Annotated in this window: 55 protein-coding genes (1 of these 55 only partly in view); 20 read left to right on the top strand and 35 right to left on the bottom strand. The window is 68.6% G+C overall.

What is annotated here, in order from left to right:
* Positions 1-237, top strand: partial view of a hypothetical protein gene (locus AC1DBL_RS15610; RefSeq protein WP_441419236.1) — the 3' portion only. Its footprint begins 36 nt before the window's first position; the window shows 237 of its 273 coding nt (coding positions 37-273); its start codon lies off the left edge, out of view; it ends in the stop codon at positions 235-237.
* 10 nt (positions 238-247) lie between these two features.
* Here AC1DBL_RS15610 and AC1DBL_RS15605 read toward each other — a convergent pair whose 3' ends face one another.
* Positions 248-1,468 carry a PucR family transcriptional regulator gene (locus AC1DBL_RS15605; RefSeq protein WP_476926436.1) on the bottom strand — a complete coding sequence of 407 codons (1,221 nt, stop codon included), beginning with the start codon at positions 1,466-1,468 and terminating at the stop codon, positions 248-250.
* Positions 1,469-1,712: 244 nt separating this feature from the next.
* Here AC1DBL_RS15605 and ald point away from each other — a divergent pair, with 244 nt between their 5' ends.
* Positions 1,713-2,831: an alanine dehydrogenase gene (gene ald / locus AC1DBL_RS15600; RefSeq protein ID WP_441419234.1), complete on the top strand. Its 1,119-nt coding sequence runs from the start codon at positions 1,713-1,715 to the stop codon at positions 2,829-2,831.
* A gap of 77 nt (positions 2,832-2,908) precedes the next feature.
* Here ald and AC1DBL_RS15595 read toward each other — a convergent pair whose 3' ends face one another.
* The 6 genes from AC1DBL_RS15595 to AC1DBL_RS15570 form a co-directional block, all read right to left on the bottom strand.
* Positions 2,909-3,961, bottom strand: a complete 1,053-nt coding sequence (locus tag AC1DBL_RS15595) for a Gfo/Idh/MocA family protein (protein ID WP_476893401.1) — start codon at positions 3,959-3,961, stop codon at positions 2,909-2,911.
* A gap of 127 nt (positions 3,962-4,088) precedes the next feature.
* Positions 4,089-5,783 (bottom strand): ABC transporter family substrate-binding protein, encoded by a 1,695-nt coding sequence (locus tag AC1DBL_RS15590; protein ID WP_476909661.1) that lies wholly within the window; start codon positions 5,781-5,783, stop codon positions 4,089-4,091.
* 53 nt (positions 5,784-5,836) lie between these two features.
* Positions 5,837-8,089 carry an ABC transporter ATP-binding protein gene (locus AC1DBL_RS15585; protein WP_441419231.1) on the bottom strand — a complete coding sequence of 751 codons (2,253 nt, stop codon included), beginning with the start codon at positions 8,087-8,089 and terminating at the stop codon, positions 5,837-5,839.
* Complete coding sequence (locus AC1DBL_RS15580; protein ID WP_476893399.1) at positions 8,086-9,051, bottom strand: ABC transporter permease; 966 nt, start codon at positions 9,049-9,051, stop codon at positions 8,086-8,088. Before AC1DBL_RS15580 ends, AC1DBL_RS15585 begins: the two co-directional genes overlap by 4 nt.
* A gap of 2 nt (positions 9,052-9,053) precedes the next feature.
* Positions 9,054-10,040: an ABC transporter permease gene (locus AC1DBL_RS15575; protein ID WP_441419229.1), complete on the bottom strand. Its 987-nt coding sequence runs from the start codon at positions 10,038-10,040 to the stop codon at positions 9,054-9,056.
* Positions 10,041-10,404: 364 nt separating this feature from the next.
* A complete protein-coding gene (locus tag AC1DBL_RS15570; protein ID WP_476926435.1) occupies positions 10,405-11,058 on the bottom strand; it encodes a TetR/AcrR family transcriptional regulator in 654 nt (217 codons plus the stop codon).
* A gap of 126 nt (positions 11,059-11,184) precedes the next feature.
* Between AC1DBL_RS15570 and AC1DBL_RS15565 the strand changes: the two genes are divergently transcribed.
* The 3 genes from AC1DBL_RS15565 to AC1DBL_RS15555 all read left to right on the top strand — a co-directional run bounded on the left by AC1DBL_RS15565 (position 11,185) and on the right by AC1DBL_RS15555 (position 13,668).
* On the top strand, positions 11,185-11,748 hold the full coding sequence (locus tag AC1DBL_RS15565) for an NAD(P)H-dependent oxidoreductase (protein WP_175323502.1): 564 nt from the start codon (positions 11,185-11,187) through the stop codon (positions 11,746-11,748).
* A 131-nt stretch (positions 11,749-11,879) separates the two neighbouring features.
* The gene (locus AC1DBL_RS15560; RefSeq protein WP_476926434.1) at positions 11,880-13,172 is read left to right on the top strand and encodes an aminotransferase-like domain-containing protein; all 1,293 of its coding nucleotides are present in this window, start codon (positions 11,880-11,882) and stop codon (positions 13,170-13,172) included.
* Positions 13,173-13,236: 64 nt separating this feature from the next.
* Positions 13,237-13,668, top strand: coding sequence for a universal stress protein (locus tag AC1DBL_RS15555; protein ID WP_175323500.1), 432 nt, complete (start codon positions 13,237-13,239; stop codon positions 13,666-13,668).
* Positions 13,669-13,727: 59 nt separating this feature from the next.
* Here AC1DBL_RS15555 and AC1DBL_RS15550 read toward each other — a convergent pair whose 3' ends face one another.
* Entirely contained in the window at positions 13,728-15,317 is a 1,590-nt protein-coding gene (locus AC1DBL_RS15550) for an AMP-binding protein (protein WP_441419225.1), read from the bottom strand.
* Positions 15,318-15,543: 226 nt separating this feature from the next.
* Here AC1DBL_RS15550 and AC1DBL_RS15545 point away from each other — a divergent pair, with 226 nt between their 5' ends.
* Positions 15,544-15,891: a hypothetical protein gene (locus AC1DBL_RS15545; protein WP_441419224.1), complete on the top strand. Its 348-nt coding sequence runs from the start codon at positions 15,544-15,546 to the stop codon at positions 15,889-15,891.
* Between the two features lie 195 nt (positions 15,892-16,086).
* Here the strand turns inward: AC1DBL_RS15545 and AC1DBL_RS15540 are convergent, their stop codons facing one another.
* The 4 genes from AC1DBL_RS15540 to AC1DBL_RS15525 all read right to left on the bottom strand — a co-directional run bounded on the left by AC1DBL_RS15540 (position 16,087) and on the right by AC1DBL_RS15525 (position 21,148).
* Positions 16,087-17,604: a dihydrolipoamide acetyltransferase family protein gene (locus AC1DBL_RS15540; RefSeq protein ID WP_476926433.1), complete on the bottom strand. Its 1,518-nt coding sequence runs from the start codon at positions 17,602-17,604 to the stop codon at positions 16,087-16,089.
* An 11-nt stretch (positions 17,605-17,615) separates the two neighbouring features.
* A complete protein-coding gene (locus AC1DBL_RS15535; RefSeq protein ID WP_441419222.1) occupies positions 17,616-18,596 on the bottom strand; it encodes an alpha-ketoacid dehydrogenase subunit beta in 981 nt (326 codons plus the stop codon).
* Positions 18,593-19,882: a thiamine pyrophosphate-dependent dehydrogenase E1 component subunit alpha gene (locus AC1DBL_RS15530; protein ID WP_476926432.1), complete on the bottom strand. Its 1,290-nt coding sequence runs from the start codon at positions 19,880-19,882 to the stop codon at positions 18,593-18,595. Before AC1DBL_RS15530 ends, AC1DBL_RS15535 begins: the two co-directional genes overlap by 4 nt.
* Before the next feature lie 147 nt (positions 19,883-20,029).
* The gene (locus AC1DBL_RS15525) at positions 20,030-21,148 is read right to left on the bottom strand and encodes a histidinol-phosphate transaminase (RefSeq protein WP_476926431.1); all 1,119 of its coding nucleotides are present in this window, start codon (positions 21,146-21,148) and stop codon (positions 20,030-20,032) included.
* Positions 21,149-21,207: 59 nt separating this feature from the next.
* On the opposite strand from AC1DBL_RS15525, the gene AC1DBL_RS15520 reads away from it, so the two are divergent.
* A complete protein-coding gene (locus AC1DBL_RS15520; protein ID WP_441419219.1) occupies positions 21,208-21,636 on the top strand; it encodes a phage holin family protein in 429 nt (142 codons plus the stop codon).
* A gap of 44 nt (positions 21,637-21,680) precedes the next feature.
* Here the strand turns inward: AC1DBL_RS15520 and AC1DBL_RS15515 are convergent, their stop codons facing one another.
* Together AC1DBL_RS15515 and AC1DBL_RS15510 are read right to left on the bottom strand one after the other, a co-directional pair.
* Positions 21,681-23,162: a hypothetical protein gene (locus AC1DBL_RS15515; protein ID WP_476926430.1), complete on the bottom strand. Its 1,482-nt coding sequence runs from the start codon at positions 23,160-23,162 to the stop codon at positions 21,681-21,683.
* Positions 23,162-23,458, bottom strand: coding sequence for a hypothetical protein (locus AC1DBL_RS15510; RefSeq protein ID WP_476926429.1), 297 nt, complete (start codon positions 23,456-23,458; stop codon positions 23,162-23,164). Before AC1DBL_RS15510 ends, AC1DBL_RS15515 begins: the two co-directional genes overlap by 1 nt.
* Positions 23,459-23,656: 198 nt before the next feature.
* Here AC1DBL_RS15510 and purB point away from each other — a divergent pair, with 198 nt between their 5' ends.
* The 4 genes from purB to AC1DBL_RS15490 all read left to right on the top strand — a co-directional run bounded on the left by purB (position 23,657) and on the right by AC1DBL_RS15490 (position 27,534).
* Entirely contained in the window at positions 23,657-25,099 is a 1,443-nt protein-coding gene (gene purB, locus AC1DBL_RS15505; RefSeq protein WP_476926428.1) for an adenylosuccinate lyase, read from the top strand.
* Between the two features lie 109 nt (positions 25,100-25,208).
* A complete protein-coding gene (locus AC1DBL_RS15500) occupies positions 25,209-26,123 on the top strand; it encodes an endonuclease/exonuclease/phosphatase family protein (RefSeq protein WP_441419215.1) in 915 nt (304 codons plus the stop codon).
* 66 nt (positions 26,124-26,189) lie between these two features.
* Positions 26,190-26,870, top strand: coding sequence for a histidine phosphatase family protein (locus tag AC1DBL_RS15495; RefSeq protein ID WP_441419214.1), 681 nt, complete (start codon positions 26,190-26,192; stop codon positions 26,868-26,870).
* Between the two features lie 160 nt (positions 26,871-27,030).
* A complete protein-coding gene (locus AC1DBL_RS15490; RefSeq protein ID WP_476909667.1) occupies positions 27,031-27,534 on the top strand; it encodes a GNAT family N-acetyltransferase in 504 nt (167 codons plus the stop codon).
* A gap of 69 nt (positions 27,535-27,603) precedes the next feature.
* Here the strand turns inward: AC1DBL_RS15490 and AC1DBL_RS15485 are convergent, their stop codons facing one another.
* The 4 genes from AC1DBL_RS15485 to AC1DBL_RS15470 all read right to left on the bottom strand — a co-directional run bounded on the left by AC1DBL_RS15485 (position 27,604) and on the right by AC1DBL_RS15470 (position 31,289).
* Positions 27,604-27,996 (bottom strand): nuclear transport factor 2 family protein, encoded by a 393-nt coding sequence (locus AC1DBL_RS15485; protein ID WP_441419212.1) that lies wholly within the window; start codon positions 27,994-27,996, stop codon positions 27,604-27,606.
* A 116-nt stretch (positions 27,997-28,112) separates the two neighbouring features.
* Entirely contained in the window at positions 28,113-29,303 is a 1,191-nt protein-coding gene (locus tag AC1DBL_RS15480) for a 4-hydroxybenzoate 3-monooxygenase (RefSeq protein WP_476926427.1), read from the bottom strand.
* A 118-nt stretch (positions 29,304-29,421) separates the two neighbouring features.
* Positions 29,422-30,201, bottom strand: coding sequence for an IclR family transcriptional regulator (locus AC1DBL_RS15475; RefSeq protein WP_476893387.1), 780 nt, complete (start codon positions 30,199-30,201; stop codon positions 29,422-29,424).
* A gap of 35 nt (positions 30,202-30,236) precedes the next feature.
* Positions 30,237-31,289: an FUSC family protein gene (locus AC1DBL_RS15470; protein WP_476926449.1), complete on the bottom strand. Its 1,053-nt coding sequence runs from the start codon at positions 31,287-31,289 to the stop codon at positions 30,237-30,239.
* 210 nt (positions 31,290-31,499) lie between these two features.
* On the opposite strand from AC1DBL_RS15470, the gene mscL reads away from it, so the two are divergent.
* A complete protein-coding gene (gene mscL / locus AC1DBL_RS15465; RefSeq protein WP_476926426.1) occupies positions 31,500-32,027 on the top strand; it encodes a large conductance mechanosensitive channel protein MscL in 528 nt (175 codons plus the stop codon).
* Positions 32,028-32,134: 107 nt separating this feature from the next.
* Here mscL and AC1DBL_RS15460 read toward each other — a convergent pair whose 3' ends face one another.
* Complete coding sequence (locus AC1DBL_RS15460; protein ID WP_441419208.1) at positions 32,135-33,094, bottom strand: diacylglycerol/lipid kinase family protein; 960 nt, start codon at positions 33,092-33,094, stop codon at positions 32,135-32,137.
* A 212-nt stretch (positions 33,095-33,306) separates the two neighbouring features.
* Between AC1DBL_RS15460 and AC1DBL_RS15455 the strand changes: the two genes are divergently transcribed.
* Entirely contained in the window at positions 33,307-33,540 is a 234-nt protein-coding gene (locus tag AC1DBL_RS15455; protein ID WP_441419207.1) for a hypothetical protein, read from the top strand.
* 295 nt (positions 33,541-33,835) lie between these two features.
* Complete coding sequence (locus AC1DBL_RS15450; RefSeq protein WP_476909672.1) at positions 33,836-34,279, top strand: hypothetical protein; 444 nt, start codon at positions 33,836-33,838, stop codon at positions 34,277-34,279.
* A gap of 22 nt (positions 34,280-34,301) precedes the next feature.
* Here AC1DBL_RS15450 and AC1DBL_RS15445 read toward each other — a convergent pair whose 3' ends face one another.
* The 12 genes from AC1DBL_RS15445 to AC1DBL_RS15390 all read right to left on the bottom strand — a co-directional run bounded on the left by AC1DBL_RS15445 (position 34,302) and on the right by AC1DBL_RS15390 (position 45,985).
* A complete protein-coding gene (locus tag AC1DBL_RS15445; protein WP_476909673.1) occupies positions 34,302-35,120 on the bottom strand; it encodes an IclR family transcriptional regulator domain-containing protein in 819 nt (272 codons plus the stop codon).
* 104 nt (positions 35,121-35,224) lie between these two features.
* Positions 35,225-35,899: a 3-oxoacid CoA-transferase subunit B gene (locus tag AC1DBL_RS15440; protein ID WP_476893385.1), complete on the bottom strand. Its 675-nt coding sequence runs from the start codon at positions 35,897-35,899 to the stop codon at positions 35,225-35,227.
* Complete coding sequence (locus AC1DBL_RS15435) at positions 35,899-36,558, bottom strand: 3-oxoacid CoA-transferase subunit A (RefSeq protein ID WP_476926425.1); 660 nt, start codon at positions 36,556-36,558, stop codon at positions 35,899-35,901. The genes AC1DBL_RS15440 and AC1DBL_RS15435 overlap by 1 nt, the downstream gene beginning before the upstream one ends.
* A gap of 4 nt (positions 36,559-36,562) precedes the next feature.
* Entirely contained in the window at positions 36,563-37,774 is a 1,212-nt protein-coding gene (locus AC1DBL_RS15430; protein ID WP_476926424.1) for a thiolase family protein, read from the bottom strand.
* A gap of 82 nt (positions 37,775-37,856) precedes the next feature.
* The gene (gene pcaC, locus AC1DBL_RS15425) at positions 37,857-38,318 is read right to left on the bottom strand and encodes a 4-carboxymuconolactone decarboxylase (RefSeq protein ID WP_476909675.1); all 462 of its coding nucleotides are present in this window, start codon (positions 38,316-38,318) and stop codon (positions 37,857-37,859) included.
* The gene (locus AC1DBL_RS15420; protein WP_476926423.1) at positions 38,315-39,133 is read right to left on the bottom strand and encodes an alpha/beta fold hydrolase; all 819 of its coding nucleotides are present in this window, start codon (positions 39,131-39,133) and stop codon (positions 38,315-38,317) included. The genes pcaC and AC1DBL_RS15420 overlap by 4 nt, the downstream gene beginning before the upstream one ends.
* Positions 39,126-40,610 (bottom strand): lyase family protein, encoded by a 1,485-nt coding sequence (locus AC1DBL_RS15415; RefSeq protein WP_476926422.1) that lies wholly within the window; start codon positions 40,608-40,610, stop codon positions 39,126-39,128. The genes AC1DBL_RS15420 and AC1DBL_RS15415 overlap by 8 nt, the downstream gene beginning before the upstream one ends.
* A complete protein-coding gene (gene pcaG / locus AC1DBL_RS15410; RefSeq protein WP_441419199.1) occupies positions 40,607-41,218 on the bottom strand; it encodes a protocatechuate 3,4-dioxygenase subunit alpha in 612 nt (203 codons plus the stop codon). Before pcaG ends, AC1DBL_RS15415 begins: the two co-directional genes overlap by 4 nt.
* A complete protein-coding gene (gene pcaH / locus AC1DBL_RS15405; protein WP_441419198.1) occupies positions 41,211-42,119 on the bottom strand; it encodes a protocatechuate 3,4-dioxygenase subunit beta in 909 nt (302 codons plus the stop codon). The genes pcaG and pcaH overlap by 8 nt, the downstream gene beginning before the upstream one ends.
* Before the next feature lie 45 nt (positions 42,120-42,164).
* Positions 42,165-44,135, bottom strand: a complete 1,971-nt coding sequence (locus AC1DBL_RS15400) for a sugar phosphate isomerase/epimerase and 4-hydroxyphenylpyruvate domain-containing protein (protein WP_441419197.1) — start codon at positions 44,133-44,135, stop codon at positions 42,165-42,167.
* Positions 44,135-45,016, bottom strand: a complete 882-nt coding sequence (locus tag AC1DBL_RS15395; protein WP_441419196.1) for a shikimate dehydrogenase — start codon at positions 45,014-45,016, stop codon at positions 44,135-44,137. The genes AC1DBL_RS15400 and AC1DBL_RS15395 overlap by 1 nt, the downstream gene beginning before the upstream one ends.
* 126 nt (positions 45,017-45,142) lie before the next feature.
* On the bottom strand, positions 45,143-45,985 hold the full coding sequence (locus AC1DBL_RS15390) for an IclR family transcriptional regulator (RefSeq protein ID WP_476926421.1): 843 nt from the start codon (positions 45,983-45,985) through the stop codon (positions 45,143-45,145).
* Between the two features lie 226 nt (positions 45,986-46,211).
* On the opposite strand from AC1DBL_RS15390, the gene AC1DBL_RS15385 reads away from it, so the two are divergent.
* Entirely contained in the window at positions 46,212-47,531 is a 1,320-nt protein-coding gene (locus tag AC1DBL_RS15385; RefSeq protein ID WP_441419194.1) for an MFS transporter, read from the top strand.
* A 159-nt stretch (positions 47,532-47,690) separates the two neighbouring features.
* On the opposite strand, the gene AC1DBL_RS15380 is transcribed toward AC1DBL_RS15385, so the two are convergent.
* Entirely contained in the window at positions 47,691-48,767 is a 1,077-nt protein-coding gene (locus tag AC1DBL_RS15380; RefSeq protein WP_441419193.1) for an ATP-dependent DNA ligase, read from the bottom strand.
* A 270-nt stretch (positions 48,768-49,037) separates the two neighbouring features.
* On the opposite strand from AC1DBL_RS15380, the gene AC1DBL_RS15375 reads away from it, so the two are divergent.
* Complete coding sequence (locus AC1DBL_RS15375) at positions 49,038-49,274, top strand: hypothetical protein (RefSeq protein WP_441419192.1); 237 nt, start codon at positions 49,038-49,040, stop codon at positions 49,272-49,274.
* Positions 49,275-49,278: 4 nt separating this feature from the next.
* Here the strand turns inward: AC1DBL_RS15375 and AC1DBL_RS15370 are convergent, their stop codons facing one another.
* From AC1DBL_RS15370 to AC1DBL_RS15360, 3 genes are read right to left on the bottom strand one after another with little or no spacing between them, the layout of a single operon-like run.
* Positions 49,279-49,566 carry a MoaD/ThiS family protein gene (locus tag AC1DBL_RS15370; RefSeq protein WP_441419191.1) on the bottom strand — a complete coding sequence of 96 codons (288 nt, stop codon included), beginning with the start codon at positions 49,564-49,566 and terminating at the stop codon, positions 49,279-49,281.
* An 8-nt stretch (positions 49,567-49,574) separates the two neighbouring features.
* The gene (locus AC1DBL_RS15365) at positions 49,575-50,708 is read right to left on the bottom strand and encodes a WD40/YVTN/BNR-like repeat-containing protein (protein WP_441419190.1); all 1,134 of its coding nucleotides are present in this window, start codon (positions 50,706-50,708) and stop codon (positions 49,575-49,577) included.
* 50 nt (positions 50,709-50,758) lie between these two features.
* Positions 50,759-50,959 carry a hypothetical protein gene (locus AC1DBL_RS15360; protein ID WP_476926420.1) on the bottom strand — a complete coding sequence of 67 codons (201 nt, stop codon included), beginning with the start codon at positions 50,957-50,959 and terminating at the stop codon, positions 50,759-50,761.
* Positions 50,960-51,062: 103 nt separating this feature from the next.
* Between AC1DBL_RS15360 and AC1DBL_RS15355 the strand changes: the two genes are divergently transcribed.
* The 4 genes from AC1DBL_RS15355 (at position 51,063) to AC1DBL_RS15340 (ending at position 54,803) form a co-directional block, all read left to right on the top strand.
* The gene (locus tag AC1DBL_RS15355) at positions 51,063-51,572 is read left to right on the top strand and encodes a universal stress protein (protein WP_441419188.1); all 510 of its coding nucleotides are present in this window, start codon (positions 51,063-51,065) and stop codon (positions 51,570-51,572) included.
* A gap of 234 nt (positions 51,573-51,806) precedes the next feature.
* Positions 51,807-52,154: a metal-sensitive transcriptional regulator gene (locus AC1DBL_RS15350; RefSeq protein ID WP_476909681.1), complete on the top strand. Its 348-nt coding sequence runs from the start codon at positions 51,807-51,809 to the stop codon at positions 52,152-52,154.
* A 73-nt stretch (positions 52,155-52,227) separates the two neighbouring features.
* A complete protein-coding gene (locus tag AC1DBL_RS15345) occupies positions 52,228-52,458 on the top strand; it encodes a heavy-metal-associated domain-containing protein (protein ID WP_175323461.1) in 231 nt (76 codons plus the stop codon).
* 74 nt (positions 52,459-52,532) lie between these two features.
* The gene (locus AC1DBL_RS15340) at positions 52,533-54,803 is read left to right on the top strand and encodes a heavy metal translocating P-type ATPase (RefSeq protein WP_476926419.1); all 2,271 of its coding nucleotides are present in this window, start codon (positions 52,533-52,535) and stop codon (positions 54,801-54,803) included.
* The last annotated feature ends 187 nt before the right edge of the window (positions 54,804-54,990 follow it).

The following is a 54,990-nucleotide window of genomic DNA, read 5'->3' as shown; positions in this document are numbered from 1 at the left end:
ATCGCCGCCATGGTGCTCACCGGCATCCTCGGAACGGTGATGGGGCTGAACAACACCGCGGCGTTCATGGCCAGCTGCGTCGCATTCGTGGCCGTCGCCCTGTGGATGGACAGCCGGATATCGCGCCGGAGGCGCACAGCGCGGGAGACTGCGCCCGATGCGCTTCGGGAGGCGGCGCGGCCGCTGGCCTCCCGCCCCGACAGCGAGCAGGACTCCGCCCTCCGCGACGACCGCTAGCCGGGGCAGCCTAGATCCTTGGCCTTTGGGCCCAGCGCCGCGCCTTCAGCGCCGCGTGCAGTTCCAGCCGGACTATTCCCTTGAGCGGGTCGACGCCCAGCACCTGGCGGATCCTGCCGAGCCGGTTGTAGATGCTGCTCCGGTGCAGGTGCAGCTTGGCCGCCACCTCCTGGACCGAACTGTCGTTGTCGTAGAAAAGCTCCAGCACCGGCAGCAGTTCACCGTTCCGGTCGTGGTCCTCCAGCATCCGGAAGTACACCGAGCCCGCATCCGCCCAGGCTCCGGCCCCGCCGCCGGCCGAGGCCAGCAACTGGTAGAGACCGGTGGCACGGCAGTCCACCAGCTCGCCCAGCTGGGGGTCCACGGCCGCGGCCTGCGCCGCCTGCCGGGACTGCCGGTACGCCTCGGCCAGTTCCCGCGGCCGGGAGAAGCCCTCGGAGGTGCCGAGGATGATCCGGCGGACCGGTCGGCCCGCGCGCTTGGCCAGTTCCAGCTGGTAGTGGACCAGCACCTGGGCGTGGTTGGCCCGTCCGGTGGATTCCTTGAACAGCACGACGGCGTGTGTCTCGGTCCCCGCGCTGAACAGTGCCGCGTCCACACCGATGGTGGCCTGCAGCGCGGCGGACCTGTGGATCAGTGTGGAGGCGATCGGGTCCGAACCCTCCGCCCAGCCGTCGGCGTCGAGGATGGTCACCAGCTGCCACGGCCCGCGGCCCTGCACTTCCTTCCAGCCCGCGACGGCGGCGACGGCGTTCGCCTCGCCCCGGCAGGCGGCGAGGAACTCCTGTTCGCGCCGGCGGCGGAACTCGGATTCGGCAGTGTTCGAGTCCAGCAGCAGGGCGGAGAGCTCCTCCAGCTCGCGCGCCACCTCCGGCAACTGGGCCAGGACGGTGCCCGCGGTGGGCTCCGCGGCGTCGAGCTGGACCCAGAGGTAGCCCACCCGGAATCCGCGGACCAGCAACGGGACACAGACGCGCCCCAGCATGCCCAGTTCCTCGTTGGCCGGCACGACGACGGGCCGCACCGCCGTCGCGATGCCGTGCGAGAGCTGCCAGGCGCTGACGTCCGCCGCGACGCGCTTGCTGAGCAGGAAGTTCACCCGGACCCGGTCCGCGTGCGACTGGTTGGAGCTGTAGGCGAGCAGGACGCCGTCGAGGTCTTCGAGCGAGAGCCCGCGCCCGAGCCGCTGGGCCACCCGCTCCACGAGCTGCTCTACGTCCTGCTGCTGCATGCTGCCACATTACTGCCCCGCGGGTCCCGGAGCCGAACGGAACGGCGACGAACAAGAGGCGACACCTGACGTTTCCTGACTCGACAGTTGTCGAGCCGAGCTTTTGGAAATTCCCGGAAACACGCGGTTGCGGCGTGGGGCGGGACCGGCGGCCCTGTCGCCTGCCTCACAGCCGGTTCTATTCTGGAATCACGACTTCCCCCGCACACCCGGCCCGCGCGGCCACCACCACTGGAGCCCAAAAATGATCATCGGCGTCCCCAAAGAGATCAAGAACAACGAATTCCGCGTCGCCATCACGGCCGCCGGCGTGCACGAATTCCGCCACCACGGCCACACCGTCCTGGTCGAGCGCGGCGCAGGCCTGGGCTCCGGCATCACGGACGAGGAATACGCCATTGCCGGTGCCGAGATCGTCGCCGAAGCGGACGACGTGTGGTCCCGCGCCGACATGGTCATGAAGGTCAAGGAGCCGGTCAAGGCCGAATACCACCGGTTCCGCAAGGGCCTGATCCTCTTCACCTACCTGCACCTGGCCGCCGAGCCGGAACTGACGCAGGAGCTCATCAACTCCGGCGTCACCGCCATCGCCTACGAGACCGTGCAGGAAGGCCGTACGCTGCCGCTGCTGGCCCCGATGTCCGAGGTTGCCGGCCGCCTGTCCGTGCAGGTCGGCGCCACCTCGCTGATGGCTCCGGCCGGCGGCAAGGGCGTGCTGCTCGGCGGCGTCCCGGGCGTCCGCCCGGCCAAGGTCGTAGTCCTGGGCGCCGGCGTGGCCGGCACCAACGCCGCCGCCATGGCCCTGGGCCTCGGCGCCGACGTCACCATCCTGGATATCAACATCAACCGGCTGCGCGAACTCGACGCCCAGTACCAGGGCCGCCTGAAGACGGTCGCCTCCAACGCCTACGAGATCGAGAAGTCCGTGGTCGACGCCGACCTCGTGATCGGTTCCGTGCTGATCCCCGGCGCCAAGGCCCCGAAGCTGGTCACCAACGAGCTCGTCTCCCGGATGAAGCCCGGCTCGGTGCTGGTGGACATCGCCGTGGACCAGGGCGGCTGCTTCGAGGACACGCACCCCACCACGCACCAGGAACCGACGTACAAGGTCCACAACACGATCTTCTACTGCGTCGCCAACATGCCCGGCGCCGTGCCGAACACCTCCACCTACGCCCTGACCAACGTCACGCTGCGCTACGCGGTTTCGCTGGCCAACCTGGGCGTCAAGGCCGCATTTGAGCGCGACGCCGCCCTCGCTGCCGGCCTCAACATCGCCGCCGGCCAGGTTGCGCACCGCTCGGTCTCCGAGGCGCACAACCTGCCCCTGGTCGCGGACTGGCACGAGCTGGTCTCCGCGTAAGTTCCACCGGCATCGGCTGCTCCGTGAACGCCCTTTTGGACCCCCCAAACGGCGTTATCGGAGCAGTCGATGGGTGTTTAAACGAGCTCCCGGGCCTGTTCGATCAGCCGCAGCACTTCGACGGCGTCGGCGGGATCCACCGGGAGCGGCAGAGCCGAGGACGTGCCGCCGTCGATGATTTTCTCGGCGAGGATCCGGTAAAACTCCGGGTACGCGCCGCGTTCGGTGGGCAGGCGGTCCAGGTGGCCGTCGCGGCCCAACAGGCCGGCCCACTCGCGGTCCTCCACGCCGTAGGCTGCGTCGAGCGGACTCCCGCCGGCGGCGAGATAAGGCTCCTGCGGGTCCACGCCGTGTTTGGTGAAGCCGCCGTCGCTGCCCAACAGGCGGTAGCGCGGCCCCTGCTGGGCGCACAGCAGGTTCATCGAGAGGTGGCTCGTCACCCCGGAATCATGCCGCAGGGCCACGAAAACGTCGTCGTCCGCCCGTTCCCCGGGCCGCCGGGCCGCCAGTTCCGCGTGGATCACGGCGGCAGGGCCGAAGAGCGCGAGCGCCTGGTCCAGCAGGTGCGTGCCGAGGTCGAACAGCACCCCGCCGCCGTCGTCGGGGGTGGCCGCCGCCTTCCACGCTTTGGTGACCTTCGGCGCCCAGCGCTCGAAGCGTGATTCGAAGCGAGTGACCGTGCCCAGGACGCCGCTCTCCAGCAGGGCGCGCACGGTCAGGAAATCGCCGTCCCAGCGCCGGTTCTGGAAGGCGGTGAGTACGCGGCCCAGCCGTGCGGCCAGGTCCATCAGCTCCCGGCCCTCGGCGCTGCGCACCGTGAAGGGCTTGTCAACGACGACGTCGAGGCCCGCCTCCAGCGCGGCTTTGGCCAGCGGGTAGTGGGTGGCCGGCGGAGTCCCCAGCACCAGCAGGTCCAGCCCGCCGGCGAGTTCGAGGACGGCGGCCGGGGTATCGACGACCCTGGCCGCCGGGTAGGCCGCGGCGGCCGTCGCCTTCCGGCCCGCGTCGGAGGTGGCAATGACGTCGAGGGAAAAAGCCGGGTTGGCCGCGATCAGCGGCGCGTGGAACACGCTGCCGGAGAGGCCGAAGCCGGCGACTGCGGTGCGGACGGGCGGGGAGGAAGGTGCCATGCGTCCACGTTACCCGCCCGCCCGGGGCTCCCTCAGGCCCGGCAACAACGCAGGCGACCCTCCCCCGCAGAGTGGGGAGGGTCGCCTGGATTGCTGCCCTAGGTGAGGGAGCGTCGGAAGGGAAGGCTTACTTCTGCCAGCCGACGAGGCTCCAGTCCGGGGTCTGGAACAGGGACGCGCCATAGTTGGCAAGGCCCGTGCGTGCGAAGTAGATCTGCGGGCCGTTCATGATGACGCCCATGGAGAAGTACTTCGCCATGTGCTTCTTCTCGACCTCCATGGCGGCCTTGTTGCGCTGGGCATCGTCCTGGATGGAAGCGAGGTCCTTGATTTCCTTGTCCAGTTCGGCGTCGCCGAGCTGGTTTTCGTTGGTCTTGGAATCGTAGAACTGCTTCACACCTGAGGTTGCGTCCGAGCCCACGGTGTAGCCGCTGATGGTGAGCTGGAAGTCGCGGCTGCCCACAACCTTGCCGAAGTCGGCGTCGCCGCGCTGGTCGATGCCGACGTCCATGCCGGCGGCCTGGAGCTGCTTCTGCAGGGTCTGCACGGTGGCGAGCGAGGTGGGGTCGTCACCGAAGTTGGTGATCTTGAAGGAGACGGGCTTTCCGGCCTTCTCCATGATGCCCTTGGCGTTGGGGGCGTAGCCGGCCTCGGTCAGGGCCTTCTTCGCCGCGTCGGCGCCAACATCCTTGACCGGGTAGTTGTCCTGGTAGTACTTGGAGAACGGCATCAGCATCATCGATCCTGAGCTTTCCTCTTCCCAGTTCAAGCCACCGAAGCGCACGGCGCGGATGGCCGGGCGGTCGACGGCGGTGAAGATCGCCTTGCGGACGGCGACGTCGGTCAGCGGGGCCTTCAGGGCGTTGAGGTTCAGGCCGCCGGCGAACAGACGCTGGCCGCGGCGGACCTCGGAGTTCTTGGAGCCTTCGAGCTGCTTGTACTTGGTCAGCGTGCGGCCGTCAGCCATGTCGATCTCGCCGTTCTTGAACGCTGCAATCTCGGCGCTGGCCTCGAGCTGGCGGAAGACCACCTTTTCCAGAACCGGCTTTTCGCCCCACCACTTGTCGTTCGGGACCATGGTGACGGTCTTCGCCGCGGAGTCGAACTTGTCGACCTTGAACGGGCCGGCCATCCACTCGGGGTGCATCTGGCCGGAGAACCCGGTGTTGAAGAGCTCCGGCGTGTTGACGGTCTGCGGGATGAAGCCGCCGAAGATGTCGCTCAGCGGGTAGACCGGCTGGGTGGTGGTGGCAATGACTTCCTTGTCGCTGCTGCCGGCCTTGACGGAGTCGATGAACTCGTAGGCACCGGACGAGACAATGTCGATGTCCTTGTTCTTGCCGTTGAGCATCTTCCAGGTGTTGACGAAGGTAGCGGCGTTGATGGGGGTGCCATCGTTGTACACGGCCTTCGGGTTGATCTTGATGGTGATGGTCTGCTTGCCATCCTTGACCTCACTCTTGAAGTCTTCGCAGAAGTTTTTGTTCAGGTTCGCGGTGCCGTCGAAGTCGAGCTTCCAGCAGCCCACGTAACCGGCTTCGTCGATCGGGTAGTGCAGCTCGGTGTTGTCCGCGGAGTTACCCGCATTGGAGAAGCCGTTGAAGTCCGGGCCGATGTTGCCGACCGGCAGGGTCACGGTGCCGCCCTGCTTCAGTTCGTCGGCCTTCTTGGCGTTGACGCTGACGAGCTTGTTGAGGTCGCCGTTGGCGTCCTGGGCCTTGGCGCTCTCGGCGGTCGTGGTGGCGCCGCCTCCGCCGCATCCGGTCAGCGCGAGGGCTGCCACTACGGCGGCCACCCCGCCGATCTTGGTCAGATTCTTCATAATGATCCCCTTCATTTTTGGTGCGAGTTGTGGTTCAGGTGCGGTTTGGTGCGTCAGAGGGACTCGTGGACAACCAACATGTCCGCGTCCAGTTCGCCGTCCGGGTAGAAACAGGCGAATTGCTGGTCTGTGGAGGCCGACGGCGAGGCGTCGGTCCGGGGGCCGGTGGCCGGGGCAGGCGCCGTCGCGGTTTCCAGCGGCGGCTCCAGGGTCAGGCACTTTTCCTGCTTGGCGGCCGGGAGTGCGGCGAAGACCGGGCAGCGGGTGGCGAAGTTGCAGCCCTTCGGCGCATCGAGCGGCGACGGCAGGTCGCCCTGCAGGATAATGCGTTCGCGGGTGCGCTCCAGCTGCGGGTCCGGCACCGGGATGGCGGAGAGCAGGGCGCGGGTGTAGGGGTGGCGCGGGTTGTCGAAGACGCTGTCGACGTCCCCGATTTCCACGATTTTGCCCAGGTACATCACGGCCACACGGTTGGAGATGTGGCGCACCACGGACAGGTCGTGGGCCACCATCAGGTAGCTCAGCCCGAGTTCGGCGCGGAGTTGGTCGAGCAGGTTGATGACGCCGGCCTGGACGGAGACATCCAGCGCGGACACCGGTTCGTCCAGGACCACGAGTTTGGGGTTCACCGCCAGGGCGCGGGCGATGCCGATGCGCTGGCGCTGGCCGCCGGAGAACTGGTTCGGGAAGCGGTTGACGTGGTCCGGCTGGAGGCCCACGAGCTCCATCAGCTCCATGATCCGCTTCCGGATCGCAGGCTTGGCCATCCCGGAGTTCTCCAGCGGCTCGGCCAGCACCTCGTAGACGGTGAAGCGCGGATCCAGGGCGCCGGTGGGGTCCTGGAACACCATCTGGAGTTCCTTGCGCATGGCGGCCTTGGTCTTGGCGTCCGAGGCGGCTTTGTTGCTCAGGCCGCCGATCGTCACCTCGCCGTCCTGGTCGCGGTGGAATTCCATGATTTCCAGCAGCGTGGTGGTCTTGCCGCAGCCGGACTCGCCCACGATCGAGAAGCATTCGCCCTCGCGGATGTCGAAGCTCAGGCCGTCCACGGCCTTGACCGTGCCGATCCGGCGCTTGAGCAGGGCGCCCTTCATCAGCGGGAAGTGCTTCTTGACGTCCTTGAGCTCCAGGACAGCCTTGCGCTCGGCCCGGGGCACCGCGTCGAACCGGGAGACGGGCACCGCGGGGGCGTGGAAGATTTCGTGGACGTCCACCTCGGTGGCAAGGGAATCGGTTTTGATGCAGGCGGCCTTGTGCTCCAGGGTGCCGTCGCCGGTGCCGCTGACCGGCCAGAGCTCGGGTTCGCCCTGCAGGCAGGCCTCGCTGACCAGCGGGCAGCGCGGGGCGAAGGAGCAGCCGGTGGGCGCGTGGATGAGGTTCGGCGGGATGCCCTCGATCGGCACCAGCGAGGTCTTCTCGGCCACGTCGACGCGGGGAACGGCGCCCAGCAGCCCCATGGTGTAGGGCATCCTGGGGTTGTAGTAGATGTCGTCGACGCTGCCGGTCTCCACCGGCTTGCCGGCGTACATCACCATGATGTCGTCGGCCATTCCGGCCACGACGCCCAGGTCGTGCGTGATCATCACGACGGCGGCGCCGGTTTCCTCCTGCGCGGTGTGCAGCACCTCGAGCACCTGCGCCTGGATGGTGACGTCGAGCGCCGTCGTCGGCTCATCCGCGATCAGAACGCGCGGGTTGTTGGCAATCGCGATGGCGATCATCACCCGCTGGCGCATACCGCCGGAGAATTCGTGCGGGAAGGCCTTGAGCCGGTCCTTGGGGCTGGGAATGCCCACCATGCCCAGGAGTTCGACGGCGCGGGCCTCCTTGGCCTGCTTGCTCATGGTCGGGTTGTGCACCGTGAGCGCCTCGATGATCTGGTTGCCTACGGTGTAGACCGGGGTCAGCGAGGACAACGGGTCCTGGAAGACCATGGCCAGCTCGTTGCCGCGGTAGCGGCACATGGCCTTGTCGCTGAGCCCCAACAGTTCCTGGCCCTTGAGCCGGACGGAGCCGGTGACCTCGGCGGTATCCGGCAGCAGGCCCATGATGGCCATCGAGGTGACGGACTTGCCCGAGCCGGATTCGCCGACGATCCCGAGGGTCTTTCCCGGCATCAGGTCGAAGTCGATGCCGCGCACAGCGTGCACCACGCCGTTCTCGGTGTTGAAGCGGACGTTGAGGTCGCGGACGGAGAGCACGGCACCCGCCGGCGCATCTGCGTAGTGCCCGCCGGCGGTGTGCAGGCCGGCCACGTGCAGCCGTTCGGCGGTGCTGAGGTCGGTGGCGGTGGTATCGCTGCTCATGAGGTCTTCTTCTTTTCCTTGGCGCTGCCAATGGAGCTGGAGCTGGGATCGAACGCGTCACGGAGACCGTCGTTCATCATGGCGAGCGAACCGGTCAGCAGGAACATCACGGTCAGCGGCACCCAGAACATCCACGGGAAGGTGGAGACCTGGGAGGTCGCCTGGCCGATCAGCACGCCCAGGCTCACATCCGGGACCTTGATGCCGATGCCGATGAAGGAGAACGCGACCTCGGCGAGGATGGCGCCGGTCACGCCGCGGGTGATGTCCAGGACCAGCAGCGAACCGATATTCGGCACGAGGTGGCGCCAGACGATGCGGCGCGCGGGGATGCCCATGTACTGGGCGGCTTTGACGAAGTCGCGCTGCATGAGCGACATCGAGAGCGAGCGGATCAGGCGGGCGGTGCCCATCCAGTTGAAGATCAGCAGGACGATGATCAGCAGCAGCCAGCTGGGGAGGTTCTGCTGCAGCCCGTTGCCGCCGCCGCTCGTGGCCACGGCCACGACCAGGAGGGCCGGCATCATGATCAGGGCTTCCAGGATGAACAGCATCACCTTGTCGACCTTGCCGCCGAAGTAGGCCATGGTGCAGCCGTACACCGCGGCGATCAGCACTGACACGAGGCCGACGACCAGGCCGATCAGGATCGAGACCCGGGTCCCTTCCACGGTCAGGGCGTACAGGTCGATGCCGGCCTGGGAGGTGCCCAGCAGGTGCTCCGAGGAAGGGCCCATGCCGATGTTGAAGGGGTCGATCGTCTCCTTGTCCCAGCTGGAGAAAATCCCGCCGATCAGGGACAGCACGGTGAGCAGGACGAAGATCGCCAGGCCGGTCACGGCGGTCTTGTTGCGCAGGAAGCGCCGCACGATGATCCGCGACTTCGCGATCACGACGTCGTTGTTCTCGATCTTGGCTTCTTCCGCGACGGCGGCCGGATCGATGGCGTTCAAGTTCGTCATGGCTACTGCACCCGCACTCTCGGGTCGACAAGGGTGGTGGCGAAGTCGGCGAGGATCGCCCCGATCGCGAAGATCACGGAGCCGTAGGCGAGTGTCGCCGTGGCCGCGTTGACATCCTGCAGCGCGATCGCGTCGATGCTCCAGGAGCCGACGCCGTGCCAGGCGAAGATCTTCTCGGCGAAGAAGCCGCCGGCGAAGATGGCCGGGATGGTGAAGGCGATGCTCTGCGCCACCGGGATGAACGAGACCCGCAGGGCGTGCCGGCTGATGGCCTGGTTGCGGGTGAGGCCCTTGGCCCGGGCGGTGCGGACGAAGTCGGCGTTGACGTTGTCCAGCAGGTACTGGCGCTGGGCGATCTGGTAGGCGCCCCAGCCCACGATCGTGATCGCGAAGGTCGGCACGGCGTAGTGGGCCATCATGTCGACGAACTGCACCCAGCCGTCACCGTCCAGCCCGGGTGTGGAGATGCCGGTGACGAAAAAGATCCGGTCGCCCACGGTTTCGTTGATGTTGATGGCGCCGAGCTGTACCAGGAAGTAGGCGATCGGGGCCGGCACGATGTACACGAGATAGCTGTACGAGGTGATCGCGCGATCGGAGAACTTGTACTGCCGGGCCGCGGTGTAGACGCCGAGGGCGACGCCGATGATCAGGGTGAGGATGATCGAAGCCAGGAACAGCCGGGTGGAGATCCAGACCCGGTCGCCGAACTCGGCGTTCACGAAGGCGCCGTTGGGGCTGCGTCCCCAGTCCCAGCGCGTGACGATTCCGGTGAGCCAGTCCACGTAGCGTTCCCAAGGGCTCAGGGCCGGGTCCAGTCCTTTGAGCCGGAAGGAGTTGGCAACCTGTTCCGGCGTGGGGCGCGGAATTTTTTCCTGCTCCAGCAGCGCCGGCTGCAGGCTGGTGACCGCCAGGAAATACCCGGCGCTGGTGGTCAGGAAAATCATGAATGCATACGTGACGGCACGTTTGGCAAGGTATCGGAGCATGGGGCTACTTCAGGATCGCCGTGGTCTGCGCGGTTCCGGAGGCCACCGGACGGGCTGGACCAGCCTGTCCGCAGGCCGGGGTCGTTACAACATTCACAGCGTGGTTCCTTCCGTCGTCCCCCCATAAGGCAGCGGGGTGTCCGCTGCCGATCCGGGATCTCGGCCAGCGGGTGCCTGGCCCCCCGCAGGCCTTGCGGCCAGCCCAGCCGGGCTATGTTGCGGGTCACATTCCAGAGGAAACTACCACATAGAAATTGCGGGGAGGCGCGCGAAAGGGGGCGAAACGGTATGCCCACTACCAGATCGTTATGAATAACTCATTTGAATTGATTTGACTTGGCAGTCTCCGCGCGGGTCGGCTAGCCTACGCGCCGCGCACCACCCGGGTGGCCAGCTCCCGCCAGGACTCAACCAGCCGGTCCGGGGCGACCCCGTGGACCCGCACCGCATGCAGGATGCGCTCCGGCTCGAGGGTCACGCTCAGGGCGCCCGCCATCAGCCAGGGATCCGCGCTGACCCCGGCTTCGCGCAGCAGCAGTTCCAGATGCCGGTGCCAGAGCACGGCGGCGGGCACATCGAACCGGTTGTGGGCGGACGCATCCGCGGCGCGGGCGAGTTCACCAAATTCCAGCACCCAGGCAATCCGTTCCGCGCCACAGGCAATCAGCCGTTCCAGGGGCGGCGCACCGGGCCCCAGCGGCGGCGGCCCGAACATGAACCGGCCCTGGAACTGCGCCTCGGCATCACTGAGCAGGCTCATCATGAGTCCCGCCCGACTGCCGAAGCGCCGGAAGACGGTCCCCTTGCCCACGCCGGCGCGCCCGGCCAGGGACGCCATGGTGAGGCCGTCCGCCCCGCACTCCTCAATCAATTCCCGGGCGGCCCGGAGCAACAATTCACGGTTGCGGGCGGCATCCCGGCGTTCAGACTCGGCCGCGCCCCGGACGCCGGGACGATTACCGGGGTGGGCCGGGGGGTCGCCTGCTTGCCCGCCGGGCCGAATTGGGATGAGGCTCACAACGCCCAGTCTAGCCCCGGGGGAATAATAAGCGGACCGCAGTCCGTTTAGCTTTGGTGAAGGCCATCAAAGCCTCCGCGACCATCCAGCCGCCGGAATCTCCGCGGCGCGTTTCAAGGAGTTCACATGACTACCAACACCGTTCTCACCCTGGTCGGCAGCCTGCGCGCCGGCTCCACGAATGCCCAGCTGGCCGAAGCCATCCAGCTCAACGCGCCCGAGCAGGTCGACGTCGTCATCCACGAGAGCCTCGGCAACATTCCGTTCTACAACGAGGACATCGACGTCGAGGGCCAGGTTCCCGCCGCCGCCGCAGCGCTGCGTGCCGCCGCAAACGACGCCGACACCCTGCTCCTGGTCACCCCGGAATACAACGGCACCGTTCCCGCACCGCTGAAGAACGCCATCGACTGGCTCTCCCGGCCCTTCGGCGCCGGCGCCCTGAGCGGCAAGCCCACCGCCGTCGTCGGCACCGCGTTCGGCCAGTACGGCGGCGTCTGGGCCCAGGACGAGGCCCGAAAGGCCGTCGGCATCGCCGGCGCCAAGGTGCTCGAAGACGTCAAGCTTGCCGTCCCCGGTTCGATGGTCCGCTTCGCCGAGGTCCACCCGAAGGACGACGCCGAGGTCGTGGAGCAGATCAAGGGCGTGTTCGAAGCCTTGGCCGAAGCCCGTACCGCCGACGCCGCCTAAGCAGGCTCATCACAGACCGACACCCCCGGCAGCGCCCCCCACTGCCGGGGGTGTCCTGTGTCCGGGATCCCCTTGCCGTTCTTGTGAACAAAAGTTTTCCCCGTGACAACGCGGGCCTGTATCCTAGGATTGTGACCCACGAAACACTTGATGCCGCCGCAGAGCTCCTTCCGGCCGAGGCAATTGACGCAATCGAACGTGCGGCTACGTCCGCCCACCGCCACGAGAGGCTTTTCTCGGAGCGCGCAGCAAATATCAAGCAGTCGGCCGTCCGGGACGTCTTCGACATCTCCCTGCGTCCGGGCCTGGTCTCCCTCGCCGGCGGCAGCCCCTACCTCCAGTCCCTTCCACTGGAGCGGCTGGGCCAGTCCGCCGCGAAAATCATCGCCGAACACGGCCTGACGGCGTTGCAGTACGGCGGCGGGCAGGGTACCGAAGAGCTCCGCGCGCAGATCTGCGAGGTCATGGCCGCCGAGGGGATCCTCGACGCGAAGCCCGAAAACGTCGTCATCACCGCAGGCTCGCAGTCCGCCCAGGACGTCGCGACCAAGGTCTTCTGCAACCCGGGCGACGTCGTCCTCGTGGAGGATCCCACCTACGTCGGTGCATTGAACACCTTCGAGGCCTACCAGGTTGAGGTGGGCACGGTGCCGATGGACGAGCAAGGGATCATCCCGGACCTCCTCGAGGCCAGGATCGCGGCCCTGCAGACCGCGGGCAAGAACGTCAAATTCCTCTACACGATCCCAAGCTTCAACAATCCGTCCGGTATCACGCTCGCCGCCGAACGCCGGCAGCAGGTAGTCGATATATGCCGCAACGCGAATATTCTGGTCCTGGAGGACAATCCGTACGGCCTGCTGCGCTTCGACGGCCAACCGCTGACCCCGCTGCGGGCCGGCAACCCGGACGATGTGATCTACATGGGCTCCTTCTCCAAGATCTTCGCCCCGGGACTGCGGATCGGCTGGGCCCTGGTCCCGGCGCACCTGCAGCGCCGCTACTACCTCGCCTCGGAAGCCGTCACCCTGTGCCCGCCGACGCTCAACCAGATGCTGGTCTCCGCGTACCTGCGCGACTACGACTGGCGCGGCCAGATTGCCACCTACCGCGGGCTGTACCAGGAGCGGTGCGAGGCCATGCTCGCAGCCCTCGAGAAGTACATGCCCGAGGGGCTGAACTGGACACGCCCGCAGGGCGGCTTCTTCATTTGGGTCACGCTGCCCGAGGGCATCGACACCTACCCGCTGTTGCAGAAGGCCATCGATGCCGGAGTGGTGTTCATTCCCGGTGCAGCATTTACCCACTCGGACGAGCCCTCCAACAAGTTGCGGCTCGCTTTCAGTGCGGTGCCGCCGGACGCAATCGAGGAAGGCGTCCGGCGTCTGGCGCCGGTACTGCGGGAAGCAGTCGCGGCGTTGTAGCCTGAACTATTGCTGTTGACTGAACGGCGCCTGACGTATTCATGCCTGACCAGAGGAGTCCCCTATGACCGGAATCATCGTTGTCGGCGTCGATGGCAGCGAGACTGCCCTGAAGGCGGCCCAAACGGCCCGGGACCTGGCTGTCTCGCTCGGCGCGACGCTGCACGTGGTCAGCGCGTTCGATAGCGACCGGACCGAGGTGTTCGGCAGCGGCAGCGACCGGTGGATTGTTTCCGACGCCGACGACGCCGAGAAGGTGGCCAAGGGTGTAGCCGACAGTCTCCGGACGGCCGGGATCAACGTCACCTACGCGGCAGCCCGGGGCAAGCCCGCGGAAGCGCTGATCCACGAGGCGGAACGTTCCGACGCGCAGATGATCGTGGTCGGCAACCGCCGGATGCGCGGCCTGGGGCGCGTCCTCGGCAGCGTTGCCAACAGCGTGGCCCACGGCGCCCCCTGCGACGTCTACATCGCCAAGACCGACAGCCCCGAGTAGCGGCGCAACTGCAGATGCCGGCGCAGCAGCCCTAGGGCTGCTGCGCCGGCTTTGCTGTCCTAGGCATCCACTGCCTTCAGCATCCGGCGCAGGATCTTGCCGGACGAGGACTTCGGCACCGCCTCGATGAATTCCACGCGCCGGATCTTCTTGAACGGCGCCACCCGGGCGGCTACGAATTCCTGCACCCCGGCTTCGTCCAGCAGCTCGCCCTCGGCGTTCGGCTGGCGCACCACGAAAGCCATCGGCACCTCCTGGCCGTCGGCGTCGGCGGTTCCGACCACGGCGGCGTCGGCGATGCCGGGGTGGGTAAGCAGCAGCGCCTCAAGCTCGGCCGGCGCAATCTGGTACCCCTTGTACTTGATCAATTCCTTGAGCCGGTCCACGATCGACACCACGCCGTCCGCCCGCACCGTGGCGATGTCCCCGGTGTGCAGGAAGCCGTCCGCGTCGAGGGTGTCAGCCGTCTCATCCGGCCGGTTCAGGTAACCGAGCATCACGTTGGGCCCCCGGCACAGCAGGTGGCCCGGGGCGCTGGTTCCCTCCGCGGGGACCTCGATTTCCTCGCCCGTGGCCGGATCCACCAGCCGGCAGTCCATGTTGGGGACGGTGTAGCCCACCGAGCTGACCGGAACCTCCGTCGCGTCGACCGGGATCAGGTGGGAAACGGGACTCATCTCGGTCATGCCGTAACCCTGGAGCACCCGGCAGCCCAGCCGCTCGGCCAGCCGCGCCCCCAGTTCGCCGTCCAGCGGCGCCGCGCCGGACAACGTGGTGTGCACGGAGCTGAGGTCGTATTCCGCCACCAGCGGGTGCTTGGACAGTGCCACGGCAACCGGCGGGGCAATGAAGAGATAGCTGCACTTGTGGTCCTGGACCATCCGCAGGAATTCCGCGAGGTCGAACTTCGGGATGGTGACCAGCCTTGCGCGTTCCCGGAGGGCCAGGTTCAGCAGCACCGTGAGTCCGTAGATGTGGAAGAACGGCAGCAGTGCCAGCAGCCGGTCGTCCGGCCGGACCTTGAGCAGCCCGCGCGACTGTTCCACGTTCGCCACGAGGTTGCGGTGGCTCAGCATCACGCCCTTGGGCCGTCCGGTGGTGCCCGAGGAGTACGGCAGCACGGCGAGGTGGGTGGCAGGGTCGAAGCTGACATCCGGGGCGGGTGCGCCGCTGGCGAGCAGCTCCGTCAGCGAGGGGTGACCCTCGGCGCCGTCGAGCACCACCAGCCGCTCCGCGGGGATGCCCACCTGGCCGGCCGCTTCCCGGGCGGCGGGCAGCAGGGCCGAGATCGTAAAGAGCCAGCTGGCTCCGGCGTCGGTGAGTTGTTTCGCGATCTCATCGGCCGTGTACAGCGAATTGACGGGAGTGACGGTGGCGCCGGCCCGCAGCAGGCCGTGGAACACGACAGTGAACGCCGGGATGTTCGGGCAGAGGATGGCGGCGACGCCGTGGATGCCCAGCCCCTGGGCGGCGACGGCGCCCGCGAGGGCGTTGATCCGGTCGCGCAGCTCGCGGTAGCTGGTTTCGGCTCCGCTGCTGCCGTCGACGACGGCGACCCGGTCCAGGTCCGCCTCCTCCAGGCCGCCGAAGAGGTACTCGTAAAGGCTGACGTCGGGAATTTCAACAGCGGGGAACGGGCTCGAGAACACGCAAAATCTCCTTTGATCGGCGTTCGCCGGCTCGGCGGCGGCTGGTGCCACTCTAGTGCCGCCGCGCGGTTCCGGGACAGGATTCGCCTGGATTTGACCGCGGTCACCCTCCGTCGTGGGCAGCCTCACCCGGAATTACCGGCGACGGCGCGGCGCGCGGCGGTAAAATTGGAGGTGCCCCCGATGGTGCGGACAGACCTATCCGCCACCTCCCGGGGAGAAACCCATGCCTGTTCTTCAGCGCCGCCAGCTCGTCGGCCACGACATTCTGCTGGCCCGCCACGGAAACCACATCAGCACGATGCGGGTCGACCGTGCCGCCGGCCGGGTGGTCGCGTACCTCGACGACGGCTCGGTGGACAGCGCCCCCAATTTGATCTCCCCGGCGCTGCGGATGCCCGATACCGTCCGGAGCATCCTGCGCGAGGACTGGAAGTTCCTGGGCGCGGTCACGGCCGGCAGTTTCGGTTTCGCCGGCGTGGTGTTTGCCGCAGCGGCCGCCGTTGCCGGCTGGGGCAGCGATCCGGGCATGACCGAGCTGCTCTCGACCTTCGCCGCCTACGGGTCGAACTAGGCGCAACACGCCCGGACCCCGCGTTCCCGCCCGGTTCTTGGGCATCTCTACTGCAGCGCGGTCCGCCCCGGCGCCGGAGAACCGCGGGATCCCGCCGCCCGGCCGGGTACTGGCCAGGAACTGGCCGGGAACAACTGGGCAGGAGCGTCGGCGGCCAGCGCCCCGGAGCGTCGGCCGGACCGGCGGCCGACCGGCTCAGTCCAGCAGTAGTGCGGGCTCTTCGAGGATGGCTGCGACGTCGGCCATGAAGCGGGCCGACAGGTCTCCATCCACCACCCGGTGGTCGAACGAACCGCCGAGCGTGGTGATCCAGCGCGGGATCACCTCGCCGTCGAGCACCCAGGGCTTCTGCTTGATGGTGCCGAAAGCCACGATCGCCACCTCGCCGGGATTGATGATCGGCGTTCCGGTGTCGATGCCCAGGGCGCCGATGTTGGTGACCGTGAGGGTGCCGCCCTGCATCTGCGCCGGCTGGGTCTTGCCCGCCCGGGCGGTGGTGGCCAGCTCGTTGAGGGCCAGCGCCAGTTCCTTCAGCGAGAGATCCTGGGCGTTCTTGATGTTGGGCACCATCAGCCCGCGCGGGGTCGCGGCCGCGATGCCGAGGTTCATGAAGTGCTTAACGTGGATCTCGGCTGAGTCGCTGCCGTCCTCGGCATCCACCCAGCTCGCGTTGACGCTGGGGTTCCGCGCCGCGGCCCAGATGACGGCTTTGGCGAGGATCAGCAGCGGCGAAACCTTGATGCCCTCGAAATCGCGGGAAGCCTTGAGCCGCTTGACGAACTCCATGGTGCGGCTGGCGTCCACGTCCACGAAGATGCTCACATGCGGGGCCGCGAAGGCGGACTCGACCATCGCCCGTGCGGTGGCCTTGCGGACGCCCTTGACCGGAATGCGCTCGATCCGCTGCTCCTGGGGGCGGCCGGTCTTGCCCCAGAACGAATCCGCCTGGTCCAGCTCGGCGTCGCGCTGGGCCTGATAGCTGACGAGGTCCTCACGGGTCACTTCGCCGCGCGCCCCGGTGGGAACGACGTCGGCCAGGTCGATGCCGAGGTCGCGGGCAATCTTCCGGACCGGGGGTTTGGCCAGGACACGGTTGACGAGGCCGGTGATGGCCCCGCCCAGCGTCGGGCGCTGGTCGACAGCTTCGGCTTCCGCCGCGACGGGCGGTTCAGCCTGGGTGGCCGCGGACGGGCTGATCCAGATGTCGTGCGCCTCGATCCCGGCCCGTTCGACGGCGGGGGCGGCGGCTGCCGCAGCCAGGGCGGAGATCCGGCGGCGCCGTTTGACGGCGTCGGCCTTCGGACCGGAACCGACCAGCGGGCCGCCGGCCGGGGGCCCGGCCGGCTCGGCGGTGTCGGACGCGTCCTGCTCCAGCTTTCCGTACATCGGCGCCTCGGGCGCCGCGGCAGCAGGAGTAGCCGCCGGAGTTGTTGTGGCAGCGGCGGCAACCGCCGGGGTCCCGGCCGGCGCGGCGGCGTCGGAAACGCTGATGATCGGCGTTCCGACGTCGACCGTCACGCCCTCCGGGACTAACAGCTCGGTGACAGTTCCGGCGTAGGGGGAAGGAAGCTCCACGAGGGACTTGGCGGTCTCGATTTCGCACAGCACGTCGTTGACGGCCACGGTGTCACCGGCCTTGACCTTCCAGGACACGATTTCGGCCTCGGTCAGGCCCTCGCCCACGTCAGGAAGGTTGAACTTGTTCACGGTCATGGAGGTCCCCGTCAGTAGGCGAGGGCGCGTTCCAGCGCCTCAAGGATGCGGTCGATGTCCGGCAGGTAGTCTTCCTCCACCTTGGCGACCGGGTAGGGCATGTGGAAGCCGCCGACGCGGATGACCGGGGCTTCGAGGGAATGGAAGGCCCGCTCGCTGACCCGCGCCGCGATCTCGCCGCCGATACCGCCGAAGGTCGGCGCCTCATGCGCCACGATCAGCCGGCCCGTTTTCCGGACCGAGGCCGTGACGGTGTCGAAATCGATCGGCGAAATGGAACGCAGGTCGATCACCTCGACGCTGTGGCCGTCCTCGGCCGCCGCGGAGGCGGCCGCGAGGGCCACGGGAACCAGCGGGCCATAGGCCACGACGGTAGCGTCCGACCCCTCACGCAGCACATGGGCCCTGAACGGGTCCGCGGACTGGCCCGGGGAGCCGGTGTCGACCTCGCCCTTGAGCCAGTAGCGCCGCTTCGGCTCGAAGACGATCACGGGGTCCAGGCAGTCGACCGCCTGCTGGATCATCCAGTAGGCGTCGTGCGGGTTGGACGGGGTGATGATGCGCAGCCCGGCGGTATGGGCGAACAGCGCCTCGGGGGACTCGGAATGGTGTTCAATCGAGCCGATGCCGCCGCCGTAGGGGATCCGGATGACGACGGGGACGGTGAGGTTGCCGTTGCTGCGCGAATGCATCTTCGCCAGCTGCGTGGTGATCTGGTTGAAGCCGGGAAAGACGAAGCCGTCGAACTGGATCTCGCAGACCGGCAGGTAGCCGCTGAGCGCCAGGCCGATCGCGGTGCCGATGATGCCGGACTCGGCGAGCGGGGTGTCCACGACGCGGTCGGCGCCGAACTCCCCGATCAGGCCGTCGGTGACTCGGTAGACGCCGCCGAGCGGGCCGATGTCCTCGCCCATCAGCAGGGTCCGGGGGTTGCTGCTCAGCGTCGCGCGCAGGCCCTCGTTGATGGCCTTGGCAATGGTCATGGTGGTCATCGGCGCACCGCCCCCTCTGTGTGTGCCGCGGCCGTTTCGGACCCGGCAGCGCCTGCCTCGGCTCCGTCTGCCTCGTCGGCGAAGCCCGCACTGTATTCCTCAAACCACGCCAGCTCCTCGGCCACCAGGGGGTGTGCCTCGGCGTAGGTGTTGGCGAAGGCTGTCCGGATGTCCGGGGTTCCCAGGTCGTGGATGGTGCTGCGGACGTACGCCGCCAGCTCGTCGCCGTCGGCCTTGACCTGCTCGAAGAAGGCGTCGTCGGCGAGGCCTTCGGCGCGCAGGTACTTCTCGAGCCGCTCCAGCGGATCCTTCGCCCGCCATTGCGCCTCTTCATCCGAGCCGCGGTACTTCGTCGGATCGTCGGCGGTGGTGTGCGCGCCGACGCGGTAGGTGAAGGCCTCGATCAGCACCGGGCTCTTGCCTTCGCGGGCGCGTTCGAGGGCCCACTCGGTGACGGCGTGGACCGCGATCACGTCGTTGCCGTCCACCCGGATGCCCGGGAAGCCGTAGCCCTTGGCGCGGTTGGAGAGCGGAATGCGGGTCTGGACGGCGGTGGGAACCGAGATGGCCCAGTGGTTGTTCTGGCAGAAGAACACCACGGGGGCGTTGTAGGAGGCGGCGAAGACCATGGACTCGTGGACATCGCCCTCGGAGCTGGCACCGTCGCCGAAATAGACCATAACGGCGGCCTTGGGCGCCTGGGAACCGGCCGGCGCCTCCCCGGCTGCCGCCTGGGCCGCGGCGAGCTTCTGGTCGCGCTGGATGCCCATTGCGTAACCGACCGCGTGCGGCGTCTGGGCGGCGAGGACCAGCGTGTAGAGGTGGAAGTTGGTGTCCTTGGGGTTCCAGCCGCCGTTGGACACCCCGCGGAACTGCCGCAGCAGCTCGGCCAGGTCGACGTTGCGGGTCAGCGCGACGCCGTGCTCCCGGTAGGTCGGGAAGATGTAATCCTGCGGCTGGCTCGCCCGGCCGGACCCGATTTGCGCCGCTTCCTGGCCGGTGAGCGGGACCCACAGGGCCAGCTGGCCCTGCCGCTGCAGCGCGGTGGCCTCGACGTCGAAACGGCGGATCTTTGCCATGTCCGCGTAGAAACCGCGGAGCTTCCCGGCGTCGAGCCGCGCGGCGTACTCGGAAAACACCGGATCCGAACCCAGGGTGCCGTCCGGACCCAGCAGCTGGACCATCGGGACAGCGGGGTCGCCCGGCACCGCCTCGGCCTGCGCCTCGAGCTGGTCATCCACGTCGGTTCCGTCGAACTCGGTAGAGGGCAGATGTGTGGCGCCCATACCGTCTCCTTGCCTGCCGCATCCGAATGCGCCGCAATCGCTGGGATATATGCCGGACCGGGCATGCATTCCAGGTCCGGCATATATTTTGGCTTACTCGTCCCTACTTTATCCGCAGCGTACCTTCGGCGGACTTCGTGTTAAGCGCTAGGAACGCTGTGGGGGTTTTGTATAGATCGCACACAATTCGAGGAAACGGGTGTTGGCTTCGGCCTCGCCGATGCTCACCCGCACCCCCTCGTTGCCGAAGGCCCGGACCGACAGTGCCCGCTCCCCCGCCAGTGCGGCAAATTCCGCACTGTTGGTACCCAGATTAAGCCAGACGAAGTTGCCCTGGGCGTCCGGTACGACCCAGCCGAGCTCACGCAGGCCCTCGGTCACGCGGTCCCGCTCATCGACCAGGCTTTGTACCCTTTCTACAACCTCGCCAAAGTGCTGCAGCGAGGCGACAGCCGCCGCCTCCGCGATTTGGGAAACCGCGAAGGGCGTCGCGGTGACGCGCAGGTGCTGGGTGAGGTCCGGCTGGGACACGCTGTAACCCACGCGCAGTCCGGCCAGGCCGTGCGCCTTGGAGAAGGTCCTCAGGACGACGACGTTCGGGTACTTGCGGTACATCTCGATGCCGTCGACGGCATCCTCGGCCCGGACGAACTCCTGGTAGGCCTCGTCGATGACCACCACGATGTCCGAGGGGACGGTCTTGAGGAACCGCTCGGTCTCCTCGGTCGTGAGAATGGGGCCGGTGGGGTTGTTCGGGGTGCACAGCAGGATCATCCGGGTGCGGGCCGTCACCGCGGCAGCCATCGCGTCCAGGTCGTGCCGGCCGGCGGCCGTCAGCGGGATCTGCACGCTCTCGGCGCCGGCCAGGCCCACGCTGATGGGATACGCCTCGAAGGAACGCCACGCGTAGATGACCTCGTCGGCCTTGCCGTCGTCGTTCTGGCCGGCAAAGGTGGCCAGCAGCTGGTTGAGCGCACCGAGGCTGCCGGCGCCGGTCACGATGTCCTCGGCGGGGACGTCCAGGAAGCCCGCGAGCGCACCGCGCAGCTTGCTGCTCAACGGGTCCGGGTAGCGATTGAAGTCGGTCTGCGCCGCGATGGCCTGCTGCACTGCAGGGATCGGAGCCAGCGGGTTCTCGTTGGAGGAAAGCTTGTAGCTCACGAGCCCCTCGACCGGGACCGGCGGTTTTCCGGCTGCGTAACGGGGAAGGAGGTCTACTACCGGCCGCGGGCGGATCCCTCCGGCCTGGTTGTCTGATGAAGTCATGCCTCTTAGCCTACTTCGCCCTCCTGCCGGTACGACCGGTGATGTGACAGCATGGGGCCATGCGCTCACTCTTCGTGCGGGTCATCGTCAATGCTCTGGCCCTCTGGATCGCCAGCTGGATCCTCCCCGGGCTGGATATTTCCACGTCCGCCACCACCGGGGCCGTGGCCAATAGCGGCGTCACGCAGGGCACGGACACGATCGGGATCATCCTGGCGTACCTGTTTATCGGGCTGATCTTCGGCCTCGTCAACGCCCTCGTCAAGCCGCTGGTCAGCCTGCTGTCGCTGCCACTGACCATCCTCACGCTGGGGCTGTTCACGATCGTCATCAACGCCGCGATGCTGTACCTCACCTCCTGGCTGAGCTCTTACACGCCGGTGCACTTCACCATCGACTCCTTCTTCTGGACCGCGGTCTTCGCAGCCATCATCATCACCGTGGTGTCCCTCGTCGCCGGGCGGCTCCCGGGCGGCCGGCGCCGCTAGCCGGCCCTCCGCGGACACTCCCGCCGGCACTCCCCGCCCAGTCCCTAGCCGGACATCCCCGCCGCAGCCGGGGCCGCAGCCGGTGCCGCAGCGGGCCGTGCGTCCGTCGCGACGCGGGCTGAGGGCAATACGCCGGTCGAGCGGTTGGGCCCCGGAGCCGTGACCACGCCCTGCGCCGGCTGCGGTTCGCGCCGCAGGGAAAATCGGGTCACCGTTGCGGCGCCCCCGGCACCGACCACGGCGGCCAATGCGGCGGTGGATGCCCGCAGCGAGGGATCCCGGCTCGCCGCGACCGCCTCCGCACCGGCCGTGTAGTTTTCCAGCCGATGGCCGGGACCGAGACCGAAATCCTGCGGCGGCGGCATGACCAGGTCATTGGTCAAGGTCACGGTCACGCGGTCCCTGGTGTCCGCATTGGCCAGTCCGTCGGCTCCCGGCACCCAGTCGTGCTGGTGCTCCAGGTGCAGGCTGCCAATGCCCGGCTCAGGGGTGATGCCGCCCACCGGGGAACCGGCGGTCAGTACGAACTTCAGGTCGAATTCGGCCAGGAAGGGTTTGTCCCTGCTGAGGTTCATGGCGTGGATGCCGCCCTGGCTGTAGCCGACGACGGCGAGCTGCTCGCCCGCCTCCACACCGGCCTCGCGCAGCGCCTGCCTGATGGCCCCTGTGGTTGCCTGCGAATCGTAGCCGAGCCCCTCGGCGATGCCGGCTGTATCGAAGGGGTTGGTTCCCGCGGGCAGCCCGCCGAGCTGGGTTCCCGGGATGATGACCACCCAAGCGCGCCGGCTGCCGCCGTCGACCCGGATGACTTCAATGTCGCCGCTGTTCCGGCCCACCGCGTCCGCCCGCCGCAAGAGGCCCGCCGGGGAGAGGTCCACGTCCGCGGCGGCTGTTTCGCTGCCGACCACTGTGACCGGCCGCGGTTTCAGGAACCCCAGTCCCGGCGCGGCCGCCAGGTCCCGGATTGCGCGCCGGACGTCAGTGGGCCCGCTGAGCGCGCCGACGGCCCCGGCCAGGGGAACGGGCAGGCCCAACAGGAGGGCCAGGCTGCGCGGAGCCATGGCCACGCCGTGTTCGACCTGGTCGCGGATCCCGGGAAGCGCGAAGAGACTTTGCGGGGAGCCGTACCCGGGGGCGGAGAGCCCCATCCGAAGCAGCAGGGCGTTCCGGGCTTCGGTGAATTCGTACTCCCGGTGGCTGGCCCGGACCTGGGCGGCGATGTGTTCCAATTCGGCCCTGACGCGGCTGACGTCCCGGCCGGCCTCCCCCACCGCGATGATGGCGTCGCTGCCGCTGCGGTAAGAGTCGGGCTGGTAGTCGAACAGCGCGCGGCGGACGCCGTCGGCCTCCGCCTCCAGGGCGTAGAGCTGGCGCACCACCCCATCCAGGGCCGCCGCGCCCGCCAGCAGTTCCTCGAACTGGAAGCTGAGGCCGCCGATCCCGCCACGGATCCGGAGCATCCCGTCCGGGGGCGGTGCGGAGGGGCGGGGGACGTCTCCGGAGCCCGCCGGGGTCGCCTCCGCCATCAGTACCCCGGCCGTCCCGACGAAAGCGTCACGTTCTGGGCGTGCCGCAGGACCACCGCTGCCGCGTCCTGCAGCCCGTCCCGGCCCCGCCGCAAGGCCGCGGCCTGAAGCGACAGCGTAGAGCGGTAGGCGCGGCCGGCCGGGGACTGCCAGCCGTGGAGTTCCAGCCGGCTCAGTGCGGCCAAGGCGGCACCGCCCTGGTCCGCACATGACGCGACTCTGGCAGCCAGCTGCTGGACCTCGTAGCTGCGTGAGGCGCACGCCGCCGCCTCCGCCGCTGTCAACGTGCCGCTCATGGTCCGGGCCCCTTTCATTCGCAGTTCAGTCCCGGGTTCGACGCTAGGGGCCGGCCAGCGGCGCCGGAAGCGGCCGGGACAGCTATGTGGAAAAGCAGCCGCCCGCGCAGGGGGCGGAACGGTCCCGTCCGCGGGGGGGAAATGTCATAAGGAACTGCCCGCTTAAGGCCCGGCGGCACTTCGTGAAAGAATCGGACCATGCCTGAAACTGCCGCCACAGCTGAGACCCGCACGCCGTCCGGACGCCTGGCCCTCGCCGCGTCCGACCACCAGATCGCGCTCGGCCCGCTCGACGGCCGCTACCAGTCGGCGGTCGCGCCGCTGGTGGACTACCTCTCCGAGGCCGCGCTCAACCGTGACCGGGTCGCCGTCGAGGTTGAGTGGTTGATCCACCTGACCAACAACAACGTCCTGCCGGGGGCCGGACCGCTGAGCGCGAGGCAGCAGGAGCAGCTGCGCGCCATCGTCACCGAGTTCGACGCCGCGTCGGTCGCCGAACTGGCCGAAATCGAGGCCGTCACCGTGCACGACGTCAAGGCCGTGGAGTACTACATCGGCCGCCGGCTGCCGGGCATCGGAATCGAGCACCTGACCGCCATGGTGCACTTCGGCTGCACCTCGGAAGACATCAACAACCTCTCTTACGCGCTCGGCGTCAAGGGCGCCGTGGAGGACGTCTGGCTGCCCGCGGCCCGCCAGCTGGTCGCGCAGATCAGCGCGATGGCCGAGGCCAACCGCGCGGTCCCGATGCTGTCCCGCACGCACGGCCAGCCCGCCACCCCCACCACGCTCGGCAAGGAACTGGCCGTGATCGCCCACCGGCTGACCCGCCAGTTGGACCGCATTGCCCGGACCGAGTACCTCGGCAAGATCAACGGCGCGACCGGCACCTACGCCGCCCACGTCGCCTCCGTGCCGGGGGCGGACTGGGAGCAGGTCGCCAAGAGCTTCGTAGAAGGCCTGGGCCTGGGCTGGAACCCGCTGACCACGCAGATCGAAAGCCACGACTGGCAGGCCGAGCTGTACGCCGACGTCGCGCGCTTCAACCGGATTCTGCACAACGTGTGCACCGATATCTGGAGCTACATCTCGATCGGCTACTTCGCGCAGGTCCCGGTTGCCGGCGCCACGGGGTCCTCCACGATGCCGCACAAGGTCAACCCGATCCGCTTCGAGAACGCCGAGGCCAACCTGGAAATCTCCTCGGGCCTGCTGGACGTACTGGGCTCCACGCTGGTCACCTCCCGCTGGCAGCGCGACCTCACCGACTCCTCCTCGCAGCGCAACATCGGCGTGGCCTTCGGCCATTCCCTGCTGGCCATCTCCAACGTGGCCAAGGGCCTGGACCGCCTGGACGTGGCCGAGGACGTGCTCGCCAGGGACCTGGACACCAACTGGGAGGTCCTCGGCGAGGCGATCCAGATGGTCATGCGGGCCGAGGCGATCGCCGGCGTCGCGGGCATGGAAAACCCGTACGAGCGGCTCAAGGACCTGACCCGCGGCCAGCGGGTGGACGCCGCCCGGATGCGGGAATTCGTCCAGGGCCTGGGCCTGTCAGCCGATGCCGAAGCCCGGCTCCTGGCGCTAACCCCGGGCAAGTACACCGGCATCGCGGACAAGCTGGTCGACCACCTGGCCTAGCCGTGCTCGCCCCGAATTCACCTTCCGGCAGGCCGCCGTTTACGCGGCCGTCGAGGACTGGCCAGCTTCAGAAAGGAAGCTGGGGCTGTTACCGACCCGAGGAGACCCCTTGCCGAGCGACGCACCGTCGACAGCACGGACCGTTCTGACCGACCCCGGCCCAGCGGCCGGTCCCGACGCCGACCCCGGCCCAGGAGCCGGCGCGGCTGCTGACGCCGCGGCCGACCCGGCTGCCTTGAGCCTGATGAGCTTCAACATCCGCTGCGACATCGCGGCGACGTTGCCGGGCCAGGCCGACTACTGGCCGGAGCGCGTTCCGGCGTTGCAGGCCGTACTGGCCGAGGAGCTGCCCGAGGTGCTGGGCATCCAGGAGGGCCTGGAGCACCAGCTGGCCGTGATCGGCGAGGCCCTTCCGGACCATTACCGGATGATCGGCCACGGCCGCGAAGGTGGCCGCCGGGGCGAGCACTCCTGCATCTTTTACGACGCCCGCCGCCTGAAGCTGCGGACGTGGGACCAGTTCTGGCTCTCTGACACGCCCACGGTGGCCGGCTCGGCGACGTGGGGCAACCACGTCACCCGGATCGCCACCTGGGGCCGGTTCGAAGACAACCACACCGGACGTGAGCTGATGGTGGTCAACACCCACTTCGACCACGAGTCCGAGAACGCGCAGCTGCGCAGCGCCGAGGCCATCGTGGAGCACGCAACACGCTTCGAGCCGGGGCTGCCGACCGTGCTGATGGGCGACTTCAACGCCGACGCCGGTGCCTCCGGCGCGTACAGCACCCTGGTGGGGAGCGGCACCTTCCGGGACTCCTGGACCGCGGCCAAGCAGCGGCTGACTCCGGAGTACGGGACGTTCCCGAACTACAAGGACCCGGTCATCGGCGAAAGCCGCATCGACTGGATCGCCGTCACGCCGGAGATCCAGGTCGCGGAGGCCGCGGTCAACACCTTCCGGCTGGACGACCGGTACCCCAGCGACCACGCCCCGATCCAGGCCACGGTCCGGATCCCTTGACCGCCGGAATCACGGGCGGCAAGCGGGGCCGCGCCGGGTCCCGGCCCAGCCGGTAAAATCGCTGCCATGAGGCTTCTGCTGATCCGTCACGGCCAGACCCCGGGCAACGTCCTGGGACAGCTGGACACCGCCCATCCGGGCCCCGGACTGACCGAACTGGGCGAACGCCAGGCGGCCGCGCTGGCCCGCTCCCTGGCGAACGAAAAGATCGGACTGCTCTACGCGTCCACCCTGGTCCGCACCCAGCTCACGGCCGCACCGCTCGCCACCACCCGCGGGCTGGAGATTGAGGTGCTGGGAGGGCTGCGGGAAATCGAAGCCGGGGCGCTGGAGAAGCTCACCGACCGCGAATCCCACCTGCGCTACCTCGGCACAGTGTTCGCCTGGACGGCGGGCGAACTGGACCGGCGGATGCCCTCCGGCCCCAGCGGCCACGACTTCTTCGAACGCTACGACGACTCGATCGCGAGGATCGCCGCCGCTGCCTCCGCCGCCGGGGACGCCGCCGTCGCCGTCGTCAGCCACGGCGCCGCGATCCGGGTCTGGACCGGCCTGCGTGCCGCCAATGTCGAGGCGGAGTTCGCCGCGCGGCACGTGCTCGCCAACACCGGCATCGTGGCGCTGGAAGGCGATCCCGACGCCGGCTGGCGGCTGATCCACTGGGACGACAGCCCGGTGGGCGGACTGGCCCTGGCGGACCCGACGGCGGAGGACCCCACCGGCCGCCCCGCCGAACCGTCCGCTTAGACGTTTCCCTGCCGGACGGGCGTTTCCGGACGCCGAATGTGCGCCGACTCGTCGAAATCGCGGAAACCGAGTTCTCGAAGCCCTTACGTGGCCGAAACACCACGGAAACCGCCGCTCCATAGCCTTGGTCTGCATAACCCTTCGGCGAATCGAGGCAGCGATGCAGACCAACCCGCGGCTCAACATCCGGCAGGTCCCCTGGTCCAACCCGGTGGGAGCCGACCTGCGGGCAGCCCAGCAGGCGGAACTGGACGCCCGCTTCGGCCACCGCGGGCACGAGTCCGGGCCACCGCCGTCGGAGGTCGACACCGCGGTGTTCCTGGTGGCGCACGACAAGGCGTCGGGCCAGCCGGTGGGCTGCGGCGGGTTGCGCCTGCTGGACGAGCACACCGCCGAGATCAAGCGGCTCTACGTGCTGCCGTACACGCGAGGTTCGGGCGTGGCCAGTTCCATCCTGGCGGCGCTGGAGGGGCACGCCCATGCCCTCGGCGTCACCACCCTGACCGCTGAGGCGGGGTCGGCGCAGACCGACGGGCGGCAGTTCTACCAGAACTCGGGCTTCGTGGCCGTGCCCAACTTCGGCCCATACGTCGGCGTGGAGCACTCGTACTGCTACGCGAAGCCGATCGATTCGCACAGCGCCGCGCACACCGCCATGGCGTGAGGCCGCGCGTCGCTGCGTGCCGCCTGCGCTGTCAGTGCCTGCGTTGCCAGTGCCGCCGGGCCCGGACCGTCAGGTCCAGAAATCGTCTGACTTGGCCGTGTCCTCGAAGTACTCCCGGCCCTCGGCGATCTTGCCGTCGCGGACCACGAAAGTGATGACGGTGCCCATGTCCAGGGTCTTGCCGTTGCCCTCCCCGTGGGTTTGCTGGATCGCGACCGTATGGCTTTCCCCGCCCACGATGTCCTGGACCTTGGCTTGGAAATTTCCCTGCGTGCGCGCTCCCAGTTCGCCGAAATACGCCAGGATGGCGTCGCGGCCCTGTTTCGTCCCCGATAGCACGCCGCTTCCGGCCACGTGCCAGACTGCGTCCTCCGCGAACAGCTCGCTGAGGGTCGCCATATCCCCTGCGTTGAAGGCCTCGTACCCCCGCCGGACCAGTTCAACATTCTCTGCGTTTCCCATGATCGGACACCTCTCCGTCGTCCTTGTCGGGTCATGCTGGGACGGTTAAAGGCTAGTCCTGGCCCGGGGTGCTGTCGATGGAAAGATGGGGGGCTGCCGGAGTCCCGGAGGACGTCCTAGTTCCCTGCCGGCCAGCCCGTGTAGGCCTCGGCAAGGTAAGCGCGGCCGTGCCGCGAGGACACCACCGAATTGAGTTCGCCGAGCTGGCGGGCGCGGGCGAAGTCGTCGGCTCCGGTCGGGGTGTGCAGCATGGAGGTCATCCAGTAGGAGAAGTGCTGCGCTTTCCAGACCCGGTCCAGGGCGCGGTCGCTGTACAGGTCAAGGAGCTTCGTGGAGCCGGTCTTGTAGAAGCTGTCCAGGCCTTCGAACAGCACCTTGACGTCGTGGATGGCCAGGTTCAGGCCCTTGGCTCCGGTCGGCGGGACGGTGTGGGCGGCGTCCCCGGCCAGGAACAGCTTGCCGTGCCGCATCGGGGCGTGCACGAAGCTGCGGAACTTCAGGACCGTCTTGTCGATGACCGGGCCCTCCTTGAGCTCGAAGCCGTTGCCGTTCACGCGGCTGCGGAACGCCTCCCAGATCCGCTCGTCGTCCCAGTTGTTGACGTCCTCCCCGGGGTCGCACTGGAAGTACATCCGCTGCACCGTCTCGGTCCGCTGGCTGATCAGGGCGAAGCCGTTCTCCGAGTTGGCATAGATCAGCTCGTCGGAGCTGCGCGGCGCCTCGGCCAGGATGCCGAACCAGGCAAAGGGGTACTCGTGGAAGTACCACTTACGGTCAGCCTCGGGAATCTGGACACGGCAGTGGCTGCGCGAGCCGTCCGCGCCCGCAATGAAGTCGGCCTGAAGCTCGAACTCGGTGCCGTCCGCGTCCGTGAACCACACCTTCGGCGAACCCGCGATGTCATGGACGCTGGTGTCCGTGACGCTGTACCGGACGTCGCCGCCGTCGGCCTCCCGGCGCGCGGCGAGGTCCATGAAGACGTCGGTTTGCGGGTAGAGCCAGACCGACTCGCCAACCAGGTCCTGGAAGTCGATGCGGTGGCTTTCCCCGTTGAACCGCAGCTCGATCCCGTCGTGCCGGTCGCCGTCGCGCAGCACGCGGTCGGAGACGTCGGTGTCCACGAGGAGGTTGACGGTGCCGTGCTCGAGGATGCCGGCACGGACGGTTTCCGAGATTTCGCGCCGGCTGCGCAGTTCGACCACGGTGGACTCGATGCCCTCTTTGGCCAGCAGGTGGGAGAGCATGAGCCCGGCGGGGCCCCCGCCCACGATGGCCACCTGGGTGGTGATGACTTTTCGGGCTGCCATGTTGTCCTCGCTTCGTTGCGGGGCCCGGAGCGGCGCGCCAAGCTGTCGGCCGCACGCCGCGGCTCCGGACCGGATCGGTCTTCTGGCTAACAGTGTGCGCCCGGAGCAGTGATCTGCGTTACAGGTCTTCCGTTGAACGGAATTCGGCCGCCGTGCGGGAGTCCCCGAGCCGGCGCCCGATGCCCCGCGCCGCGGTCTGCAGCGCCGGCACCAGCGCCTGCAGCCGCATCTCCCGCAGCGGAACCACGACGCCGAGGGCAGCGACCGTCCGCTTCCTCGCGTCCCGCACCGGGACGGCGATCCCCCAGGTGTCGGGGTCCACGACGCCGGCCAGCTGGGCGTAGCCTTCCTCGGCGGCCTCGGCCAGGAGCGAGCGGAGGTCCCCGGCGCGGAGCCTGCCTGCGGGGTCGTTGAACTGGCGCAGGTATGCCGCCTGCACCGAGGCCGGCTGGTGGGCCATCAACACCAGCCCGGCCGAGGACAGGTGCACCGGCATCCGCCCGGCGACTTTCGCCCGGTTGGCGACCGAGCCGCGGCGCGACAGACGCTCCACGAACAAGGCGTCCCAGCCGTCCAGGACAGCCAGGTTCACGTTCTGGTTGAGCACCTGCTGAATGTCCTCCATGAACGGCATCGCCGCCTGCCGCAGGGCCAGGGTCGGCGAATTGCGGTTGACCAGCTCCCACAGCCGCAGCCCCAGCCGGACCGACCCCCCGCTGCCGAGCTCCAGGAGCCCGTGCCCGGCCAGCTGCCGGACCAATCGGTGGGCGGTGGTCAGGGGCAGGCCGGCCCGGTCCGCGAGTTCGGAGAGCTGCAGGGCGGCAGAGCCCTCGGGGAAGGCCTCGATGAGGCGCACCACGCGGTCCACCACGGAGTCCCCCGACCCGGAATTGGCCACGCTTCCCGCTTCCCCGAACTGTTGACTGCCTGGGATCAGTCTTCCATTGAACGGTGGCCGGCGGCCACCCGGCGCCAGAGGGCCGGCGCCAGCACGACGGCGACGCCGACGGCGGCTCCGATGACCGTCTCCAGGAACCGGTCGCGCAGCAGGGTCCCCGCGGGCACGGGCGCCACCAGCAGGGTCGAGATCAGCGCCAGCGGGGTGACGAAGACCTGGGCCAGCATGTACTGGCGGGCGATGAACATCTCGGCGCCGAACTGGCAGGCGGCAATCACCAGCACGGTCTGCCAGGGGGCCGGCTGCAGCAGCAGGATGGCGGCCAGCAGCACCAGCCCGAGCGCGGTGCCGATGATGCGCTGAACGCCGCGGCTGATGCGGTGACGCGTGCTGTGCCCCACGAGCGGCACGACGGCGGCCACCATGGCCCAGTAGTTGTGGCCGAAGCCGAGCCATTCGCCGGCCAGGGTCGCGAGGGTGCCGGCCAGGCCGGCCGCCACGAGGTAGCCCACGGCTTCGAGCTTGGCAACGCGGCGCTCCGCTGTGGTCAGCCGGACCGGCCGGGGCCACGACCACGGCTTCCGGCGGCTCGGGGCGACCCGGGCGGACAAGCCGATCAGGAGCGAGAGCGCGACGGTCAGGACGGCCACCAGCATGCCCTGCCAGAGCGGTGGCTGGCTGGGGATGGAGGCGATGGCAGCGAAGGCGAAAATGTGGAAAAGCGATCCTGCCGGGCGGAGCCGCCACCAGGCGACGATCAGGGAGCAGCCGCCGGCCACCACTGTGGTCGTGAGGACCTGCAGCCAGACGGTGCCCGACGGCGTGAGCGCCAACGCCGCCCCGGCGCGGGCCGCCAAGGCGCCGAGCAGGATCACCGCGAGCATGAGGGTGCCGGCGCGCAACTGCAGCACGAAGCGGCGGCCGTGGGGCTCGTTCCGGCCGTAGATCCCGGCGAAGGCCCCAAAGGAGGCGAAGATGGCCAGATCCAGCCGGCCCAGCAGCACGAGGGTGATCAGCGGGACGAAGACGCCGACGGCGCAACGGACCGCGGCCTGGTGGTCCTTGTTGGCTGGAGCCATGGTGAACATCTCGCCGAACAATGTCGCGGGTTTCACAGGTGGAATGGGTCTTCCTTTGCAGTCGGTTGAGAACGACGGCGGCACTGGCATCCAGCTGAATCGTACGCCGGCAACCGCGGCCGGCAGGCTTCGAATTCCATTCAACGGAACAAGCGGGGGATCGGCATGATGGTAGCGTCTATCGGTTGAACCACCCACACGGCATCTTCCGGAGGACCCATGCTCAAAGGATTCAAGGACTTCATCCTGCGCGGCAACGTGATCGAACTGTCCATCGCCGTCGTCGTCGGTACGGCGTTCACCGCCCTGGTCACGGCGTTCACCACGAACATCGTGAACCCGATCATCGCGGCAGCCGGCGGCGTCGAAACCCAGGGGCTCGGTTTTTACGTCTGGCCCGGAAATGCGAAGACCTTCGTCAATATCGGTGCCGTCCTCACGGCATTCGTGACTTTCCTCATCACCGCGGCGGTGGTGTACTTCATCTTTGTGGCTCCGATGAACCGGATCAACAGGATGGTCAAGCACCGGCTGGCCGCCGCGGAGCCGGAGGAGAACCCGGTCCCGGCCGACACCGCACTGCTGGCGGAGATCCGCGACCTGCTGGCCGGGCTGGCCGGCACCGGCGGGACCGCCGGGCATCCCGACGCCGACGGCGGGACCGCCGGGCATCCCGACCGCGGCGAAGACACATCCGGGCTCCCCGGCGGTCGCACGGTCGAGCTCTCGGGGAAACACAGCCGCTAATCCGGGCGGCCGCACCCGCCGGCCGAACCCGCCGAGGCCTTGACCCAACGGCCTGGCACGGCCCGGACACTACCTGGCGGTAGCTTCGGGTCCCGGGCCCGGAACGGTTAGGCCGCCTTCGTCATCCGGATGGTCAGCGCCTCGTGCTCCACCGCGACCTTGAGGTGCTTGGCCTTGCCAATGTGGTCGCCGTCGAGCTGGAATTCCTGCTCATGGTCGAGGGTGATTTCCGCGGATTTGCCGGCGAAATACTCGACCGACTTGTTCTTGGCGTTCTTACGGCCGAACATGCCGGCGAGCACGCTGAACCAGCCGAGCTTGCCTTTCGGGGCCAGAACCACGACGTCGAGAATGTTGTCATCGATTTTGGCGTCGGGGAATACTTCCACTCCTCCCGTGATCTGGCCGCAGTTTCCCACCATCACGCTGCGGATCCGGCGCCGGACCGGGTGCTGCCCGTCGATGCTGATCTGCGCCTTCACCGGCTTGCCGGGCAGGTGCCGGATGCCGGCCTCGACGTAGGCGAGCCAGCCCACCCGGTCCTTGAGTTCGTCCACGGTGTTCGCCATGATCGCCGCGTCGTAGCCAAGGCCGGCCATGACCAGGAAAAGCTGTTCGTCCCGGGCGTGGTCCAGGCTTGCCTTCACCACGTCGACCTTGATGTCTGAGCCGTTCAGGATGTCGTAGCTGGCGGCCACCGGGTCAGTGATGTCGACGCCGATATTGCGGGCCAGCAGGTTGCCGGTGCCCATCGGGACCAGGCCCATCGGCGTGCCTGTGCCGGCGAGGACCTCGGCCACGCAGCGGACTGTTCCGTCACCTCCGGCGGCAATCACGACGTCGACCCCCGCTTCGAGCGCTTCACGCGCCTGGCCCAGTCCGGTGTCCTCGGCCGTGGTTTCGAGCCAGAGGGGCTCCTTCCAGCCCTGCGTCTCGCAGAGCCGGTAGAACGCAGCCTTGAAATCCTCGCCGGAGGACTTCATGGGGTTGATGATCACGGCGGCGCGCTTGGGCTGCACGGAACTGTCCTGGGCGGCATTGTCTTGGGCGGCATTGGTCTGGGGCATGGCGTCCTTCGGGCATGTGGCGGGATAGGCCCCGCAAGGAAATCTTATCGGGGTGGGGCGGCATAACTTGCGCGCCATGGCAGCGAATCATGGACGCGCTGTCCGGCGGGTCACTACACTGGCCATGTTTAGGAACTGAAGCGTGCCGGCCTGGCCGGATGCCGTCCCGGAACCGCCGGGGTGGCCGCGTTCCAGGCGCGGAAGGCGGCCACATGACCGAACCAGAGGAAAACTACTCAGCCGAAGCCGAAGCCTCGAGCAGGGATCCGCACGACTGGGGCCGGGCGATGGCGCTGGCCCTGACCCGGCTGGCGGAGCAACTTGCCCCGGAAGACAGCGAAGACATGCACGCCAGCCTCGTGGACCGGCCGCTGCACCTCAGAATCCGTGACGACGCGGCGGGGGTCACGATCACGGTGTCGACGACGGCCGAGTCCGCCGGCTGACGCCCGGGCGGAAATAAAGCCGCTCAAATCATCAATTCCCTCCCTTTGTGTGCCAGACTAAGCGGGATTTACCGGCATACAGTGGGCCGGGACACTCATCTCATTTGGGGGAATGATGACAGAGCGCGCAAATTCTGACGCCAGAAAAGAATCCGAATCCTTCGGCAGGGCCGAGCCGTCTTACAGTCAGCGCTGGCCGGACGGGGCCCCTTGGCCGGATTCCTCCGAACGCCGGCAGGCGCAGCTGCCACCGCTGCCCCTTCCCCGGATCCGGACGGAGTCCCTGGAACACTCGGTGCGGGGCGCAGTCTTTGCCCTGGCCGTGATCCCGGTCGGCGTCGGACTGTGGCTGATCCTGTGGAAGCTTGGCTGGATGGCCTCGATTGTGGCCTTCGTGACGGCGGCCGGCGCCGCCCGGCTGTATGTCGCCGGCAGCACCGTGGGCAGCGGCGGCGCCATGACGAGGCGCGGCGCCTGGGTTGTCGTGGCCGTGACAGTGGCGACGGTGCTGCTCTCGTTCCTCGGCACCATTTGGCTGGATCTGGCCGACTACCTTGGAGGCTCACCGCTGGCACTGCTGTTCGAACCGCAGGCCTGGGACCTGCTGGGCTACAATCTCGCCAACAACACGGACCTGGTCGAGGGCCTAAAGGGCGAGTTCCTGATGGCGTTGTTGTTCAGCGCCCTGGGCTGCTTCTTCACGCTGCGGCAACTGTTCGCCCAGTCCCGCCGAAGCTAGGACCAGTCAGCGTCCGGCAGCGTCAGCGTCCGGCGGAGAGGTCCGCGGAGATGAGTTCCGCGGTGGCGACGGCGGCCTCGCGCACCGAATCCAAGTACGCCTCCGGGTCCGGCTGCGCCGCAACGGCCTGCGCCTGCAGGGAGACGTTAATGGCGGCGACCACCTTGTCCGGCCCGTCGTAGATCGGCGCCGCCAGGGACATCAGCCCGAGCTCCAGTTCCTGGTTCAGCAGGCACCAGCCCTGGGCCCGGACGGTGGCCAGCTCCGCCAGCAGTTCTTCGCGGGTGCCGATGGCGCGCGGGGTGAGCGGCCGGATCCGGGCCGCGTCCAGGTAGTCCTGGAGCTCCGCGGGCGGCAGGGCGGCCAGCAGGACCCGGCCCATGGAGGTGGCGTAGGCCGGAAAGCGGGTTCCCACGGTAATGCCGACGGTCATGATCCGCCGCGTCGCCACCCGGGCAATGTAGGCGATGTCCGTCCCGTCCAGCACGGCGGCCGACGTCGACTCCCCGAGCTTCAGGGACAGCTCCTCCAGGTGCGGCTGGGCGATTTGCGGCAGCGACAGCCCGGAGAGGTAGGCGTAACCGAGCTGCAGCACCTTGGCGGTCAGCGCGAACGCCTTGCCGTCGGTCCGGACGTAGCCGAGCTCGACGAGCGTGTGCAGGAAACGCCGCGCAGTGGCACGGGTGAGGTCGGTCCGGGCCGCGACCTCGGTCAGGGTCATCAGCGGGTGCTCCGCGTCGAAGGACCGGATCACCGCCAGTCCCCTCGCCAGCGACTGCACGTACTGGTCGCTGGCTGCGGGCGCCCCGTCGGCACGGGTGGCCTTTGCTGCCTCAGTCATTTCACGCCTCTCGATCACGCATCACTTTATACGCGCGAACGTACACTTGAGGCCCCGAAACGGCTCTCCGGACGGGCCCCAAGCGTTCGTTCGCACGTGGGTGGTCAGGCTGAGGCGGCGGCGGTGAGCGGCACCGGCACGAGCGCTTGCAGTTCCTCGAGGGTGCAGCCGAAGGTCTCCCGGACCTGGACGCCGTCGGGGCCGGTCAGGAAGACGGCTTTGTCGGTGTAGACCCGCGTGACGCAGCCGATCCCGGTCAGCGGGTAGCTGCAGGACTCCACCAGCTTGGACACACCCTCGCGGGTCAGCAGCGTCATCATCACGAAGACGTCCTTGGCTCCGGTCGCCAAGTCCATGGCGCCGCCGACGGCGGGAATCGCGTCCGGTGCGCCGGTGTGCCAGTTGGCGAGGTCACCGGTTGCGGAGACCTGGAAGGCGCCCAGCACACAGATGTCCAGGTGGCCGCCGCGCATGATCGCGAAGGAGTCGGCGTGGTGGAAGTAGGAGGCGCCGGGCAGTTCGGTCACGGGGATCTTGCCCGCGTTGATGAGGTCGCCGTCGATCTGGTCGCCGGTGGCTTCCGGGCCCATGCCGAGCATGCCGTTCTCGGTGTGGAGCGTGATGTTCTGCTCCGGTTCGAGATAGTTGGACACCAGCGTGGGCTGGCCGATGCCGAGGTTCACAAAGGAGCCGGGGCTGATGTCCCGGGCCACCAGGCGGGCGAGGTCGTCGCGGCCCAGCGGCTTGTCGGACGTCTGGATACTCGTCGCGCTGCTCATCAGGCCACCTTCACGATGCTGTTGACGTAAATTCCGGGGGTCACGATGACCTCCGGGTCCAGGCCGCCCGTCGGGACGATCTCGGAGACCTGGACGATGCTGTGTTTGGCCGCGGCGGCCATGATCGGGCCGAAGTTGCGGGCCGTCTTGCGGTAGACGAGGTTGCCCTTGCCGTCGGCCGTGAGCGCCTTGATGAGCGCGACGTCGGCGTGGATGGGGGTCTCGAACACTTGCCATTTTCCGTCCAGGAAGCGGGTTTCCTTGCCCTCGGCCAGCATGGTGCCGTAGCCCGTGGGGGTGAAGAAGCCGCCGATTCCGGCGCCGGCGGCGCGGATGCGTTCGGCCAGGTTGCCCTGCGGCACGAGTTCGAGTTCGATCTCCCCCGCCCGGAACTTGGCGTCGAAGTGCCAGGAGTCGGACTGGCGCGGGAAGGAACAGATCATCTTTGTCACCCGCCCCTCCTTGATCAGCAGTGCAAGGCCCTGGTCGCCCTGGCCGGCGTTGTTGTTGACCACTGTGAGGTCCGTGGCCCCGCAGTCCATCAGGGCGTCAATGAGTTCGAACGGCTGCCCGGCGTTGCCGAAACCGCCGATCATCACGGTGGAACCGTCCTGGATCCCGGCGACGGCCTCGCCGACGGTATCTACGAAGTTGAGCATTCCCTTAGGCCTTTCCTGTGTTGGTTCCGGCAACGGTCATGTTTTCGAGGACGACGGCGAGGCCCTGGCCGACGCCGATGCAGATCGCGGCGACGCCCCAGCGTTCGCCGGAGGCCTGCAGGGACCGGGCCAGGGTGCCGAGGATGCGTCCGCCGGAGGCGCCGAGCGGGTGGCCCATCGCGATCGCCCCGCCGTGCCGGTTCACGATTGCGGGGTCGATGCCCCAGGCGTTGATGCAGGCCAGGGACTGCGCGGCGAACGCCTCGTTGAGCTCGACGGCGCCGACCTGGTCCCAGCCGATCCCGGCCTTGGCGAGGGCCTTGTTCGCGGCCTCCACCGGGGCGTAGCCGAAGAACTGCGGATCGTTCGCATGCACGCCGCGCCCGGCGATCCGGGCCAGCGGCTCCAGGCCCAGGAGCTCGGCGGCGTCCTCGGACCCGAGCCACGCCGCGGAGGCGCCGTCCGAAAGCGGCGACGCGTTCCCGGCCGTCACCGTCCCGGCCTCACTCCGGAACACGGTCTTGAGCGAGGCGAGCTTCTCCGCCGAGGATCCGGGCCGGATGCCCTCGTCCCGGACCAGGTCCGTGCCCGGGACCGCGGTGACGAGCCGGTCGTAGAAACCCTCGTTCCAGGCCGCGGCGGCCAGGTTGTGCGAGGCCGCCGCGAACTCATCCTGCGCCTCGCGGGTGATCCCGTATTTCTCGGCCAGCCGTTCGGTCGCCTCGCCCAGCGAGATGGTCCAGTCCGGGCGCATGTCCTTGTTCACCAGCCGCCAGCCCAGCGTGGTGGAGACCAGGGTCAGATCCCCGGCCGGGTAGGGCTTCTCGGTCTTCGGCAGCACCCACGGCGCCCGCGACATCGATTCGACCCCGCCGACCAGCATCAGCTCCGCGTCCCCGGTGTTGATCTGCCGGGACGCGATGATCGCCGCATCCAGCGAGGAACCGCACAGCCGGTTGACCGTGGTCCCCGGGACCGAGACCGGCAACCCGGCCAGCAGGGTGCCCATCCGGGCCACGTTGCGGTTCTCCTCGCCGGCGCCGTTTGCGTTGCCGAACACCACCTCGTCGATCCGCGCTGCGTCCAGGCCCGGGGCGCGCCTGACCGCCTCGCCGATCACGTGCGCGGCCAGATCATCCGGGCGCACGCCGGCAAGTCCGCCGCCGAACTTGCCGAACGGGGTCCGCACGGCGTCGTAAACAAAAGCCTGAATCATGATTTCCTCTGAATTCTCGGTGGGGCCCAAGTAGCTGGCAGTTGTTGTCGTTTTCAGCCCTCAAAACGACAACTATTGCGAGCTAGTTGGGTGGGGTGGCCTCGTCCATGGAGTGGAAGACCTGCTGCGCGGTCTTGAAGGCGGTGTTGGCGGAGGGAACGCCGCAGTAGATGGCGGTCTGCAGCAGGATTTCCTTGATCTCGTCCCTGCTCAGGCCGTTGGTGATGGCGGCACGGATGTGCATCGCGAGTTCTTCCCAGTGGCCGTGGGCCACCATCGCGGTGATGGTGACGGCGGAGCGCATCTGGCGGCTGATCCCGGGCCGGGTCCAGATCCCGCCCCAGGCGATCCGGGTGATCATGTCCTGGAAGTCCTCGGTGAAGGAATCCTTGTTGGCGTTGGCCCGGTCCACGTGGGCCGCGCCGAGCACCTCGCGGCGGACCTTCATGCCGCCGTCGTAGATCTCCTGGCTGGTGGCGTCCGGCTGCACGACGCCGTTCCGTTCCGGGCCGGCCTGCGGGCCGCCGGGCCGGGGGCCGGTCACTTTGCGGCTCCGCGGGATTCGGTCCAGCTGATCAGGCTGCGCAGCAGTTCGGCCACGTGCCCCGGGGCCTCGAAGGGTGCCAGGTGGGATACGCCCTCCAGCGTCGCGGCGCTGGCCGTGCCCCCGCCGGCGGTGATGCCGGCGGCGATCTCCTCGGCGAACGAGGGCGGGGCGACGGTGTCCTCGGCGCCGGCCAGGGCCTGGGTGGGGACCCGGATGCTGCCGAGTTCGTCCCGCACGTCGAAGCCGGCCAGGGCCTCGCAGCAGAAGGCGTAGCTGAACCGGTCCGCGTCCCGCAGGGTGTGCAGCAGTCGGCTGCTGAGCTCGGGCTGACGCTCCATGAAGCCCTGCGCGAACCAGCGCTGGGCGGAGCCCTCGATCATCACTCCGGTACCCTGGTTGCGGACGGTTTCGGCCCGTTCCAGCCAGCCTTCCGGGGTGCCGATCTTCGCGCCGCTGCACTGCACGGACAGGCTCTTGAGCCGTTCGCCGTGCCTGATGCCCAGCTGCAGGCCAGTGGCCCCGCCGAGGGAGACTCCGGCGTAGTGGAACCGCGCGCCGGGCGCGATCGAGTCGACCAGTTCGACGACGGCGTCGGCCAGTTCGGCGACGGAAAAGGATTCGGCCGCGGCCGGGGAGACGCCGTGGCCGGGCAGGTCCCAGGCGACGACGTCGAGGTCGTTGCCGAGCAGTGCGCCGGCCTGGCTCCAGAGCAGCGTGGAGGTGCCCAGCGACGGGCCCACCACGAGGAGGGGCTTATCGCCGAGCTCGCGCACGGGCGAGAGCAGTACGGCCTTGACGGTTGGTCTAGCCACGGTGGGCTCCGTTCTCTTCGGTCGCTTGGTTCGGTTCGATGGGTTGGGGCAGGGCCGCCGCGAAGTCGGGCCACGCCGCGAGGATGCGTCGTGAGATTTCGGCGGCCTGGCCGAGGTAGTTGGCCGGGTCCAGCAACTCCTCAAGCCGCTCGTCGGAGAGCAGTTCGGCCGGGACGGCCGCGCGGAGCAGCTTGCGGTAGGTGCTTGGCTGTTCGGCCGCCGGCGCCTGCAGGGTCTGGTCCACCACGTCCTGGAGCCGTCGTGGGCCGTCCGCGCCCAGCAGCGGGCCGACGGCGGCAGTCACCGCCTCGGAGAGCAGCAGCGGGCCGGACAGGTCAAGGTTCCGCCGCATCGCCGACGGGAAGACCTGCAGGCCCTCGGCCAGTTCGCGGAGCTGTCCGGCGGCGCCCAGGGCCAGCCGGAGCAGGGAACGCAGCGCGGGCCACTCGCTGTGCCAGGCGCCGTCGGCACGTTCGTCGTTGAAATTGGCCGCCGCGAGGTGCAGCTGCGCCGCCAGCGCCGGTGCCTGCAGCGCGGCGCTGCGAACCAGCACGGACAGCACCGGGTTCTGCTTTTGTGGCATGGCCGAGGAGCCTCCCCGGCCCGCGGCCCGCGGTTCGGCGAGTTCGGCCACCTCCGGGCGGCTCAGGAAGAGCACGTCGGCGGCGATTTTGCCCGCGGCGTCCGTCACGGCGGCCAGGGCGTCGCCGAGCGCGGTGACCGCGAGCCGGTTGGTGTGCCAGGGTGCCGGGACAGCGGCCAGTCCCAGCCGGGCGGCCAGGCGGTCGGCCAGGTCGAGCGGCACGAGGGCCGAGCCTTCGGTCAGCATGGTGCCGGCCGCCAGGGTGCCGGCGGCTCCCCCGGTCTGCACCGGCAGCTCCAGTGCCTCGAGCCGGCGCGCGGCAGCGGCGAGCCCGTGGAACCACTGCGCGGCTTTGAGCCCGAAGCTGAACGGCAGCGAGTGCTGGGTCAGGCTCCGGCCCACGCACAGCGTCTGCTGGTGCCGCTCCGCGAGGGCGGCGAGGGCCGCCGTCGTGCGTTTGACGTCGGTGAGCAGTTCCCCAACGGTTCCGGCTGCCAGCAGCATCAGGGCGGAGTCGAGCACGTCCTGGCTGGTCAGCGAGGTGTGCACGGCGCGTCCGGCGCCGATGCCGGCCGTGTCGAGGGCCGTGACCTGCTTGCGGAGGTCGGCAAGCAGCGGGATCACCGGATTGGCGCCGCCCTGGGCTCGGACGGCGATTGAAGCGATGTCGTAGCGTCCGACGTCGGCGGCCTCCGCCACGAGGGCGGCGGACCCGGCCGGGGCCAGGGACGCTTCCTCGAGGACCGCGGCCCAGCCGGCTTCGACCCGGAGGATGGCGGCGAGCACCGCGCGGTCCCCGGTCAGCGCCGCCACCCGGGGCGACGCCGACACGGGGCTTAGCAGGCCGAAATCGCCGTCCCGGCCGGCAGCGGCGTCACCGTTGGGAATCGTCACTGCGAAGCGTCCTGAACGCCGGCATCCTCGATGCTACTGGCTTCAGCGCCGTCGCCTTCAAAATCGAGGAACACCGTCTCGCCCTCGCCCTGCAGCCGGATGTCCCAGCTGAGGCCGCCGTCGGGATCGCGCCGGGCGATCAGGGTGCGGCGGCGTGCCGGCTCCAGGGCGGACAGCAGCGGGTCGGCGGCGAGGGCCTCCTCGTTCTCCGGCAGGTAGACGCGGGTGAAGAGCCGGTTCATCAGGCCGCGGGCGAACACGACCACGGAGATGAACGGTGCGGCGCCGGGCGCGGTGGGGCCCGGGTTGACGGTGGTGAAGGTGAAGACGCCGGTGTTGCCGACGGCACTGCGGCCGAAGCCGGTGAAGGTGTAGCCGTCACGGACCAGGGAGCCGGTGCGCTGCGGGACCTGGCCCTCGGCGTCGGCCTGCCAGATCTCCAGGATGGCGTCCGGGACCGGATGGCCGGCGCCGTCGAACACGGTGCCCTGCAGGCGGATCGAGCCGGCGGACCCGGGGGCCAGCAGCTCCCGGTCCTTCGCGTAGGGCAGTGCGTAGCCGTAGAACGGGCCCACCGTCTGGCCGGGTGTGGGGGTTAATTTACTCATGGTCGTCTCCTTCTGCGCCCAGCGCCTCGTTCTCGGTCCAGGTCCGCTTCGAACCGGTCAGGACAATGTCCCAGTTGTAGGCCAGCGCCCACTCCGGCTTGGTCTGATCATGGTTGTAGCTGGCGACCAGGCGGTCCCGCGCGTCCTGGTCCACGATCGACTGGTAGATCGGGTCCAGGGCGAAGAGCGGGTCGCCGGGGAAGTACATCTGCGTGACGATCCGCTGCGTGAACTCCTGGCCGAAGAGGGAGAAGTGGATGTGGGCCGGCCGCCAGGCGTTCAGGTGGTTCTTCCACGGGTAAGCGCCGGGCTTGATCGTGGTGAAGCTGTAGGACCCGTCCGCGCCCGTGATGCAGCGGCCGACGCCGGTGAAGTTCGGGTCGAGCGGGGCCGGGTGCTGGTCGCGCTTGTGGATGTAGCGGCCGGAGGAGTTGGCCTGCCAGATCTCCACCAGCTGGCCCGCCACCGGCCGGCCGTCGCCGTCGAGCACGCGGCCGGAGACGATGATCCGCTCGCCCATCGGTTCGCCGTTGTGCTGGATGGTGAGGTCGGATTCGAGGGCGTGCACGTCCATGTGTCCGAAGGCCGGCGAGTACAGCTCAATGGTCTCGGGGTCCGCGTGCTGCAGGCTCTTGGTCGGGTGCCGGAGGATGCTGCTGCGGTACGGGGGGTAGTCCAGCCGCGGCTGGGTTTCCGCCGCGGCGCCGTTGAGGCGGGCCTGCGCGTAGGCGTCGCCCAGTGCCTTCATCTCGTCGCTGAGGATCTGCTGCGATTCCGCGGCAGTGTCCAGGGCCGGAACAGCCTGCGCGGCGGCCTGCGGTGTGGCCTCGGGCGCTGCGTCGGACACGTCTTCGGTGATCGGGTCCGCGTTGAAAATTTCGAGGTTGATTTCTTCAGGCACAGCAGCCTCCTTTCGTTGGGGTGGGTCGAACCTGGCCGGGAGCGGTCAGGCGGTGAGTTTGAGCTGGTGCAGATGGTCGTACTGGACGGCATGCCGGACCGGGGCGTTGGGGGCCCCGTAGCCGTCGTAGGAGCCGCGGCGTTCCACCATTTCGAAGAACACGCTGCCGACGGTCGCGGTGTAGAAGTGCAGGAATTCGCCGTCGGCGTCACGGTCGTAGAGCAGGTTCAGCTCGCGGAGTGTGGCGAGGAACCCCGGATCCAGGTCGAAACGCGCGTCCAGGTCCTCGTAGTAGTTCGCCGGGATGCGCAGGAAGTCCAGGCCGCGGCCGCGGGCGGCCCGGGCCGCGGCCACAAGGTCATCCACCGCGAACGCGATGTGTTCCTGGTAGGTCCGGCGCTGGATTCCGGTGGGTGCGCCGCCGGCTGCGTCCTGGCCGCCCTCCTGCTGGTGCAGCGGGGCCAGGTTCAGCACCAGCCGCACTCCGCGGTCCCGGGTGGTCATCACCTGGGAGCGGACCAGCCCGGTGGGACTGGCCACTTCGGCGTACGGCTGCGGCTCGAGGGCCAGGGCGCTGGTGTAGAAGAGCACGGCCTCGTCGAAGTGCTGCCACGGCTGGGCGAGGTTGACGTGGTCGATCACGGCCTGCGGCCCCGCAGCCCTGCCTGCGGCTGCGCCGGCAGCGCCGTCTCCAGTGCCGTTTCCAGTTCCGGCGGGCGTGCCGAACTCGTTGACCCAGGCGGCGGTCCCGTCCGGACTGCCCTGGCACAGGAAGATTTCGGTGGAGTCCGGGGCGGCGAAGCCCTGGAAGATTTCCTCGTTCGCCTGGCTCTTGCGCGGCACTGCGGGGGCCTTGAGCTGCTGCGCCCTGGCGGCGGCGATCACGGGTGAGTCGACGTCGAAGCCGACCGCGGCAATGGCGGTCTCCGCCGCGGCGGGGGCTTCCTCGTTGATGATCACGCGCGCGTGGCCCATGGTCCACAATTGCACATTCTTGGTCCGGTGCCGGCCGTTGAACGCGAAGCCGAGCTGGCCCAGCAGGGTCTCCAGGGCGGCGGTGTCGGCGGCCCGCACCTCGGCGAAGTTGAAGCCCGCCGGTTCGGCCACCTGCGGCAGTGTGGCCAGTTCCATCGGATGACGACGGCGGCCGGCGGTCCCGGCGGCCGTTTCGGCCGCCTCTGGCGCCGAGGGGTGCGCCTCCAACCACTGTGCGCTTTGTTCCTCGAGCCAGATCAGCGAACGCATGGCATCCACCGCGGTGCGCTCGACGTCGGACTGCCGGAAGACGTCGTTGAACACCTCCAGCGAGACCGGGCCGGAGTAGCCGGCACGGACCACATGGCCCATGAACTTGGCGAGCTCGAACTGCCCCTCGCCCGGGAAGACCCGGTAGTGCCGGCTCCAGGACAGCACGTCCATGGACAGCTTCGGGGCGTCCGCCACCTGGACGAAGAAAATCTTCTCGGGGTTGAACCGCTCGATCGGGGCCGTGTCCCAGTCCCGGGACAGGATGTGGAACGAGTCGAGGCAGGTGCCCAGGTTCGGGTGGTCCACCAGTTCCACGAGGCGGTGGGCGTGCTCGTAGTCGTTGACGTATTTGCCCCATGCCAGGGCCTCGTAGGCGACCTTCACACCGTGCTCGCCGGCGAGCGAGGCGAGCCGGGACAGCTGCCCGGCGCGGAGCTCGTCGTCGTCGATGCTGGCGGTGGCCACGTTGGAGCAGACCAGGATGGTGTCCATGCCCAGCCGGGACATCAGCCGGAACTTGGCCTCCGCCCGGCGCAGGTTGGCGGCGAGCAGCTCCTCCGGCACGCTGTCGAAGTCGCGGAACGGCTGGTACAGGTCGAGGCCGAGGCCCAGGTCCGCGGCCATCGATCGGATCTCCTCCGGGCTCAGCGAGGACGTCACGAGGTCCTGCTCGAAGATCTCGATCCCGTCGAACCCGGCGACGGCGCAGGCGTGCATCTTCTCCTTCAGGGTGCCGGAGAGGCAGACGGTGGCGATTCCGGTGCGCATCAGGCGGCCACCTCCTCGGCAGCCACGAGCTCCAGGAAGTGGGCCCGCATCCGGTCCGCGTCCGCTTCGAGGCCGGTGAAGATCCGGAACGCGTCGGCTGCCTGGCCCACGGCCATCCGGCCGCCGTCGAGCACCTCGCAGCCCTTGGCGCGGGCTTCGCGGACCAGTTCGGTCTCGATCGGCCGGTAGACGATGTCCGCGACCCAGTGCCGGGGTTCCAGCAGGGACATGTCCAGCGGGACACCGGGGTGGGCGGCCATGCCCACCGGGGTGCAGTGCACCAGCCCGTCGGCGAGCGGCATGAGCCCGGGAAGCTCCGCCGTCGTCCGGGCCGTGACCTGGCTGTGCGGGAAGAACCCGGCCAGTTCGGCCGCCCGGTCCGCGCAGCGGGCCGCGTCGGTGTCCACGAGGTCCAGCCGCCGGACCCCGGCAGTCAACAGTGCGTAGGCGACAGCGGACCCGGCGCCGCCGGCGCCGAGCTGCACGACGCGGTCCAGCTTCGCCCCGGGCAGGCCGGAGGCGAGGGCGGAGGCAAAGCCGGAGAAATCGGTGTTGTGGCCGATGAAGCGGCCGTCGCGGATGGTCACGGTGTTGACGGCACCGAGGCGCCGGGCGTCCGGCGAGATTTCGTCGAGGTGTTCCAGCACCAACTGCTTGCACGGGTGGGTGATGTTCAATCCGTTGAAGCCGAGCCGCTGGGCGCCGGTCAGGAGTTCACCGACGGCCTGGCCGGGGAGGCCCAGTTCGGTGAGGTCAATGGGGCGGTAAAGATACCGGAGGCCCTGCACATCGCCTTCGCGTTCATGCATGGGGGGCGTGAGGGACGGCGTCACGCCATCGCCTACGAGGCCCACGAGGAAGGACTCTGCTCGATTGCTCATCCGTCTAGCTCCTTTGACAACGGCACTCGGCGGCCGCAATGTGGGCGGCAGGCCGGGTGGTAGGGATTACATTACCGCAAGTGTTCACATATTGCACTGATGTTCTTATTGCGAACATATATTTCTTCATTGCTGGGGGAGCCGGGCCGAGAGCTCGGCCGCGGCGGATTGGAGCAGCGGCACGAGGGCCACAAGGGCCTCCATGCTCATCCGGAAGACGGGCACAGCGGTGGCCAGCGAGGCGAAGGCGTGGCCTTGGGAGTTGAAGACCGGGACGGCGACGGCGCGCATGCCCAGCTCGTTTTCCTCGTCCATGGTGGCGTAGCCGCGCTTCCGGACGAGCTCGATTTCGGCCCGGAACGCATCCCGGTCCGTGATGGAGAGTTCCGTCAGGGGCTCCAGTTCGAGGTCCTGCACCAGACGGTCCCGGGTGGCATCGTCGGCAAACGCAACCAGCGCCTTGCCCACCGAGGTAGTGTGCAGCGCGCCGAGGTGGCCCGGATCGGAGGTGACGCGGAAGGTCTGCGGACCGTCGACCTTGTTGACGGTGAGGTGGTGGTTTCCGTCACGCACCGAAAGGATGGTGGCCTCGCCGGTCTCCTCGGTGACGCGCCGCAGGATGGGAAGCGCCGTGCCGGCGAAGCCATGGTGGTTGGATACCCGCTGGCCGAGCTGGAAGACGCGCAGGCCCAGATGATAGCGGCGGCCGTCCGGCTCGTAGTCCACAAAGCCGTCCCTGGTCAGCGAACCGAGCAGGCGGTACGTGGTGCTGAAGGGCAGTTCCGCCCGGCGCGAGAGCTCCGCGGCACTGGCTCCGCGGGGTTCATCGCCGAGCAGGACCAGCAGGCCCAGGGCCTTGCCCACCATATCGGTGCGCGAGTCCTCCTTGGCCGGGCGCGCAGGCTTCGCGGTCTCTTCATCGGGGGCCCCGGCAGCGAGGTCCGGCCCTGTGTCTTGATTCACACTCATGCATCGATGTTCTCACATAGTGAGAGCTATTGCTAGATCGTGATTATTTTTCTTGACAAGTGACCGCGCTCACAGCCATGCTTGCTACATCGCACAAGTAGCTCCCACCATGTGGCTACTAGTCCGGGTCTTTCCTCGGTCCACCGGCTGCCGCACACTTGAAGCCACCGGCCGGCAGGACCCTCCCGATCCATCCGCGACAACGTCGTCACATCAAAGGAACACCATGAGCCAGACACTCCCGTCTACGACGCCGGGCACTGCCGCACCGGCCGGGACGCCTAAGAAGGCGGCCCTCGCCAGCTTCCTGGGCAGCGCCGTCGAGTACTACGACTTCTTCATTTTCGGGTCCGCCGCCGCCCTGATTTTTCCGAAGGTCTTCTTCCCGGACGCGGACGCCAACGCCGCCATCATGTCCTTCGCGACCTTCGGCTTCGCCTATGTGGCCCGTCCCGTCGGCGCCGTCATCCTGGGCCACTTCGGTGACCGGGTGGGCCGCCGGAAGGTCCTGATGTTCACGCTGCTGCTGATGGGCGCCTCCACCTTTGTGATCGGCTGCCTGCCGGACTTCAAGACCGTCGGCTGGTGGGCCCCCGTGCTGTTGGTGATTGCCCGGCTCTGCCAGGGCCTCTCCGCCGCCGGTGAGCAGGCCGGCGCCTCCTCCATGACCCTGGAGCACGCACCGGACAACCGCCGTTCGTTCTTCACCTCCTGGACCCTGACCGGCACCCAGGGCGGCCAGATCCTTGCCGCCCTCGTCTTTATCCCCGTCCTTGCCCTGCCTGACGAGGTCAAGTACGGCATCGGCTGGCGCATCCCGTTCTGGCTCAGCGCCGTCGTCGTCGTGGTTGCTTTCTTCATCCGCCGCACCCTGCACGAGCCGCCGGCCTTCGAGGAGGCCCAGAAGAGCGCCCAGATTTCCAAGCTCCCGGTCGCCGACCTGCTGAAGCACCACTGGCGCGACGTGCTCCGCGTTGTCGCATGCGCCTTCATCGCCGCCGTCTCCACCGTGTTCGGTACCCTGGCCATCAGCTACGCGAAGAATGTCGCCAACGTGGACGGCACCGTCACGCTGTGGCTGGTCGTGGGCGCCAACCTCGTGGCACTCGGTACCCAGCCGCTCTTCGGCAAGCTGGCCGACCGGATCGGACGCAAGCCGGTCTTCATCTACGGCGCTCTCTCCAGCGCGCTGCTGACCCCGGTATTCCTGCTCAGCCTCGAATCCGGCAGCGTCCCGCTGATGTTCCTGGCCGCAATCGGCTTCTTCTCCTTCGGCTACGCGGCCTCCAACGCCGTCTGGCCGTCCTTCTACGCCGAAATGTTCAGCACCAGGGTCCGCTTCTCCGGCCTGGCGATCGGCACCCAGCTCGGCTTCCTGATGGCAGGCTTCGCCCCGGCAATCGTGGCGGCCATGGGCGGCATCAAGCCCGGTGGCTGGGTTCAGATCACCATCTTCACCGGGATCATCTGCGCCATCGCCGCCATCTCCGCGCTGACCGCCAAGGAAACCTTCAAGGTTCCCACCAAGGAGCTCGGCCTACGCTAAGGCCCCCGACGGGCAAGGGCATCCGCGACGCTCCCGCCCAGTTCTTATTGGAAAAGCCCGGCGTGTTCGGTGAACACGCCGGGCTTTTCCGCGTGTCGGCGGTGTTGCGGGCGGAAGAACCGGGCGGGAGCGTCGTGTGGACCGCCCGACGGCGGGAGTTCAGCCCTGGCCGGCGCCGAGCACGGCGGCCAGGTCGTAGCTGACCGGCTCCTCCAGCTGGGCGTAGGTGCAGGACCCCGGCTCCCGGTCCGGCCGCCAGCGGACGAACTGGGTGGTGTGCCGGAAACGCGCGCCCTCCATGTGGTCATATTTCACTTCCACCACCCGCTCCGGGCGCAGGGGCGTGAAGCCCAGGTCCTTGCCCCCGCTCCACCGGCTTCCCTCGGCGTTGCGCGGCGTCCGGGCCCCCTCCTCCTGCCTGGCCCACGCCCACGGGTGGTCGGCAAAATCGGTGACGAGTGGCTGGAGTTCCTCGAACAGCTCCTTGCGGCGCTGCATCGGGAACGCACCCACCACACCCACGTTGGCGAGCACGCCGTCGTCGTCGTAGAGCCCCAGCAGCAGCGAACCGATCCGGTCCGGGCCGGAGGTGTGCACCCGGTAACCGGCGAGGACACAGTCAGCGGTGCGTTCGTGCTTGACCTTGAACATGGTGCGCTTGTCCGGCTGGTAGCTGGAGTCCAGCGCCTTGGCCACGATCCCGTCCAGGCCGGCGCCTTCGAACTGCCGGAACCACCTCGCCGCGGTGTCCCGGTCCGCGGTGGCGGCGGTCAAGTGCACCGGCGCGGAGCTGTCCGCGAGTACCCGCTCGAGGGCCGCCCGGCGCTCCCCGAAGGGCCGGCCGGTGAGATCCTCGTCGTCGAGGGCCAGCAGGTCGAAAGCAACGAAACTTGCGGGGGTCTGGGCGGCGAGCAGCCGGACGCGGCTCGCGGCCGGGTGGATCCGCTGCTGGAGGGCATCGAAGTCCAGGCGGTCCCCCGCGGCGCCGACCAGGACGATCTCGCCGTCGAGAACGCAGCGCGGCGGGAGGTTTGCCTTGAGTGACTCCACGAGCTCCGGGAAGTACCGGGTCAGGGGTTTGCCGTTGCGGCTGCCGATCTCCACCTCGTCGCCGTCGCGGAAGATGATGGAACGGAATCCGTCCCACTTGGGCTCAAAACTCATCGAACCCTCCGGCAGGGCGCTTACGGCTTTCGCCAGCATCGGCGCGATCGGGGGCATCAGCGGCAGTCGCATACGGCCCATTCTGTCCGGGCCGGCCGCCGACGTCGACCCCCGGGCGGCCAGCCGGGGGCTAGCGGCCAGTCGGGGGCTAGCGGCCGGCCTTCGTGCGGATTTCCACGACAGAGCCTGCGTGCGCCTGGGCCGGCGGCCCTGGCGCGGAAATCAGGACGGCCCGGAAAACTAACCCACCGCTTACCGGGCCGAAACGCAGCGGCAACAATGGCGCAGGACACTGGAAGTGCCGGCAAGAGCAGGCACCAGCTCCAGTCCAGGAGGCCCGCCATGTTGAAGGAAGCCAAAGCCCAGACCACCCGCATCCGCGCCCTCGATCAGTTGCACCGCGGCGACGAGATCGAGGCCCGCCTGCGCGTCGGCCCCAACTACGACGACGTCGTGATCCGCCGCGGCAGCGTGCAGGAAACGGCGCCGGGGATCGGCGTCGTCTGGATCCTGGACCGGCAATCGGGCACGCGCAAGGCGGTCAACGCCGACGAGTGCACCCTCTGGCGCGTGGCCTAACGAGCTAGCCGCCGGCGACGGACTGGATGATCAGGACCTCCTGGCCGGGCGCCACTTCCGTGCCGAGGCCCTGCAGCCGCCGGATTTCATTCCCGTTGACGTATATATTCACGTAGCGGCGGACGGCTCCGGTTTCGTCCCGCAGCCGCCGGGACAGGGCGGGGAAGTCCCCGGCCACAGTATCCAGCACCCATTGGACCGTTACGGCCCCGTCCGCGGGCGCAGTCAGGATGGACTGCCCGCCGGCCAGCGGTTGGAGGACGCTGGGAAGCAGCACACTGATCTCAGGCACAGTTAGCCTCAAGCGGAAGCCGCGGCAACGCGCGCCGCAGGCGCCGGGGCGCCGACAACAGCCGCGGCCCGCACGCACAGCACGTCGGGCAGGTGCGAGGCGACCTCGGTGAAGTGTTCGCCTTCGTCGGCGCTGGCGTAGACGCTGCCGCCGCGGGTCCCAAAGTAGACTCCGGCGGGTTCGGCGGCGTCGACGCAGGCCGCGTCGCGGAGCACGGAATTGAACTCTGCCCCGGGCAGGCCGGCATCCAGCCGCTTCCAGCTCGCGCCGGCGTCGTCGGTCCGGTGCACGGCAAGCTTTCCGCCGGGCGGGATCCGTTCGCCGTCGGCCTTCAGCGGGATGACCCAGGCTGTGCCCGCGCGGCGCGGGTGCGTCAGCATGACAAAGCCGAAATCGGCCGGCAAGCCCTCGGCAATCGATTCCCAGTTCTCGGCGTCGTCATCGCTGCGGTAGACGCCGTGATGGTTCTGCGCGTACAGGCGCCCGTCCACCGCGGCGTCGGCGGCAATCTTGTGGACGCACTGGCCGAATTCGGGGTTGGGATCGGGCATGAAGTAAGCCGAGATCCCCTTGTTCCGCGGCTCCCAGGACGTCCCGCCGTCGAGCGAGCGGTAGACACCGCCGGTGCTCATGGCGACGTGTACCTTCTCCCCGTCCGGGTTGACGACGATCGAATGTGCCGCCGCCCCACCGTAGCCGGCCCCCCATTCACTGCGGTGCGGGTGGTCCCAGAGGCCGCGGTTGAGCTCGAAGTGTTCGCCGCCGTCGGTGGATTTCCAGACCGAGATCGGCTCGCACCCGGCCCAGACGACGCCGGGGCGCGACTCCGCGTCGGGGTGGATCTGCCAGACGCGCTCCAGCGCGGCGTCGGTGTCCTCGGGAAAGCGGATGGCTCCGTTTTCCGGCTCGTTCCAGGTTTCGCCAAGGTCGTCGGAGTGGAAGACGGTGGGACCCCAGTGTTCCGAGCGGACGCCGACGAGGATGCGGGTCCGGCCTTCGCGCGTGTCGATTCCGATGCTTGGGATCTCGCTCATCAGGAAATGCGGGCCGGAGAGGGACCAGTTTTGCCGGTCCGGGCTGCTGGCCAGCCAGAGCCCTTTCTTGGTGCCGATCGCCAGGACATAACTTTCTGCGGTAGCCATGCCCTACATGCAACCACCGCGGCCCGGCTGCCGCAATGGTTTTTCGGGGGTCAATCGACGAATTCAGACTGGGTTTCGACGAAGTCCCAGTCGGCGGCGCTCAGGACGCCGGTGGCCTTGTCCGGATGCGGGCCGCCGGACTCGGCAATGCCCTGCAGCACCGGGAGCGGTAACTCCTCGGCCCGCAGGTTCCCGCGCAGCCATTCCTTGCTGGCAAGGTCCAGGTCCAGCCACCACATGAAGATTTCCACCGCTGCCGCCCTTCCCGTGTCCTCCAACCGTAGGCCCGGCGCCGGAGTCGATCAAGGGAGGAAGGCCCTAGCCGGGCCGGAAGAGCCGGGGCAAGAATTGGGTATGCCCGCAGAGCGCATGAGCCCAGCACCTCTGGTTGTCGGCGTCCTCCCGGGCCAGCCCCCGGAGGTGCTTGAAACGGCGGTGACACTGGCGAGAAGCCTTTCCGCCCCGCTGGTCTGTGCCTACGTGGACGAGGCCAGCTACCTCGTGGAGTGGGATCCGGCCCGGTCCGCGCACCGGCTCTCGCTCCACCCGGAGGCCGACAATGCGGAGATCCGGGCAGCCACCGAGCGGCTGCGGTCCGAGATCGCCGCCGTCTGCGATGTCCCGGGGGTGGAATGGAACCTGCGGACCCTGGCCGGGGATCCCGCCCGGGCGCTCGGCCGGCTGGCGGCGGACGCCGGTGCGGCCATGATCATCGTCGGTACTCCCGAACCCGGACTCGGGCACCGGCTCACTGCTGCACTCAACGGATCGGTGGCCGCCTGGCTCAGCCATCATCAGGACCGCCCGGTCCTCATCGTCCCGGTGCGGTCCAGCGGGGCGGGCAGGCCCCGCCGCGGCTCCTGACCGGCCCGGGAAAATAAAGCGAAAGTAGTTATTCGAGGTGCTGGCGCATCGTCTCTACTGCCAAGTAAGGTTGTATTCGTAGGCGGGAAACCCCTACCCCATAGCTGCTCCGGAGTGCGTATCCCCCAATAACGCACTCCGGAGCTCTTTAATTTCCGGACAGAATTCCTTTTCCCGTCACGGTACCCCCGGAGGGTACTTGCCATATACCCCTGGGGGGTATAACTTGATGGGATGAACGAGTCCGACGCCTCCATCGTGGCGCCCCTGGAGGGCGCACCGCCCCAGCAGCACGGCTACACCGCCAACAAGGACGCCTACCTCAAGCGGCTCAAACGGATCGAGGGCCAGGTCCGCGGCATTGCCCGGATGGTCGATGAGGACAAGTACTGCATCGACATCCTGACCCAGGTCGCCGCCGTCACCAAGGCCCTGCACGCCGTCAGCCTCGGTCTGGTGGAAGAACACATCGGCCACTGCGTGGTCGGGGCGGCCGCGGAACCGGATCCGGAACTTCGCGCCGAAGCCATCGACTTCAAAGTGAAGGAGGCCACCGATGCCATCGGGCGCCTGCTGCGGTAGTGGCAACACCACTCACCACACCTCCCACAACACGACCGGACTGGTAAACCAGTCCCCCACCAAGGAGCAAGCCATGAGCACCGTTTCCACCACCGTCGAGGTATCCGGGATGACCTGCGGGCACTGCGTGTCCTCCGTCTCCGAAGAACTAGAAGCGCTGGCGGGCGTCGAAAGCGTCGACGTCGACCTCAACGCGGGCGGGATCTCCACCGTCACCATCACCTCCGACAAGGCACTCTCGCCCGCCGAAATCGGCGAAGCGGTCGCCGAGGCGGGCTACCTGGTGGTCGCGAACGAGGCCTGAGCCCGGCGCCGGGCGGCCTCCCGAAAGCAGGACCTGAGCAGGACTTCACCGAGCACGACCGAGGAGAACATACCGTGAGCAACGCGCAACTGCTGGACCAGTCCGGAAGCCGGGTGATTGAACTCGACATCGAGGGCATGACCTGCGCCTCCTGCGTCGGCCGGGTCGAGCGCAAGTTGGGAAAGCTCGACGGCGTGCAGGCTTCGGTTAACCTCCCGCTGGAGTCCGCCCGGGTCACCGTCCCGGCCAACATCTCAGACGAGCAGATCGCTGCGACAGTGAACGCAGCCGGTTACAAGGCCACGGTGCGGACCCTGCGGGAGCCTGCCTCCCCGGCCGAGGAGGCTGCCGCAGGACCTGCGGCGACGCTGAAGCCCCGGCTGGTTGTCGCGGCCGCCCTCACCGTCCCGGTTTTCGTGCTCTCGATGCTCCCGGCCGTCCAGTTCCCGAACTGGGGCTGGGTTGCCGCCGCGCTGGCGTTGCCGGTGGTCAGCTGGGCGGCGTGGCCGTTCCACCGGGCCGCGGCAGTGAACGCCCGGCACCTGTCATCCACCATGGACACGCTGGTGTCGATCGGCGTATCGGCTGCCTATATCTTCTCGGCCTGGCAGCTCCTGGCCGATCCCCGCCTGACCGAGCACCCGGGCATGGAGGGCATGGGTTCGGCCGGCCTGTACTTCGAGGTCGCCTCGGTCGTCACGACCTTCCTGCTGCTCGGCCGCTACCTGGAGGCGAACGCCAAGCGCAAGGCCGGTGACGCGCTCAAGGCCCTGCTGGATCTGGGCGCCAAGGATGCCACCGTGCTCCGCGACGGCACCGAGTTCCCGGTGCCCGCGGACCGGCTCCGGGTCGGGGACGTCGTCGTGGTCCGCCCGGGCGAGAAGATCCCCACCGACGGCGTGGTCATCGAGGGCGCCTCCGCCGTTGACGCCTCCCTGGTGACGGGGGAATCGGTGCCGGTTGAAGTCGGTCCGGACAGCCCCGTCACGGGGGCCACCATCAACACCTCCGGCCGGATCTTGGTCCGCGCCACGCGGGTCGGCGCCGACACCACCCTGGCCCAGATGGGCCGGCTGGTCTCCCAGGCGCAGTCGGGGAAGGCCCCGATCGCCCGGCTCGCAGACCGCATCAGCGCCGTCTTCGTCCCCGTGGTCCTCGCCATCGCCGCGCTCACCTTCGGTGCGTGGCTGCTCTTGGCCGGGCCGGAGGTCAGCGACGCCGAGCTTCGCGCCGCCTTCACGGCGGCCGTCGCGGTGCTGGTGATCGCGTGCCCGTGCGCCCTCGGGCTCGCCACCCCGGTCGGCCTGCTCACTGGCACAGGCCGCGGCGCCCAGCTGGGCATCCTGATCAAGGGCCCGCAGGTGCTCGAGGACACCCGCACCGTGGACACCATCCTGCTGGACAAGACCGGCACCGTCACCACCGGGCACCTTGCCGTCGCCGGCACCAGCGCGTTCGCCCCGTTCAGCGAAAACGAGGTCCTGCAGCTCGCCGGCGCAGCAGAGGCCGCGTCCGAACACCCCATCGCCCGGGCCATCGCGGCAGCGGCGCTCAGCGCGGAGCGGGGGCGCGGCGACGACGCGCGGCTGCCCGCCGTCGTCGGCTTCCACTCGGCCCCGGGCGGCGGTGTCCGCGGCAGCGTGGAAGGCCGCCTCGTTACGGTGGGCCGGTCCGGCTGGCTGCAGGGGAACGGCGTTGCGGTCTCCGGAGCGCAGCGCGAAGCCTTGTCCGCCGCCGAGCAGTCCGGGGCCACCGCCATTTGGGTGGCCGTGGACGGCGAACCGGCCGGCATCGTGAGCCTGCGCGACACGCTGAAGCCCGGCTCCGCTGCGGCAATCGCCCGGCTTCGGGAGCTGGGGCTGCGGCCCATCCTGCTGACCGGCGACAACGCCGCGGTGGCCGGCCAGGTGGCCGCCGCCGTCGGCATCCCGCCGGAGGACGTCTTCGCGGGGGTCCTGCCGGAGGGCAAGGTCGACGCCGTGCGGAGGCTGCAGGCCGGCGGCGCCACGGTGGCCATGGCCGGCGACGGCGTGAACGACGCCGCAGCGCTGGCCCAGGCGGATCTGGGCATCGCAATGGGCTCCGGCACCGACGTCGCCATCGAAGCCGCGGACCTGACCGTGATGGGCAACGATCTGGGGCAGGTCGCGCAGGCCATCGAGCTGTCCCGCCGGACCCTGGCCACGATCAAGACGAACCTGTTCTGGGCCTTCTTCTACAACGCCATCGGCATTCCGGTTGCTGCGCTGGGCCTGCTCAACCCAATGATCGCCGGCGCGGCGATGGCGGCCAGCTCCGTGCTGGTGGTGGCCAACTCGCTGCGGCTGCGCAGCTTCGGCAAGTAACCCAATGGGGAGGCCTGCCCATCGACAGTTTTTTGCGAGGCAGGGTAGGTTCGAGGCATTGGATCTTCCGGATCAGCCGGGGGCCGCTGGGGATGCCGAGAGTTTCGGGTCCGGTGAACTAAGGAGTTTTTTCGAATGGCTATTTGGGGTGCAGATGTTGCTCAGCTCAAGACTCTTGGGACGAAGC

This window comes from Arthrobacter sp. 10T44 (assembly GCF_056393885.1).
Note: the sequence above shows the minus strand (reverse complement) of the source record. Positions and strands in the feature narration are given on the sequence as shown.

Coding starts and splice junctions, on each gene's coding strand:
- AC1DBL_RS15430 (WP_476926424.1), bottom strand. CDS start 37,774: ATGATTCAGGCTTTTGTTTACGACGCCGTGCGGACCCCGTTCGGCAAG.
- AC1DBL_RS15520 (WP_441419219.1), top strand. CDS start 21,208: ATGCGCTCACTCTTCGTGCGGGTCATCGTCAATGCTCTGGCCCTCTGG.
- AC1DBL_RS15510 (WP_476926429.1), bottom strand. CDS start 23,458: ATGAGCGGCACGTTGACAGCGGCGGAGGCGGCGGCGTGCGCCTCACGC.
- AC1DBL_RS15535 (WP_441419222.1), bottom strand. CDS start 18,596: ATGACCACCATGACCATTGCCAAGGCCATCAACGAGGGCCTGCGCGCG.
- AC1DBL_RS15390 (WP_476926421.1), bottom strand. CDS start 45,985: ATGAGTGTGAATCAAGACACAGGGCCGGACCTCGCTGCCGGGGCCCCC.
- AC1DBL_RS15365 (WP_441419190.1), bottom strand. CDS start 50,708: ATGGCTACCGCAGAAAGTTATGTCCTGGCGATCGGCACCAAGAAAGGG.
- AC1DBL_RS15380 (WP_441419193.1), bottom strand. CDS start 48,767: ATGCGACTGCCGCTGATGCCCCCGATCGCGCCGATGCTGGCGAAAGCC.
- AC1DBL_RS15435 (WP_476926425.1), bottom strand. CDS start 36,558: ATGCTCAACTTCGTAGATACCGTCGGCGAGGCCGTCGCCGGGATCCAG.
- ald (WP_441419234.1), top strand. CDS start 1,713: ATGATCATCGGCGTCCCCAAAGAGATCAAGAACAACGAATTCCGCGTC.
- AC1DBL_RS15440 (WP_476893385.1), bottom strand. CDS start 35,899: ATGAGCAGCGCGACGAGTATCCAGACGTCCGACAAGCCGCTGGGCCGC.
- AC1DBL_RS15345 (WP_175323461.1), top strand. CDS start 52,228: ATGAGCACCGTTTCCACCACCGTCGAGGTATCCGGGATGACCTGCGGG.
- mscL (WP_476926426.1), top strand. CDS start 31,500: ATGCTCAAAGGATTCAAGGACTTCATCCTGCGCGGCAACGTGATCGAA.
- AC1DBL_RS15565 (WP_175323502.1), top strand. CDS start 11,185: ATGACTACCAACACCGTTCTCACCCTGGTCGGCAGCCTGCGCGCCGGC.
- AC1DBL_RS15460 (WP_441419208.1), bottom strand. CDS start 33,094: ATGCCCCAGACCAATGCCGCCCAAGACAATGCCGCCCAGGACAGTTCC.
- AC1DBL_RS15400 (WP_441419197.1), bottom strand. CDS start 44,135: ATGCGCACCGGAATCGCCACCGTCTGCCTCTCCGGCACCCTGAAGGAG.
- AC1DBL_RS15455 (WP_441419207.1), top strand. CDS start 33,307: ATGACCGAACCAGAGGAAAACTACTCAGCCGAAGCCGAAGCCTCGAGC.
- AC1DBL_RS15585 (WP_441419231.1), bottom strand. CDS start 8,089: ATGAGCAGCGATACCACCGCCACCGACCTCAGCACCGCCGAACGGCTG.
- AC1DBL_RS15480 (WP_476926427.1), bottom strand. CDS start 29,303: ATGGCAGCCCGAAAAGTCATCACCACCCAGGTGGCCATCGTGGGCGGG.
- AC1DBL_RS15530 (WP_476926432.1), bottom strand. CDS start 19,882: ATGGGCGCCACACATCTGCCCTCTACCGAGTTCGACGGAACCGACGTG.
- AC1DBL_RS15590 (WP_476909661.1), bottom strand. CDS start 5,783: ATGAAGAATCTGACCAAGATCGGCGGGGTGGCCGCCGTAGTGGCAGCC.
- AC1DBL_RS15350 (WP_476909681.1), top strand. CDS start 51,807: ATGAACGAGTCCGACGCCTCCATCGTGGCGCCCCTGGAGGGCGCACCG.
- AC1DBL_RS15555 (WP_175323500.1), top strand. CDS start 13,237: ATGACCGGAATCATCGTTGTCGGCGTCGATGGCAGCGAGACTGCCCTG.
- AC1DBL_RS15470 (WP_476926449.1), bottom strand. CDS start 31,289: ATGTTCACCATGGCTCCAGCCAACAAGGACCACCAGGCCGCGGTCCGT.
- pcaG (WP_441419199.1), bottom strand. CDS start 41,218: ATGAGTAAATTAACCCCCACACCCGGCCAGACGGTGGGCCCGTTCTAC.
- AC1DBL_RS15540 (WP_476926433.1), bottom strand. CDS start 17,604: ATGACCGTGAACAAGTTCAACCTTCCTGACGTGGGCGAGGGCCTGACC.
- AC1DBL_RS15575 (WP_441419229.1), bottom strand. CDS start 10,040: ATGCTCCGATACCTTGCCAAACGTGCCGTCACGTATGCATTCATGATT.
- AC1DBL_RS15355 (WP_441419188.1), top strand. CDS start 51,063: ATGCCCGCAGAGCGCATGAGCCCAGCACCTCTGGTTGTCGGCGTCCTC.
- AC1DBL_RS15545 (WP_441419224.1), top strand. CDS start 15,544: ATGCCTGTTCTTCAGCGCCGCCAGCTCGTCGGCCACGACATTCTGCTG.
- AC1DBL_RS15445 (WP_476909673.1), bottom strand. CDS start 35,120: ATGACTGAGGCAGCAAAGGCCACCCGTGCCGACGGGGCGCCCGCAGCC.
- AC1DBL_RS15395 (WP_441419196.1), bottom strand. CDS start 45,016: ATGAGCAATCGAGCAGAGTCCTTCCTCGTGGGCCTCGTAGGCGATGGC.
- purB (WP_476926428.1), top strand. CDS start 23,657: ATGCCTGAAACTGCCGCCACAGCTGAGACCCGCACGCCGTCCGGACGC.
- AC1DBL_RS15525 (WP_476926431.1), bottom strand. CDS start 21,148: ATGACTTCATCAGACAACCAGGCCGGAGGGATCCGCCCGCGGCCGGTA.
- AC1DBL_RS15580 (WP_476893399.1), bottom strand. CDS start 9,051: ATGACGAACTTGAACGCCATCGATCCGGCCGCCGTCGCGGAAGAAGCC.
- AC1DBL_RS15595 (WP_476893401.1), bottom strand. CDS start 3,961: ATGGCACCTTCCTCCCCGCCCGTCCGCACCGCAGTCGCCGGCTTCGGC.
- AC1DBL_RS15490 (WP_476909667.1), top strand. CDS start 27,031: ATGCAGACCAACCCGCGGCTCAACATCCGGCAGGTCCCCTGGTCCAAC.
- AC1DBL_RS15375 (WP_441419192.1), top strand. CDS start 49,038: ATGTTGAAGGAAGCCAAAGCCCAGACCACCCGCATCCGCGCCCTCGAT.
- AC1DBL_RS15385 (WP_441419194.1), top strand. CDS start 46,212: ATGAGCCAGACACTCCCGTCTACGACGCCGGGCACTGCCGCACCGGCC.
- AC1DBL_RS15605 (WP_476926436.1), bottom strand. CDS start 1,468: ATGCAGCAGCAGGACGTAGAGCAGCTCGTGGAGCGGGTGGCCCAGCGG.
- AC1DBL_RS15515 (WP_476926430.1), bottom strand. CDS start 23,162: ATGGCGGAGGCGACCCCGGCGGGCTCCGGAGACGTCCCCCGCCCCTCC.
- AC1DBL_RS15495 (WP_441419214.1), top strand. CDS start 26,190: ATGAGGCTTCTGCTGATCCGTCACGGCCAGACCCCGGGCAACGTCCTG.
- AC1DBL_RS15485 (WP_441419212.1), bottom strand. CDS start 27,996: ATGGGAAACGCAGAGAATGTTGAACTGGTCCGGCGGGGGTACGAGGCC.